General features: G+C 73.6%; 53 protein-coding genes and 1 pseudogene (2 of these 54 only partly in view). 22 read left to right on the forward strand and 32 right to left on the reverse strand.

Features of this window, described 5'->3' with window-relative positions:
- Positions 1–473: the 5' portion of a toxin gene (locus tag ACWC97_RS03255; RefSeq protein WP_352274211.1), read on the reverse strand. Its footprint begins 166 nt before the window's first position; only the first 473 of its 639 coding nucleotides appear in the window; its start codon is at positions 471–473; its stop codon lies off the left edge, out of view.
- A gap of 6 nt (positions 474–479) precedes the next feature.
- Positions 480–950: a hypothetical protein gene (locus ACWC97_RS03260; protein ID WP_352274210.1), complete on the reverse strand. Its 471-nt coding sequence runs from the start codon at positions 948–950 to the stop codon at positions 480–482.
- A gap of 680 nt (positions 951–1,630) precedes the next feature.
- Here ACWC97_RS03260 and ACWC97_RS03265 point away from each other — a divergent pair.
- Positions 1,631–3,124, forward strand: coding sequence for a DEAD/DEAH box helicase (locus ACWC97_RS03265; protein WP_450647134.1), 1,494 nt, complete (start codon positions 1,631–1,633; stop codon positions 3,122–3,124).
- A 99-nt stretch (positions 3,125–3,223) separates the two neighbouring features.
- On the opposite strand, the gene ACWC97_RS03270 is transcribed toward ACWC97_RS03265, so the two are convergent.
- Genes ACWC97_RS03270 through ACWC97_RS03280 form a run of 3 tightly spaced genes read right to left on the reverse strand, consistent with a single transcriptional unit; the run spans position 3,224 to position 5,936 of the window.
- Positions 3,224–3,988 carry an SDR family oxidoreductase gene (locus tag ACWC97_RS03270; protein WP_450647136.1) on the reverse strand — a complete coding sequence of 255 codons (765 nt, stop codon included), beginning with the start codon at positions 3,986–3,988 and terminating at the stop codon, positions 3,224–3,226.
- 44 nt (positions 3,989–4,032) lie between these two features.
- On the reverse strand, positions 4,033–4,680 hold the full coding sequence (locus ACWC97_RS03275; protein WP_352274207.1) for a response regulator transcription factor: 648 nt from the start codon (positions 4,678–4,680) through the stop codon (positions 4,033–4,035).
- Positions 4,665–5,936 (reverse strand): sensor histidine kinase, encoded by a 1,272-nt coding sequence (locus ACWC97_RS03280; protein ID WP_450647138.1) that lies wholly within the window; start codon positions 5,934–5,936, stop codon positions 4,665–4,667. The genes ACWC97_RS03275 and ACWC97_RS03280 overlap by 16 nt, the downstream gene beginning before the upstream one ends.
- A gap of 139 nt (positions 5,937–6,075) precedes the next feature.
- On the opposite strand from ACWC97_RS03280, the gene ACWC97_RS03285 reads away from it, so the two are divergent.
- Entirely contained in the window at positions 6,076–6,522 is a 447-nt protein-coding gene (locus ACWC97_RS03285; protein ID WP_450647140.1) for a hypothetical protein, read from the forward strand.
- 199 nt (positions 6,523–6,721) lie between these two features.
- Here ACWC97_RS03285 and crcB read toward each other — a convergent pair whose 3' ends face one another.
- From crcB to ACWC97_RS03305, 4 genes are all read right to left on the reverse strand, one after another.
- Entirely contained in the window at positions 6,722–7,096 is a 375-nt protein-coding gene (gene crcB, locus ACWC97_RS03290; RefSeq protein WP_385203119.1) for a fluoride efflux transporter CrcB, read from the reverse strand.
- Positions 7,093–7,509, reverse strand: a complete 417-nt coding sequence (locus tag ACWC97_RS03295; protein ID WP_450647142.1) for a DUF190 domain-containing protein — start codon at positions 7,507–7,509, stop codon at positions 7,093–7,095. Before ACWC97_RS03295 ends, crcB begins: the two co-directional genes overlap by 4 nt.
- A complete protein-coding gene (locus ACWC97_RS03300; RefSeq protein ID WP_450647144.1) occupies positions 7,506–7,919 on the reverse strand; it encodes a fluoride efflux transporter FluC in 414 nt (137 codons plus the stop codon). The genes ACWC97_RS03295 and ACWC97_RS03300 overlap by 4 nt, the downstream gene beginning before the upstream one ends.
- Positions 7,920–8,032: 113 nt before the next feature.
- On the reverse strand, positions 8,033–8,932 hold the full coding sequence (locus tag ACWC97_RS03305) for a GNAT family N-acetyltransferase (RefSeq protein ID WP_450647146.1): 900 nt from the start codon (positions 8,930–8,932) through the stop codon (positions 8,033–8,035).
- Between the two features lie 349 nt (positions 8,933–9,281).
- Between ACWC97_RS03305 and ACWC97_RS03310 the strand changes: the two genes are divergently transcribed.
- Positions 9,282–10,808: an alpha/beta hydrolase gene (locus tag ACWC97_RS03310; RefSeq protein WP_450647148.1), complete on the forward strand. Its 1,527-nt coding sequence runs from the start codon at positions 9,282–9,284 to the stop codon at positions 10,806–10,808.
- 46 nt (positions 10,809–10,854) lie between these two features.
- Here the strand turns inward: ACWC97_RS03310 and ACWC97_RS03315 are convergent.
- From ACWC97_RS03315 to ACWC97_RS03375, 13 genes and pseudogenes are all read right to left on the reverse strand, one after another.
- Positions 10,855–11,490 (reverse strand): annotated as a pseudogene (locus ACWC97_RS03315) (phosphoribosyltransferase); the annotation flags it as partial.
- Between the two features lie 5 nt (positions 11,491–11,495).
- Positions 11,496–12,293: a VOC family protein gene (locus tag ACWC97_RS03320; protein WP_450647150.1), complete on the reverse strand. Its 798-nt coding sequence runs from the start codon at positions 12,291–12,293 to the stop codon at positions 11,496–11,498.
- Between the two features lie 189 nt (positions 12,294–12,482).
- Positions 12,483–13,163: a response regulator transcription factor gene (locus tag ACWC97_RS03325; RefSeq protein ID WP_450647152.1), complete on the reverse strand. Its 681-nt coding sequence runs from the start codon at positions 13,161–13,163 to the stop codon at positions 12,483–12,485.
- Positions 13,160–14,407, reverse strand: coding sequence for a sensor histidine kinase (locus ACWC97_RS03330; protein WP_450647154.1), 1,248 nt, complete (start codon positions 14,405–14,407; stop codon positions 13,160–13,162). Before ACWC97_RS03330 ends, ACWC97_RS03325 begins: the two co-directional genes overlap by 4 nt.
- A 98-nt stretch (positions 14,408–14,505) precedes the next feature.
- On the reverse strand, positions 14,506–16,701 hold the full coding sequence (locus ACWC97_RS03335) for an MMPL family transporter (RefSeq protein WP_450647156.1): 2,196 nt from the start codon (positions 16,699–16,701) through the stop codon (positions 14,506–14,508).
- A gap of 370 nt (positions 16,702–17,071) precedes the next feature.
- The gene (locus ACWC97_RS03340; RefSeq protein ID WP_352274195.1) at positions 17,072–17,872 is read right to left on the reverse strand and encodes an enoyl-CoA hydratase/isomerase family protein; all 801 of its coding nucleotides are present in this window, start codon (positions 17,870–17,872) and stop codon (positions 17,072–17,074) included.
- On the reverse strand, positions 17,869–18,999 hold the full coding sequence (locus ACWC97_RS03345) for a cytochrome P450 (RefSeq protein WP_450647158.1): 1,131 nt from the start codon (positions 18,997–18,999) through the stop codon (positions 17,869–17,871). Before ACWC97_RS03345 ends, ACWC97_RS03340 begins: the two co-directional genes overlap by 4 nt.
- Positions 19,000–19,464: 465 nt before the next feature.
- Positions 19,465–20,874 (reverse strand): cytochrome P450, encoded by a 1,410-nt coding sequence (locus ACWC97_RS03350; RefSeq protein WP_352274193.1) that lies wholly within the window; start codon positions 20,872–20,874, stop codon positions 19,465–19,467.
- Positions 20,875–21,042: 168 nt separating this feature from the next.
- Positions 21,043–21,633, reverse strand: coding sequence for a GTP-binding protein (locus tag ACWC97_RS03355; protein ID WP_352274192.1), 591 nt, complete (start codon positions 21,631–21,633; stop codon positions 21,043–21,045).
- Complete coding sequence (locus tag ACWC97_RS03360) at positions 21,608–21,982, reverse strand: DUF742 domain-containing protein (RefSeq protein WP_352274191.1); 375 nt, start codon at positions 21,980–21,982, stop codon at positions 21,608–21,610. The genes ACWC97_RS03355 and ACWC97_RS03360 overlap by 26 nt, the downstream gene beginning before the upstream one ends.
- A complete protein-coding gene (locus ACWC97_RS03365) occupies positions 21,979–22,401 on the reverse strand; it encodes a roadblock/LC7 domain-containing protein (protein ID WP_352274190.1) in 423 nt (140 codons plus the stop codon). The genes ACWC97_RS03360 and ACWC97_RS03365 overlap by 4 nt, the downstream gene beginning before the upstream one ends.
- Positions 22,398–23,690: an ATP-binding protein gene (locus ACWC97_RS03370; protein ID WP_352274189.1), complete on the reverse strand. Its 1,293-nt coding sequence runs from the start codon at positions 23,688–23,690 to the stop codon at positions 22,398–22,400. The genes ACWC97_RS03365 and ACWC97_RS03370 overlap by 4 nt, the downstream gene beginning before the upstream one ends.
- A 312-nt stretch (positions 23,691–24,002) precedes the next feature.
- Complete coding sequence (locus tag ACWC97_RS03375; RefSeq protein ID WP_352274188.1) at positions 24,003–24,461, reverse strand: Lrp/AsnC family transcriptional regulator; 459 nt, start codon at positions 24,459–24,461, stop codon at positions 24,003–24,005.
- A gap of 99 nt (positions 24,462–24,560) precedes the next feature.
- Here ACWC97_RS03375 and ACWC97_RS03380 point away from each other — a divergent pair, with 99 nt between their 5' ends.
- Positions 24,561–25,514: an SMP-30/gluconolactonase/LRE family protein gene (locus ACWC97_RS03380; protein WP_352274187.1), complete on the forward strand. Its 954-nt coding sequence runs from the start codon at positions 24,561–24,563 to the stop codon at positions 25,512–25,514.
- 99 nt (positions 25,515–25,613) lie between these two features.
- Here the strand turns inward: ACWC97_RS03380 and ACWC97_RS03385 are convergent, their stop codons facing one another.
- Complete coding sequence (locus ACWC97_RS03385; RefSeq protein ID WP_450647163.1) at positions 25,614–26,243, reverse strand: TetR/AcrR family transcriptional regulator; 630 nt, start codon at positions 26,241–26,243, stop codon at positions 25,614–25,616.
- 162 nt (positions 26,244–26,405) lie between these two features.
- Between ACWC97_RS03385 and ACWC97_RS03390 the strand changes: the two genes are divergently transcribed.
- The 3 genes from ACWC97_RS03390 to ACWC97_RS03400 all read left to right on the forward strand — a co-directional run bounded on the left by ACWC97_RS03390 (position 26,406) and on the right by ACWC97_RS03400 (position 29,186).
- Positions 26,406–27,350: an alpha/beta fold hydrolase gene (locus ACWC97_RS03390; RefSeq protein WP_450647165.1), complete on the forward strand. Its 945-nt coding sequence runs from the start codon at positions 26,406–26,408 to the stop codon at positions 27,348–27,350.
- Between the two features lie 70 nt (positions 27,351–27,420).
- Positions 27,421–28,227, forward strand: a complete 807-nt coding sequence (locus tag ACWC97_RS03395; RefSeq protein WP_450647167.1) for a calcium-binding protein — start codon at positions 27,421–27,423, stop codon at positions 28,225–28,227.
- A gap of 182 nt (positions 28,228–28,409) precedes the next feature.
- The gene (locus ACWC97_RS03400; protein ID WP_352274183.1) at positions 28,410–29,186 is read left to right on the forward strand and encodes a polysaccharide deacetylase family protein; all 777 of its coding nucleotides are present in this window, start codon (positions 28,410–28,412) and stop codon (positions 29,184–29,186) included.
- Positions 29,187–29,228: 42 nt separating this feature from the next.
- Here ACWC97_RS03400 and ACWC97_RS03405 read toward each other — a convergent pair whose 3' ends face one another.
- Together ACWC97_RS03405 and ACWC97_RS03410 are read right to left on the reverse strand one after the other, a co-directional pair.
- Complete coding sequence (locus tag ACWC97_RS03405) at positions 29,229–29,726, reverse strand: hypothetical protein (RefSeq protein ID WP_450647169.1); 498 nt, start codon at positions 29,724–29,726, stop codon at positions 29,229–29,231.
- A 33-nt stretch (positions 29,727–29,759) separates the two neighbouring features.
- The gene (locus ACWC97_RS03410) at positions 29,760–30,266 is read right to left on the reverse strand and encodes an NUDIX hydrolase (RefSeq protein WP_450647171.1); all 507 of its coding nucleotides are present in this window, start codon (positions 30,264–30,266) and stop codon (positions 29,760–29,762) included.
- A gap of 231 nt (positions 30,267–30,497) precedes the next feature.
- On the opposite strand from ACWC97_RS03410, the gene ACWC97_RS03415 reads away from it, so the two are divergent.
- Entirely contained in the window at positions 30,498–30,968 is a 471-nt protein-coding gene (locus ACWC97_RS03415; RefSeq protein ID WP_352274180.1) for a cation:proton antiporter regulatory subunit, read from the forward strand.
- Positions 30,969–30,970: 2 nt separating this feature from the next.
- Positions 30,971–32,269, forward strand: coding sequence for a cation:proton antiporter (locus ACWC97_RS03420; RefSeq protein ID WP_352274179.1), 1,299 nt, complete (start codon positions 30,971–30,973; stop codon positions 32,267–32,269).
- Positions 32,270–32,333: 64 nt separating this feature from the next.
- Here ACWC97_RS03420 and ACWC97_RS03425 read toward each other — a convergent pair whose 3' ends face one another.
- Together ACWC97_RS03425 and ACWC97_RS03430 are read right to left on the reverse strand one after the other, a co-directional pair.
- Positions 32,334–33,281 carry a M56 family metallopeptidase gene (locus tag ACWC97_RS03425; RefSeq protein WP_450647173.1) on the reverse strand — a complete coding sequence of 316 codons (948 nt, stop codon included), beginning with the start codon at positions 33,279–33,281 and terminating at the stop codon, positions 32,334–32,336.
- A 7-nt stretch (positions 33,282–33,288) separates the two neighbouring features.
- Complete coding sequence (locus ACWC97_RS03430) at positions 33,289–33,843, reverse strand: BlaI/MecI/CopY family transcriptional regulator (protein WP_450647175.1); 555 nt, start codon at positions 33,841–33,843, stop codon at positions 33,289–33,291.
- A gap of 175 nt (positions 33,844–34,018) precedes the next feature.
- Here ACWC97_RS03430 and ACWC97_RS03435 point away from each other — a divergent pair, with 175 nt between their 5' ends.
- Entirely contained in the window at positions 34,019–34,474 is a 456-nt protein-coding gene (locus ACWC97_RS03435) for a tellurite resistance TerB family protein (RefSeq protein ID WP_352274177.1), read from the forward strand.
- A gap of 204 nt (positions 34,475–34,678) precedes the next feature.
- Here the strand turns inward: ACWC97_RS03435 and ACWC97_RS03440 are convergent, their stop codons facing one another.
- Complete coding sequence (locus ACWC97_RS03440; protein ID WP_352274176.1) at positions 34,679–35,749, reverse strand: PucR family transcriptional regulator; 1,071 nt, start codon at positions 35,747–35,749, stop codon at positions 34,679–34,681.
- A 285-nt stretch (positions 35,750–36,034) separates the two neighbouring features.
- On the opposite strand from ACWC97_RS03440, the gene ACWC97_RS03445 reads away from it, so the two are divergent.
- From ACWC97_RS03445 to ACWC97_RS03465, 5 genes are all read left to right on the forward strand, one after another.
- A complete protein-coding gene (locus ACWC97_RS03445) occupies positions 36,035–36,691 on the forward strand; it encodes a hypothetical protein (RefSeq protein WP_352274175.1) in 657 nt (218 codons plus the stop codon).
- Positions 36,692–36,859: 168 nt separating this feature from the next.
- Positions 36,860–38,992: a flotillin family protein gene (locus tag ACWC97_RS03450; RefSeq protein WP_450647178.1), complete on the forward strand. Its 2,133-nt coding sequence runs from the start codon at positions 36,860–36,862 to the stop codon at positions 38,990–38,992.
- A gap of 110 nt (positions 38,993–39,102) precedes the next feature.
- Complete coding sequence (locus ACWC97_RS03455; protein ID WP_450647180.1) at positions 39,103–44,067, forward strand: DNA repair ATPase; 4,965 nt, start codon at positions 39,103–39,105, stop codon at positions 44,065–44,067.
- Positions 44,068–44,111: 44 nt separating this feature from the next.
- Positions 44,112–46,142, forward strand: a complete 2,031-nt coding sequence (locus ACWC97_RS03460) for an NAD-binding protein (RefSeq protein WP_450647181.1) — start codon at positions 44,112–44,114, stop codon at positions 46,140–46,142.
- A gap of 67 nt (positions 46,143–46,209) precedes the next feature.
- Positions 46,210–46,881, forward strand: a complete 672-nt coding sequence (locus ACWC97_RS03465) for an exonuclease domain-containing protein (RefSeq protein ID WP_450647183.1) — start codon at positions 46,210–46,212, stop codon at positions 46,879–46,881.
- Positions 46,882–46,889: 8 nt separating this feature from the next.
- On the opposite strand, the gene trpS is transcribed toward ACWC97_RS03465, so the two are convergent.
- On the reverse strand, positions 46,890–47,939 hold the full coding sequence (gene trpS, locus ACWC97_RS03470) for a tryptophan--tRNA ligase (RefSeq protein WP_450647185.1): 1,050 nt from the start codon (positions 47,937–47,939) through the stop codon (positions 46,890–46,892).
- A 378-nt stretch (positions 47,940–48,317) separates the two neighbouring features.
- Here trpS and ACWC97_RS03475 point away from each other — a divergent pair, with 378 nt between their 5' ends.
- The gene (locus tag ACWC97_RS03475; RefSeq protein WP_352274169.1) at positions 48,318–48,830 is read left to right on the forward strand and encodes a SigE family RNA polymerase sigma factor; all 513 of its coding nucleotides are present in this window, start codon (positions 48,318–48,320) and stop codon (positions 48,828–48,830) included.
- Positions 48,831–48,871: 41 nt separating this feature from the next.
- Positions 48,872–50,140, forward strand: a complete 1,269-nt coding sequence (locus tag ACWC97_RS03480) for a hypothetical protein (RefSeq protein WP_450647188.1) — start codon at positions 48,872–48,874, stop codon at positions 50,138–50,140.
- 201 nt (positions 50,141–50,341) lie between these two features.
- Here the strand turns inward: ACWC97_RS03480 and ACWC97_RS03485 are convergent, their stop codons facing one another.
- Positions 50,342–50,479, reverse strand: coding sequence for a DUF6126 family protein (locus ACWC97_RS03485; RefSeq protein ID WP_366288753.1), 138 nt, complete (start codon positions 50,477–50,479; stop codon positions 50,342–50,344).
- A gap of 166 nt (positions 50,480–50,645) precedes the next feature.
- Here ACWC97_RS03485 and ACWC97_RS03490 point away from each other — a divergent pair, with 166 nt between their 5' ends.
- From ACWC97_RS03490 to ACWC97_RS03500, 3 genes are all read left to right on the forward strand, one after another.
- On the forward strand, positions 50,646–51,746 hold the full coding sequence (locus ACWC97_RS03490) for an LLM class flavin-dependent oxidoreductase (protein ID WP_352274166.1): 1,101 nt from the start codon (positions 50,646–50,648) through the stop codon (positions 51,744–51,746).
- Positions 51,747–51,760: 14 nt separating this feature from the next.
- Positions 51,761–52,414, forward strand: a complete 654-nt coding sequence (locus ACWC97_RS03495; RefSeq protein ID WP_352274236.1) for an FMN reductase — start codon at positions 51,761–51,763, stop codon at positions 52,412–52,414.
- 82 nt (positions 52,415–52,496) lie between these two features.
- Positions 52,497–52,919 (forward strand): universal stress protein, encoded by a 423-nt coding sequence (locus tag ACWC97_RS03500; protein ID WP_352274165.1) that lies wholly within the window; start codon positions 52,497–52,499, stop codon positions 52,917–52,919.
- A 72-nt stretch (positions 52,920–52,991) separates the two neighbouring features.
- Here ACWC97_RS03500 and ACWC97_RS03505 read toward each other — a convergent pair whose 3' ends face one another.
- Positions 52,992–53,405: a hypothetical protein gene (locus tag ACWC97_RS03505; protein WP_450647191.1), complete on the reverse strand. Its 414-nt coding sequence runs from the start codon at positions 53,403–53,405 to the stop codon at positions 52,992–52,994.
- A 118-nt stretch (positions 53,406–53,523) separates the two neighbouring features.
- Between ACWC97_RS03505 and ACWC97_RS03510 the strand changes: the two genes are divergently transcribed.
- On the forward strand, positions 53,524–54,438 hold the full coding sequence (locus ACWC97_RS03510) for a hypothetical protein (protein ID WP_352274163.1): 915 nt from the start codon (positions 53,524–53,526) through the stop codon (positions 54,436–54,438).
- A 65-nt stretch (positions 54,439–54,503) separates the two neighbouring features.
- On the forward strand, positions 54,504–55,454 hold the full coding sequence (locus tag ACWC97_RS03515; protein WP_352274162.1) for an NADP-dependent oxidoreductase: 951 nt from the start codon (positions 54,504–54,506) through the stop codon (positions 55,452–55,454).
- A gap of 12 nt (positions 55,455–55,466) precedes the next feature.
- Here ACWC97_RS03515 and ACWC97_RS03520 read toward each other — a convergent pair whose 3' ends face one another.
- Positions 55,467–55,570, reverse strand: partial view of an RNA-binding S4 domain-containing protein gene (locus ACWC97_RS03520; RefSeq protein ID WP_352274161.1) — the end only. 304 nt of this gene lie beyond the right edge of the window; the window shows 104 of its 408 coding nt (coding positions 305–408); the start codon falls outside the window, past its right edge; its stop codon occupies positions 55,467–55,469.

A 55,570-nucleotide genomic window follows, 5' to 3' on the forward strand; every position in this document is an offset into this window, starting at 1 on the left:
GCCTGCACGGTGCCGTCCCCCGACCGGATCGCGTCGGCGAGGTCGGTCACCGCGGGCGGGGGCGGGGCGGACGGTGCGGAGGCGGACGGTGCGGGGGTGGTCGCGGGGCCGGTGCCCAGCACCCTGGTGATCAGCGAGGTGTCGAAGACCGGAAGCAGACGGCGGAGCTGTTCCGGGTCGAGCGAGGTGCCGTGGTCGAACCACTCGTGGCACAGCTCGTGCAGGATCACGTGCTGGGTCTGGTACGCGGTCGGCCTGCGGCGGTAGAGCACGAAGCTCGTCCCGCCGGTCTTCAGGCGCAGCCCGCAGGCGGCGTTGACCCGGGCCAGCCGGTCGGGCATCTCGTGCAGCACGATGGTGCGGCCGCGGGCCGCCTCCATGTTCGCCACCAGCGCGCCGATGGAGAAGGGCGCGGGTATCGGCAGGTCGGCCAGCCCGGCCTCGCACTCCTTCCGCAGCTGACGCAAGGACATGGAGGGCTACTTCCCCGACCCGCCGGGGGTGGCCGTACCCGGCGCCCCCGGTAGGTCCTTGCTCTGGCCCGTGGACTCCCGCAGCAGGGAGAGCGCGAACTGCAGCAGCTCCGGCGGGAGTCCGTCCTCGTCGAGACCACGCCCCGCCACCCCGCTGATCTCCCCGGTGCGGCGCAGCGCGAGGAACTGGAGCCCGGCCACGACGTCGTCGACGACCTCCGACTCCTCCTTGAAGAACCGCCAGTCCACGCCGAAGCCCAGGCCGAGCGCCTTGAGGATGTCCTCGGAGGGCTGAGTGACCTTGCCCGCGAGGATGTTGGAGAAATAGCTGTGCGAGAGCGAGCCGCCGCGCTCCTTGACGAGGTCGGCGAAGAAGCGGCCCGAGATCTTCTGCCCCGGGAAAGTCTTCTCCACCATGTACTCGACCTTCTGCTGCAAGGTCCGCAGTTCCGGTGCGCGTTCCTCGGCGCTGTCCATCGGGCCCCCCACGTATCCGCCGCTTCCGTTCGATCGGTGCTCACGGTCATCGATTCGGTCAACGGGCTCGTACTGTAACGAACGCTGACGCGGCGTACCCGAAGTGGTGGCTGGCACGGGAACGGACTTGCGTAAACACGCTACGTCACTGTTAACTCGAAAAAACACGGGCAGGGGACCACGAGGGGAGTCCCCTGCCCGTGAAAGAACATGGCGCGCGCGAATTTACCCCGGACAAAACGTGCATTGTGCACGCATCCGCCGGGCGACCGGCCCCGGAGCATGGGTGTAGCCCTTCACGACGGGGGATGCATGAAGGGCTACACCCGCATTATGGCCGCCGACCAGGCCGATCATCAACCACCCTCCTGCGTGGCGCACCGGGTCGGGCGCACCGGCGCGCGAGGGGGGCGGGCGACCGGAGCCGCACGCCGGGGCAGGAAATCGATTCCCCGGACCCGACCAAAAGCCTTTCACCCTCCCTCCGCGACCCCGAAAGCACATTTGCGCACCTTCCCCCTTCATGCGTAATTCGACAGGCAAATGCCATTAATGGCGAAATTTCGCCATGCTATTATTCGAGGTCGAGTAGCGGTTTGCCGTGAGATACGAGGCCGGTCGGCCGGGACCGGAGGGCTCCGGACGGTCCGCCCCGACAATGTCAGGAAGGGTTCCTCGTCATGGACCGCGACCACGATCACGACCGCATCCCGCATTCGGCCCGCGCCGACGGTGCTGATTCGACCGGCACCGATTCCGCCGGTGCTGATTCGACCAGCGCCGATTCGGTCGGTGCCGATTCCGCAAGCGCCGATTCCGGTACCGGGTTCGCCGAAATGCCGTTGCCCGCCGCGCTGTTGCCGGTGCTCGCCGCCGAGGGCGTCACCACCCCGTTCCCGATCCAGGCGGCCACGTTGCCGAGCGCCCTGGCGGGGCGCGACGTCCTGGGGCGGGGCCGGACGGGCTCGGGCAAGACGCTCGCCTTCGGGCTCGCCGTGCTGGCGCGTACCGCGGGCAGCCGGGCCGAGTCCCGCCGGCCGCTGGCCCTGGTCCTGGTGCCCACCCGGGAGCTGGCCCAGCAGGTCACCGAGGCGCTCACCCCGTACGCGCGGGCGCTGCGGCTGCGGATGGCCACGCTGTACGGCGGGGTGCCCGTGGCGCCGCAGGCCGCCGTGTTGCGCGAGGGCGCCGAGGTGGTCGTCGCCACGCCGGGCCGCCTCCGGGATCTCGTCGAGCGCCGGAGCTGCCGGCTGGACCGGGTGGCCGTCACGGTCCTGGACGAGGCCGACCGGATGGCCGACATGGGCTTTCTGCCGCAGGTCACCGACGTACTCGACCGGGTGCGGCCGCAGGGCCAGCGGCTGCTGTTCTCCGCGACCCTGGACGGCGACGTCGACCAGCTCGTCGCCCGCTACCTCCACGACCCGGTGGTCCACGCGGCCGACCCGGTGGCCGGTGCGGTGGCGACGATGGAGCACCATCTGCTCCTGGTCCGGCCCGCCGACAAGTTCGCCGTCGCGACCCGGATCGCGGCCCGGGACGGCCGGGTCATCATGTTCCTGCACACCAAGCACGCCGCGGACCGGTTCACCGCCCATCTGCTCGGCAGCGGCGTACGGGCCGCGGCGCTGCACGGCGGCCGGTCCCAGCAGGAGCGCACCCGCACGCTGGACCGGTTCCGGGCCGGGCAGGTCACGGTGCTGGTCGCCACGGACGTCGCGGCGCGCGGCATCCACGTCGACGAGCTGGACCTGGTCGTCAACGTCGATCCGCCGGCCGACCACAAGGACTATCTGCACCGGGGCGGCCGCACCGCCCGCGCCGGGGCCTCCGGCACCGTCGTCACGCTGGCGCTCCCGGCCGAACGCCGGGAGACGGTACGGCTGATGGCCGAGGCGGGCATCACCCCGCGGACCACCAAGGTCCGCCCCGGGGACGACGAGCTGGGCCGGATCACCGGGGCGCGCGAGCCCTCCGGCGTGCCGGTCGACGGCGCGGCCCCCTCCCGCGAACGGACCGGCAGCGGCGGCAGCGGGGGTGGAGCCGGCGGCGGTGCGCACTTCCGGGGGCTGGGCAGCCGTCCCGCGAAGCCGGGCCGCTCGCGCCGCCCGGACCTGCCCACGGCCCAGGCGCGCGCCGCCGCCAAGCAGCGGCGCGCCAACAAGGGCGGCTGAGCGGGGCGGGCGTTCACGGGGCCGCTGGGACGGGCCCGGCGGCCCACGGCCGGGGCACGGCGCCCCCGGGCCGCCCCTGGTCCGCCGGAGGATCTGCCGCTACCGACCGCCCGAGACCCGCAGCACCGCGCCGGTCACGTACGACGCCTCGGTCGACAGCAGCCAACTGATCGCGGCGGCGATCTCCGGGGCCGCGCCGATCCGGCCGAGCGGGATGCCGGGGACGGCCGCCACCGCCCGGTCCGGGTCGCCGGCCGTGGCGTGCATCTCGGTGTCGATCATCCCCGGGGCGACGGCGTTGACCCGGATGCCGTCGGGGCCCAGCTCCTTGGCGAGGCCCACCGTCAGCGCGTCCGTCGCCGCCTTCGTGGCCGCGTAGTGGACGAAGTCCCCCGGACTGCCCAGGGTGGCGGCGGCCGACGACAGGTTGACGATGGCGCCGCCGCCGTTCGCGGCCAGGTCCTTGGCGGCCCGGCGGCAGCAGAGCAGATGGCCGAGGAGGTTCACGTCGACGACCCGGCGCAGGGTCTCGGCGGAGGTGTCGGCGAGCCGCCCGAGCGGGCCGGTCACCCCCGCGTTGTTGACCAGGCCGGTGAGCGGGCCGAGCTGCTCGGCGGCGGTGTCGAAGAGCCGTTCCACGTCGGCCTCCTCGGCGGTGTCCGCCCGTACGGTGACGCAGCGCGCCCCGGCGGCCCGTACCGCCGCCGCGGTCCGCTCGGCGGCCTCCGCGTCGCGCACATAGCCCAGCGCGAGGTCGTGGCCGTCCGAGGCGAGGCGGACGCAGGTCGCGGCGCCGATGCCCCGGCTGCCGCCGGTGACGAGGGTGACGGGGCGCGGGGTCCCGGGGGCGGGGCGGTCCGGCACGGAAGGTCCTTTCGGTCGACGGACGGAGGGTGGCTGACGTGGCGTCAGGACGCGTTCAGGTAGGCGAGTACGGCGCGGACCCGGCGGTGGGTGTCGTCGTCGTCCACGATGCCGAGCTTGCCGAACAGGGAGGTGGTGTACTTGCCGATCGTGCTCTCGCTGAGGAAGAGTTGACGGCCGATCGCCTGGTTGGACAGCCCCTCGGCCATCAGGGCCAGTACGGAGCGCTCCCGGTCGGTGAGCCGCTCCAGCCGCCCGCCCGGCGCGGTGGAGGCCAGCAGTCTCGCGATGACGGCCGGGTCCATGGCGGTCCCGCCGCCCGCGACCCGCTCCAGGGCGTCGATGAACTGGTCCGCCTCGAAGACGCTCTCCTTGAGGAGGTAGCCGACGCCCCCCGAGCCGTCGGCCAGCAACTCCCGTGCGTAGAGCTGCTCGACGTGCTGGGAGAGGATCAGGACCGGGAGTCCGGGTGTCTCGGCGCGGGCCGCGAGAGCCGCCCGCAGCCCCTCGTCCGACTGGGTGGGCGGCATGCGGACGTCGACGACGGACACGTCCGGGCGCCAGGTCCGCAGCGCGTCGAGCGTCTCGGGCCCGGTCGCCGCGGTCGCCACCACCTCGTGGCCGTACGCCTCGATCAGCCGGACCATGCCGTCGCGCAGCAGGTAGAGATCCTCGGCTACGAGAATTCGCACGGCACCGCCATCCTCACTCGGGTCGGGCCCCCCGGCGGGCCGTCGGCCTCCAGTGTGCCGTCGAAGACCGCCAGCCGTCGGCGCAGCCCGTCGAGTCCGCCGCCGGGCCGTTCGTCGAGGCCGCCCCGGCCGTCGTCCGCCACCTCGACGACGACCCCCGGGCGGCCCTCCCCCATCGGGAGGAAACGGACCCGCGCCCGGGTCGCGCGGGCGTGCTTGACAGTGTTGGCCAGCAGCTCGGCGACGCCGAAGTAGAGGGCGGACTCGATCGGCGCGTCCAGGCGCAGCGGTGCGTCGGCGGTGACGGTCACATCGAGGGGGACGTCCAGGGCGAGGGCGCGGACGGCGTCGACCAGGCCCCGCTCGGTCAGGACCGGCGGGCTGATCCCCCGGACCAGCTCGCGCAGCTCCGCCAGCGAGGCGGCGGCCCCGCCCCTGGCCTCCCGCAGCAGCGCCCTGGCCTGCTCGGGGCGGCTCTCCAGCAGCTTCTCCGCGGTCGCCAGGGAGAGGCCGAGCGAGACCAGCCGGGCCTGCGCGCCGTCGTGCAGGTCCCGTTCGATCCGGCGGATCTCGGCGGCCTGGGCGAGCGTGGTGTCGGCGCGCTGGGCGGTCAGCTCCGCCACCCGCTCCGCCAGCGCCATCGCGGCCGAGGGCCGCAGGAAGCGCACGGCCACCGGTACGAGGGGCCGCCAGGCGTACGGGGCCGAGCCCCCGGCCACGGCCGCCCCGAGCGTCCCGAGGAGCCACCCGGCCGCCCCGGGCCGGCCGAGCCCGTACACCGCCCCCGCCACCCCGGCCGCCGGAACGACCGCGACGACGCCCGCCGTGAACGGGAGCACCAGGACGAACCGCAGATCGCGCCGGACGGCCGGGTCGCCCCACCGGACCCGCCACCGCTGGTCCATCAGCGCGTCGCGGCGGGTGCGCTCGTAGCCGAAGCCGTTCCACCAGTGGCCGGTGGACAGTTGCGTCACGGGACCGGCCCGCCGGTACCCGGCCGGGATCACCGTCCCCGTCCAGCGCGCGACGAGCAGACGGACGGTCCGGCACACCGGCCGGGACAGCCCGAGCGTGCCCGCGCACACCAGCACCAGGGGGGCGAGCCAGGACCACGGGTTCCCCGCCCCCCACCGGATGCCCAGCGCCACCGCCGCCGCCCACACGGCCGGCACCGCCAGCGCGACGGCCGCCACGGCGCACGCCCGCGCGAGCCCCGCGCCGACCCGCACCGGCCACGCGTCCGCATCCAGCCTCATGTCCCCTCCTCCGTCCGCCGCCAGGGCCTTCGTCCGGATCATGCCGGGCCCGCCCGCCGCCGGGGAGTGGGGCCGGCCCCACTCTTCCGTGGGGCCGGCCCCGTACCGGGACCACCGGGCGCTCCCTAGCGTCAGGGGCATGGAAACCGACACCTGCTCCACGCCCCGCACCACCCCCGGACTCCGGGACGCCGCCGCCCGGGTGACCGGCTGTGTCACCGCGTACGGCGTGCTCGGCGCCGTCGCGCTGGTGGCCGTCGCGGCGGTGGCGGCCGGCGGCCACCCGGTCAACACGTTCATGTGGGTCCGGGCGGCGCTGCTGCCGCTGGTCGCCGTGGTGATGCACCGGCTGACCGTCGCCGCGTTCCGGGACGGCCCGGACCGGCCGGGCTCCCGGCGGGCCTTCGAACGGCTGCGCACCCTGGCCGGGATCATGCCGGTCGCGATCGTCGGCGTCGACCTCGTCCCGGGCGTCTGCCCGCTCTGGTACACGGCGGTGCAGACCGTCTGCGTCCTGCCCGTCGTCCGGATCGCGTTCCTGGCCCGGGGCGCCGCGCTGCGCACCGCGTTCCCCCGGGGACGCTGACCGCCGTTGGGGTGGCGCGGGGCCGGGGCGCGGCGTGGTGACGGGGCCGGGGCGCGCGCGGTTGCCTAGCGTCGGCGCCTGACGGACCGCTCCGGCGCGCACCACGGGTTGAATCGCCCGGCGCCCGGTGACGGCTCCTCCCCAACGGCGTTCCCCTGCCACCGCCTCGCATCGCGGTGGCAGGGGACGCCGGCCGCGCTCAGGCCCAGAGGGCGTGCGCCAGCTCCACCCCGGCGAACGCCGCGCCCAGCCCGGCCACCACGCTCCCCGCGACATTGGCCACCGCGTACGACCGGGCCCCGTCCTCCGCCAGCCGCAGCGTCTCGTAGCTGAACGTCGAGTACGTGGTGAGCGCCCCGCACAGTCCCGTGCCGATCAGCAGCTGGACGTGCGAGGAGGCGGCGCCGGCCGCCACCGCGCCGGTCAGCAGGCCCAGGATCAGCGACCCGGCCACATTGACAGTGAACGTGCCCCAGGGGAAGACGCTGTCGTGGCGGGACTGCACCGCCCGGTCGGTGAGATAGCGCAGCGGGGCGCCGACCGAGGCCCCGACGATCACCAGCAGCCAGTTCACCGGCCCCGCTCCCCCTCACCGCTACCGCTCTCGCTCTCGCTGCCGTCGCCGTCGTCGCCGTCGCCGTCGCCGTCGCCGTCGAAGCGGACGATCTCGCACGCGTCCAGGACGACCAGTCCGCCGGTCGCCACCAGTTCCCCGATCTGCGGCAGGAACGCGCGGATCCGGTCCTCCCGGTCGACGATCACGACCGCCACCGGCAGGTCCTCGCTCAGCGAGAGCAGCCGTTGGGTGTGGATCATCGAGGAGGCGCCGAACCCCTCGATCCCCCGGAACACACTGGCGCCCGGAAGCCCCGCCCGGTGGGCCCGGTGCACGATCTCGGTGAAGACCGGCCGGTGGTGCCATCCGTCGGACTCGCCGACGAGGACCGTCAGGCGCAGGGCCCGTTCCGTCCGTGGTGTGGTCGTCATGGCCGCCTCCAGGCCAGTACGCGTCGGGTCGCCCACACCGCGCCCGACACCGCGGTGAGCGCCGCGAGCAGGGTCAGCCCCAGGTACCCCAGTCCGGCACGGACCCGGCCGCCGTCGACGAGACGCTGGATGTCCACCGCGTACGTGGAGAAGGTGGTGAACCCGCCGAGCACTCCCGTGCCGAAGAACGGCCTGACCAGCCGGTGCGCCGACCACGCCTCGCTGATCACCACCATGAACGCGCCGATCACCGCGCATCCGACCACGTTCACGACCAGCGTCGTCCACGGGAAACCGGTGGCGGCGGTGGGCCAGAGCAGCGACGCCCCGTACCGGGCGCAGGCGCCGGTCGCACCGCCGAGCGCGACCACCGCGACGACGGGACCCTGCCGGTTCGGGGCTGTTCCCATGGACACGAGATCTCCTGCCTGCTCCTCCCACCAGGCTATCGCCGCCGTACGCGGCCGTGCGCCGGGGACGGCCGGTGCCGTCCCGTCCCCGGCGCGCGGCCCCGGGCCCTGGCCTACACCGCCGGGGCCGGCGGCCGGAAGTTGACGCGTTCGCGGACGACGGGGAAGCTGGCCCGGGCGAAGTTCGCGGCCATCGGGAAGTTGCCCCGGTCCGTCGCCCCGCTGATGAACTCCGCGCCCCGCTCCACGAGGAAGTGGGTGCACTCGGCGAGGAGGTCGTAGGCGTAGCCGCGGCCGCGCTGCCCCGGTACGACGCCGATGAAGCCGATGGTCGGGCCGGACGGGTTGTGCGCGGGGATGTGGATCCCGGCCAGCTCGCCCTCCGGCGTGTACGCGGTCTGCCACCACTCCCTCGGCGAGGGGCACCAGTGGAAGAAGTCGAGCTCCTCCCGGGCCGCCTGGTCGAGGCCGCCCTCCGCGACGGCCTGGAGCGCGTGGGCGTCCAGGGTGGCGGAGTGGATGTCGCGCAGCGCGTCGAAGAACACGGCGTCGTCGGGTTCGGCCCCGAAGCTCAGCCGTCCGGGCCGCTCGGGCAGGCCGTGGTCCGGGGTCCAGCGGTACAGGAAGCGCTCCGCCAGGAGCTCGTACCCGGCGGCCCGGGCCGCGGTGAAGCGGGTGTCGGCGGCGGCGCGCAGGCCGGGATCGTCCTGCCAGCCGCCCGGCAGGTTGAACTCCAGCTCGACCTGCCGGGGAGCGGAGCGCAGGAGCTCGGCGCCCGCCGCCTCCTCGCCCTCGGCCACGTCGAACCAGTTGATGTTGACGGGCTCCTGGTCGTCGGGGCCGCCCCACCACGCACCGCGTGCGACGACCTCGCCGCCGCGCAGGGCGACGCGCATCCACTCGGTGCGGAACCGGGTGCGCCGATGGCTCTCACGGGCGCCGAGCGGGTCGGGGAGTGCGTCGAAAAGATGGGCATCGCTCGTGGAGAGCGTGCGAATGACCGTGTCGGTCATGGATTCCTCCGGGAAAAGGGCTGCTCGGAGCGCTCCCGGCCGGAATTCGGAACTCGTCAGAATTCGCGGACCACGCGGGGACAACGGAAAAGGGAGCGCGGGAAAGACGTGAACTGCACGGCACTCGCCTCCTTCCGTCCGTCTCAGGGCGTGGAGCCACAGAGTAGGTGATCAACCCCGGTTCCGTCCAAGGTTTCTCGCGTCCCGCCCCACCCCTGGGACGAGGCACGTACCCCGCCACCCGTCACCTCCGCGAGCACACCCCCCTGCCCTCCGGGGGACAGCCCCACCGGTCTCCGTCCGGGCTGCCGGATGGGCCGGAGGGCCGCACCCCACCAGGCTGTGGGGCATGAGGAGTCACCGAAAATCCGCCGCGCTCGTCGCCCTGTCCGCCACCGCCGCCGTCACCCTGCTCACCGGGGCCGCGCCCCCGGAGGCCGCCGCCTCCGCCGACTCCGTGCCCGCGCTCTCCTGGCAGCCCTGCGCCCGGGCGGACGGACCGGCCGGGCAGGAGTGCGCCGAGCTGCCCGTACCCCTGGACTACCGGGATCCGGACGGGCCGCGGCTCTCCCTCGCCGTGACCCGGGTCCGCAGCGACCGGCCCGCCGAACGGCGCGGGACGCTGCTGGTGATCCCGGGCGGGCCGGGCGGCTCCGGGGTGCGGGAGGTGACGGAGACGGGGGCGGCGTTACGGCGGGAGACCGGCGGGCGGTACGACGTCGTGAGCCTCGACCCGCGCGGGACCGGCGGCAGCGCGAAGGCGGGCTGCGGGCTCGGACCGGAGGACCGGGAGCTGGTGAACATCCGGTCCTGGCCCGGCCCCGACGGTTCGATCGACGAGAACGTGGTCCGGGCCCGGCGCACCGCCGAGACCTGCGCCCGCAACGGCGGCGCGTTGTTGCGGAGCCTCACCACGGCCAACGAGGTCCGGGACATCGACCGCTTCCGGCAGGCGCTCGGCGAGGAGCGGCTCTCGGCCTGGGGCGTGTCGTACGGCACCTACGTGGGGGCGGTGTACGCGCAGAAGTACCCGCAGCACACGGACCGTTGGGTCCTGGACAGCAACGACGACCCGGACCCGGCGCTGGTCGAGCAGGGCTGGATGGCCCGTGGGGCGGTGGGGGTCGACGACCGCTTCCCCGACTTCGCGCGCTGGGCCGCCGACCCGGCCCGGGACGCGGCGGGGCTGCGGCTCGCACGGCGGGCCGAGGACGTGCGGCCGCTGGTGCTGGCGCTGGCGGCGCGGCTGGACCGGGAGCCGGTGGAGACCACCACTCCGGGCGTTCCGCTGACCGGCAACCGGCTGCGCCAGGCGCTCCAACTGGCGCTGGCCTCCGACGACTCCTTCACCGGGTTCGCGGAACTGGTCCGGGCGGCCGGGGACGGGAGCGGGGACAGCGGGGACGGCGCGGCGAAGCCGGTGCTGCCCGCCGCGCTGAGCGGGCCGTTGCCGGACGCGGACGCGACGGTCGCGATGGGCGTGGTCTGCAACGACGTGCGCTGGCGGGGCACCGTCACCGAGTACCGGCGGGCCGTCGCCGCCGACCGGGTGGCCCATCCGCTGACCGCCGGGGCACCGGCGAACATCAACGCGTGCGCCTTCTGGAAGGACGCCCCCGCCGAGAAGCCGGTCGCGGTCACCGACCGGGGGCCGTCCAACATCCTGATGATCCAGGGCCTGCGCGACCCGTACTCCCCCTACTCCGGCGCCCTGCGGCTGCGCACCGCCCTCGGCGGACGGGCCCGCATGGTCGCCGTCGACCGGGGCGGCCACGGCATGTACCTGGCCAACGGGAACGCCTGCGGCGACCGCGCCGTCACCACCTTCCTGACGACGGGGAAGCGGCCGGAGCGGGACATCCTCTGCACGGGCTGACACACGCCCCGCGGGGCGGTCAGTCGCAGCCCGGTGTGGGGTGGCCGCCGCTGCGGGCGCGGGCCAGGAGGGAGAGCACGTCCTCGTCGGGGGTCTGCGAGAAGTCCCGGTACCACTCGCCGACCGCGTGGAACAGCCGGGGCGCCGACAGGCACACCACCCGGTCCGCGACCCGGCGCAGCCGTTCGAGCGCCTCCGGGGCCGCCACCGGTACGGCCGCCACGAGCAGGGCCGGCCGCTGGGCGCGCACCACCCGGCAGGCGGCCTCGGCGGTGGCGCCGGTCGCGATGCCGTCGTCCACGACGACGACCGTCCGGCCGGCGAGCGGCACCCGGGCCCGGCCCGCCCGGTACACCCGGGCCCGGCGGGCCAGCTCGGCCTGCTCGACGCGTTCGACCGCCGCGAGTTCCGGCCGGCCGGCCCGCAGCGGACCGGCGACGTCCTCGTTGACGACGCGTACCCCGTCCTCGCCGATGGCGCCGAACGCCACCTCCTCGTGGTGCGGCACCCCGAGCTTGCGGACGACGATCACGTCCAGCTCGGCGCCGAGGGTCTGCGCCACCTCGAAGGCCACCGGGACGCCGCCGCGCGGGAGGCCGAGCACGACCGGGTTCTCCCGCTCCAGATCGCGCAGCTCCTCGGCCAGCTGCTGTCCCGCGTCGGCGCGGTCGACGAACAGCACGGCGGTCAGGAGACCGGGGCGGTCTCGGGCACGGCACCCTCGGTCGTCTCCACGTCGATGAGGGAGAACGCGGCGCCCTGCGGGTCGGTCAGCGCGGCGAACCGGCCGAACGGCATGGTCTGCGGGCCGTGGCGGAGGACGGCGCCGCGCTCGGTGGCCTTCGCGACGGCCGCGTCGCAGTCGGCGACGGCGAAGTAGACGTTCACGTACGACGGGACCTCGGGCGGGGAATCCTCGCCCAACCCCATCCGGCCCAGGACGGTCTCGTCACCGAGGTTGAAGAGCCGGAAGTCGATGTGCTCGTCCCGCATCTCGCGCAGGGTGTACGGGAAGACGGCGGGGAAGAAGGCGTCGGCCTTCGCGGGCTCCCGGGTGAAGATCTCCGCCCAGCAGAACGCGCCGGGCACCCCGCGCGCCCCGAATCCCTCGTGACTGCCCGCCTGCCACACACCGAAGGCCACGCCGCCGGGGTCGCGGGCCATCAGCATCGTGCCGAAGTCGCCGACCCGCATCGGGTCCATCAGCGTCTCGCCGCCGTTCGCGCGGATCTTCTCGGCGGTGGCGTCGGCGTCAGGCGAGGCCAGATAGAGGCACCAGGCCGACGGGGCGTCCTGCCCGGGCATCGGCGGCATCAGCGCGGCGACGGCCTTCCCGTCGGCGTACGCCTGGGTGTAGTGGCCGAACTCCGCCGACGACTCACCGAACGTCCAGCCCAGCACGTCCCCGTAGAAGCGCTTCGCGGCCTCCAGGTCGACGAACATCGCGTCGGCCCAGCAGGGAGTGCCCTCCGGCAGTGCGGCCATGGCCTGACTCCTTCCCGATCGGGTGGATGGCCCGGCTCCTCACGCCGAGGGCTGTCCCGCAACCCCTGGCGGGCGCGCAACGACAGCTCCGGCACCTCGCCGCACTGCCGGAACATCCGCATATGTCCAGTATGCGGATATTCCTGCGCCCTGCGATGCACCGCATCTGACGCCGCGCGTACCGGGGCGCTACCCCCGGTCCTGCGGCGGGTCGACCCGGACCAGGCCCGACTGGTAGGCCATGGCGACGAGCTGGGCCCGGTGCCGGGCGCCCAGCTTCGCCATCGCGCGGCCGATGTGCGTCCGCACGGTCAACGGGCTGACGTGCGTCAGCGCGGCGATCTCGTCGTTCGACAGCCCCTCGGCGGCCTGCGCCATCATCTCGCGCTCCCGGGCCGTCAGGACGTCCAGCGGCGCCGGGGCGGCGGTCCGGCCCTCCGGGCGGGCGAGGTAGCGGGTGATCAGGGACCGGGTCGCGGTGGGCGACAGCAGCATGTCGCCCGCGGCCACCGTCCGGATGGCGTCCAGCAGCTCCTCGGGGCCGACGTCCTTGCCGAGGAAGCCGCTGGCGCCCGCCCGCAGGGCCCGGGTGACGTACTCGTCGATCTCGAAGGTGGTGAGGATGAGGATGCGGGTGCTCCGCAGCGTCTCGTCGCGGCAGATCTCCTCGGTGGCGGCGAGACCGTCCGTACCCGGCATGCGGATGTCCATGACGACCACGTCCGGGACGGTGGTCCGGGCCAGCTCCGCCGCCTCGCGGCCGTCCGCCGCGACGCCGACGACCTCCATGTCGTCATTCGACTCGATCAGCAGCCGAAACGTTCCGGCCAGCAGCGCCTGGTCGTCGGCCAGCAGCACCCGGATGGTCACGGCGCCGTCCTCCCGTCGTCGTCCCCTTCCCCGGACTCTCCGGGGAGGGCCCCGCCCGGCTCCGCCAGCGGAAGCTCGGTGGACACCTCGAAGCCACCGCCCGGCCGGTGTCCGGCGGCCAGCCGGCCGCCCGCCGAGCGGGCCCGTTCGCGCATGCCGATGAGACCGTAACCCGGGGTTCCGGCGGCCGGTCGCGCGTGACCGTCGTCGACGACGGTCAGGGTGAGCACCCGGTGCCCGTAGACGAGCCGGACCGAGGCGTTCGCGCCGCCCGCGTGCTTGGTGACGTTGGTCAGCGCCTCCTGCACGACCCGGTACGCGGTCAGATCGGCGCCCGGCGGCAGCGGGCGGACCTCGCCCTCCACCCGGACCGACACCGCCAGACCCGCCTGCTCGAACGAGGCGATCAGCTCCGGCAGCCGGGCCAGTCCGGGCGCGGGCTCCAGCGGGGCCTCCGGATCGCCGTCGCTGCGCAGCAGCCCCACGGCCGCCTTCAGCTCGCGCAGCGCGGAGGAGGTGGTGCCCGCCAGTTGGTCGAGGGTCCGCTGCGCCCGGTCCGGCTTGCTGCGCAGCAGGTACGCGGCGGTCGCCGCCTGGGCGTGGGCGAGGGTGATGTGGTGGGCGACGATGTCGTGGAGTTCGCGGGCGATCCGGGTCCGCTCCTCGCCGACCCGCCGCCGGGCCTCCTCCTCGCGGGTGCGTTCGGCCAGTTCGGCGCGGGCCTCCACGGCCGCCAGATGGTCGCGCCGGCTCCGTACCAGCTCACCGAGGGCCCCCGCCAGCAGGACCGAGGAGACCAGGCCGAGCTGGTCGCCCCTGAGCAGCGCCGGTCGGCCCCAGCCGGTGGAGAGGACCAGCAGGGCGAGGGCCGAACCGACGGTGTAGACCGCGGCCGTACGCGGGGTCGTGCGCTGCGCCAGCAGGTAGAGGGCGACCAGGGCGGCGCCCACCACGCTCGTGTTGGGGTCGAAGGACGTCCCGGAGCCGGGGTTGCCCATCAGCCCCAGGGCGCCACCGGTCACGGTGGTCGCCACCACCGTGAGGCGCGGGCAGCGGCGGTGGCCCAGCACCAGGACGGCGGAGGGCACCAGGGCGGCCAGCACGAATCCGGGCGCCGGTGCCCGGACGATCCGGCCCTCGGCAAGGGTGCCGGCGAAGACCGCGAGACCCCACAGCACCACCGCCGCCAGCAGGTCCGCGGTGCGCGGGTGGCGGTGGAGCCACTGGCGCCCTTCGGTGAACACGCGCGCCCTCTCCCTTCTCCCGTACCTGCCGGTTCCTCCGCATTCTCCCGGTCCGTCCGGCCGGGCCACGCACCGGGAGCCCCGGCCGGACGGCGGGCTCATGCGGCCACGGGCTCGGTCGCGGGCGTCGCCCCGGGGGCGGTGCGGTTCAGCGCCTCGCCCTCGACGTCCACCTCGGGCAGGATCCTCGCCAGCCACCCGGGCAGCGACCATGCCCGGTCGCCCAGCAGGGCGAGCACGGCCGGGACGAGCGTCATCCGGACCACGAAGGCGTCGAAGAGGACGGCCGCGGCGAGCCCCACCCCCACCATCTTGATCATCGGGTCGGTCATCCCGACGAAACCGGCGAACACCGCGATCATGATGACCGCCGCCGCGCCGACCACCCGGGCGCTGTGCCGGAAGCCGGTGACGACCGCCGCGCCGGGGCGTTCCCCGCGCACGTACGCCTCCCGTATCCGGGTCACGAGGAAGACCTCGTAGTCCATGGCCAGGCCGAAGACCACCCCGATCAGGAAGATCGGCATCAGGCTCACCACGGGACCGGTCCGCTCGATGCCGAGGAGGTCGGCGCACCAGCCCCACTGGAAGACCGCCACGATCGTGCCGAAGGCCGCCGCCACCGACAGCAGGAAGCCGAGCGCGGCCTTGAGCGGGACCAGCAGCGAGCGGAAGACGATCATCAGGAGCAGGAAGGCCAGGCCGACGACGAGCGCCAGATAGGTGGGCAGGGCGTCGTTCACCTTCTGCGCCAGGTCGATGTTGACGGCGGTGGTGCCGGTGACGAGCATCGTCGCGCCGGTGCCGGCGGCCAGGCCTCGCGCCGTGCGGCGGAGGTCGTGGACCAGTTCGGCGGTGGCCCCGGAGCTGGGCCCGGTGGTGGGCACGACGGTGAGAACCGCGGTGTCACCCGCCCCGTTGAAGGCGGCGGGGGTCACGGCGGCGACGCCCCCGGTGGCGGCGATCCGCTTCCCGGCCCGGTCCGCGGCGCCCTTGGGGTCGGCGGCGTCCTTCGCGTCGACGACGACGGTGAGCGGCCCGTTGAAGCCGGGGCCGAAGCCGTCCGCCAGGGCGTCGTAGGCGCGGCGCTGGGTGGTGGAGGCGGGCTGCGCCTCGTCGCCCGGCATGCCGAGCCGCAGGTCGAGCGCCGGTACGGAGATCAGCCCGAGGCCGAGCACGGCCAGGACCAGGACGGCGAGCGGGCGCCGGACCACCGCACGGGCCCAGCGGACGCCCAGCGCGGGGCGGTCGGCGCGCGGCCGCCTCCGGCCCGGCCGGTCCCCGCGTCCGGCGCGCGCCAGCACGGCCCGCGGGAAGAAGCCGAGCAGGGCGGGCAGCAGGGTCAGCGCGACCAGGACGGCGACCACGACGGTGCTCGCGGCGGCGATCCCCATCTTCGTGAGGATCGGGATGCCGACCACGGACAGGCCGGCCAGGGCGATGACGACGGTGAGCCCGGCGAAGACGACGGCGGAGCCCGCCGTGCCGGTGGCGCGGGCGGCGGCCTCCTCGGCTCCGTGGCCCTCGGCGCGCTCGGTCCGGTAGCGGGAGACGATGAACAGGGCGTAGTCGATGCCGACCGCGATCCCCAGCATCAGGGCGAGGGTGGTCGTCGTGGTGGACATCCCGACGGCCACGATCGAGGCGGCGCCGATGCCGACGCCGACTACCGCGGTGAGCAGCGGGAGGCCCGCCGCGACGAGCGAGCCGAAGGTGACGAGGAGGACGACCGCGGCGGCGGCCAGCCCGACGACCTCGGTGGCGCCGCCCAGCTCGCTCTCCGGGGCCAGGGCGGTGCCGCCCGTCTCCACGGTCAGCCCGGCCCGCCGCCCGGCCGCCGCGGCGTCGTGCAGGGCGTCGGTGGCGGCGTCGGTGAGTTCGGCGGGCACCGCGGTGAAGGCGACGGTGGCGTACGCGGTCGTGCCGTTCGCGCTGACCGCACCGGCCGACGTGAACGGGTCGAGGACGGTCCGGACCTGCGGGCCGTCCGCCACGTCGGCGACGACGCGTTCGACGGCGGCCCGGTTCGGGCCCGCGGTGATCTTCTGTCCCTCGGGGGCGACGAAGACGATCCGGGCGTCGGCGGCGTCCGCGTTGCCGCCCGGGAAGCGCCGGTCCAGGAGGTCGAACGCCTTCTGCGACTCGGTCCCGGGCATCGAGAACGCGTCGTCGGGGGCGGTCGGCGCCTTGGCCGCGGCCAGGGCGCAGGCGGCCAGGAGCACGGCCCAGAGCAGGGCGACGAGCCGGCGCCTTCGGAAGGACAGCCGGCCCAGCCGGTGGAGGAAGGTGGCCACGAAGGGGCGCTCCGGTTTCTCTGGATCGGACGGAGGGGCTGCGGCGGGTGCCGCCCTCCGGCCGTGCCGGGACCGCGCCGGGGCGCGGCGGGGCCGGAGGGATGCCTCGATCCTTCGTGAGAACGGATGCCGTGTCGTCGTGCGCCCGCAGGCAGTACGGGCTACGGCCGGTGCAGGCCGCCTCTACGGCCGGTGCAGTACACCCGGACCGGCCCGTACGCGATCCGGCCCGCCCGCGCGCGGTGCGCGGTCCGGCCGGCGCGGGCCGTTCCGTACGTACCGGGCGGCGCGGCTCCACGTACCCGGCGGCGCGGCTCCCGGACGGCGGTGGTGTGCCGTGTCCGGAGCCGCGCGGGCGGCCGGGCGTGGGCTACCGGCGCCGGGTCGCCGCCGCGACGGTGGCCATGAGCTCCGCGTCGAGCACCGCCGGATCGGCCAGCCGGGTCGGGGCCGCGTACGAGTTGAGCAGGGCCTTCGTGACCCGCAGGGCGGCCTCGGGGCGGCGCACGATGGGCTTGGTCCAGGCGGCGACCGCCGCGTCCAGCCCGTCCTCGGGCACGATCCGCTGGAGGACGGAGAGCTCGTGCGCCTCGGCGGCGTCGAAGGCGCGCCCGGTGAGGATCAGCTCGCGGGCGCGGGCGGCGCCGACCTCGTGGATGAGCCGGGGCAGTACGCCGCCCCAGGCGGTGGGCAGCCCGAGCGCCAGCTCCGGCAGCCGGAAGCCGGAGGTGTCGGCGCCCACCCGCAGGTCGCAGGCGAGGGCCAGGGCGAGCCCGGCGCCGATCGCCCGGCCCTGGATCCGGGCGATGGTGACGGCGTGGCTGGTGGAGATCGCCTCGCAGACCCGGCGGGCCTTCTCACCGGCGATCCGGATGCCCCGGCCGGTCGGGTCCGCGTCCAGCCAGTCGGCGAACTCGCCCCTGTCCCCGCCCAGGCAGAAGTCGTCCCCGGCACCGCTGAGCACCAGCACCCGGACGTCCGGATCGGGCACGGCCAGCACCGTCAGCAGGTCGTCCAGCATCGCCTCGGTCACCGCGTTGCCGGTCCCCGGGGAGTCCAGCTCCACCCGGAGCACGGCGCCGTCCCGCTCGGCCCGCAGGGTGCTCGGCCGCGGCGGCGCGGGGGCGTACGCCGGGGGCGGGGGTACGTACGGCGGGGGCGGAAGCGTCATGCCGCCACGCCCAGCGAGACGATCCGGCGGAAGACCAGCCGGGAGGCGTAGTCGGCGGGGGCGACGGTACGCAGGGTGGGGAATCGTTTCAGCAGCTCGGTCAGGAGGGTGCGGGCCTCCAGCCGGGCGAGGGCGGCGCCCAGGCAGTAGTGCACCCCGCCGCCGAAGGTCAGATGCGTGCCGCGACGCCGGATGTCGAAGGCGTCCGGGTCCGGGTTGCGCCGAGGGTCGTGGTTGGCGGCCCCGTACATCACGTGGACCATGCTGTCCTTGGCGATCGGAACGCCCGCCAGCACGGTGTCCTCGGCCGCCACCCGGGTGTTGATGTGGATCGGCGGGTCGTAGCGGAGCACCTCGTCGACGGCGGCGTCGATGTGCCCCGGGTTGCGGGCCAGCCACTCCCAGCGGCCCGGCTCCCTCAGCAGCAGGTCCACCATGGCCGACAGCAGGGTGGCGGTGGTCTCCAGGGAGGCGATGGTGACGAACATGGTGAGCCGGTAGAGGATCTCGTCGGCCGTCGCGCGGTCCGGTTCGCGGGCGTCCCAGTGGTGGATCCAGCCGGTCAGGATGTCGTTGCCGGGGTGGGCGCGGCGGTGTGCGACCAGTTCGGTGAAGTAGGCGCGCAGCTGGAGGGTGGCCCCGGCGGAGACGGCGAGCTGGCTCCTGGTGGGCAGCAGCTCCTGGGCGTGCACCTGGTTGTGGGTGATCTCCAGGATGTGGGCGTGGTCCTCGGGCGGGATGCCCAGCCAGGAGCCGATGGTGCTGATCGGGAGCTCTTCGCTGACGATGCTGACGAAGTCGGCCTCGCCCCAGCGGAGCTTGTCGGCCAGGTCGTCCAGGAGGCGGGTGGCGTGCTCCTCGACCAGCGGGGTCAGCCGCTCGATCGTCGACCGGTCGAAGAGGTTGCCGAGGCTGCGGCGCTGGCAGGTGTGTTCGGGGGCGTTGAGCCGGGAGAGCGTCCTGGTCATCTCCTGCGTGGCGGCGGCCTGCCAGCGCTCGGGGTCCGGCTGCCGCTCCTGCCAGGCGAAGTCGGGGGCCAGCCAGTTCCGGCCCCGCAGCACTTCGCTGCAGGTGTCGTAACCCGTCACGAAGTACGCGTCCCAGGGGGCGCGCACGACATCGCCCATGGCCCGGAGCCGGGCCAGTAGAGGGTAGGGATCAGCCTGCCCCTCGGGCGATTTGAGACGTCTGAGGAGGGAGATGAGGGCACGCCGGTCTTCAGGGTGACTGTCGGTGCCACGTATAGCGCTCACGCAGAGTTCCTTGACCTGGGCTCATGGTTACCGGCAGAACCTACCCCTCCGCATATGCCGCCCAAGCGCGCTTCACTGTTGGCCGTATCACAACGAAAGTGCCACCCGGCCCCTTGTCAATCACTCACACAGGTACCAACTACCCCTTGCGTCACTCCAGTTACAGGAATCATGGGCCGTCATGTACAGACAAGGCCGGTTTACGACTAATTGCGCGTAGCGCGGAATCAGCCAGCCTCAAGGTGACCGATTCCGCGCTCTCCATGACCGGTTCCCGGCCGTTCGCGCCCGTCTCCGTGTCATCGACGGCCGGTCGCCCCGAACGTCGGTGACAGACCGTCACACCCGGAAGACGTCCAGGAACGAGCTCCACCAGCCCTTGGCCTTCTTCGGCTCCTCGGCCGACCGGTCGTACGGGGCCGACGCGGCCGGATCCGGCGCGGCCTCCCGGAGAGGGACGGCGGCCGGCGGCGCCGACGGCACCGCGGCCGAGCGGCGGGGGGCCGGGGTGAAGCGGACCGGGAGCGAGACCAGGGCCCGGTGGAAGGGGCCCGGCCGCCACTCCACCGCGTGCGGCTCCACGGCGAGCGCCAGGTCGGGCACCGAGTTGAGGACCTTCTCGATCGCGGTGAGCGCGATGAGCTGCGCCGGGGACTTCGCCGGGCAGACGTGCGGCCCCGCGCCCCAGGCCAGGTGGGCGCCCTTGCTCAGGGTCTGGCGGGCGTCGGTGAGCGCCGGGTCGCTGTTGGCCGCGGCGAAGCTGATCAGGACCGGGGAGTCGGCCCGCAGCGTCACCCCGCCCAGGTCGATGTCCTGGACCGGGTAGTGCGCCGCGTAGTTGGCGATCGGCGGGTTGTTCCACAGCACGTCGTCGAGGGCGTCCTCGACGAGCATGCCGGTGCCGCGCCGCTGCGGGGCGCCGGTCTCGCGGGACAGCATCAGCAGCAGCGCGTTGGCGATCAGGTTGCGCTCCGGCTCGACGCCCGCGCCCATCAGCATGACGAGCTGGTCCTTCAGCTCCTCGTCCCGCAGCCCGGCCGGGTGCTGGATCAGCCAGGAGGTGATGTCCTCGCCGGGCTGGCGCCGCTTGAGGGCGACCAGCTCCATCAGGCACTCGGTCAGTTCGGTGTTGGCCCGGAGCACGTCCACGCCGTCGAAGATCGCGGACATGGAGCGGGTGAGCCGGTCGCCGATGTCGCCGGGGCAGCCGAAGAGCTGGTTGAACAGCAGCAGCGGCAGCAGCTTGGCGTAGTCGCCGAGCAGGTCCGCGCTGCCGCGCTCGACGAACTGGTCGATGAGGTAGTCGGCGATCCGCTCCACGTCCCGGCTGAGCCGGGTGGTGTTGAGCCGGGCGAGGCTCTCGGTGACCGCCTTGCGCAGCCGCAGATGCTCGGTGCCGTCCGTGAACAGGCAGTTGGGCCGGTACATCATCATCGGCAGCACCGGGCTGTCCATCGGCACCCGGCCCTCCCGCAGCGCGGCCCAGCGCCGCGAGTCGCGGGCGAAGTACGACGGGTTCTGCAGCACCCGCAGCGCGGCCTCGTGCTGCACCACGAGGGTGGCCTCCACGCCGGGGGCCAGCTCGATCGGGGCGGCGAGCCCGTGCGCCCGGAAGGTGTCGTACACGCGCTGCGGATCGGCGGCGAACTCCGGCCCGTAGAGCGAGGTCTGCCGCCCACCGCCCATCGGGCACCCGCTGGGGGCGCTGTCGGCGGCGCGGTACGGGGTGGATCCCGGCGACGAGTCCATGTGTGATTCCTCGGTGTGAACGCGGGCCGGGGGCGGCCCGTACGGTGGAAGGAGAACGGGCCGGCGGCCCCGGGGCCCGGTCGGCCGGGGCGGTCCGGGCCCCGGCGCCCGGGCCGGAGGCTGTCGGGTGACCTCCGACCGGTCGGCCGCAGGTCACCCGACAGGCACTCAGGCCACGCGGGTCAGAAGGTGCTGGACCAGGGTGATCAGGGCCTGCGCGGACGACTTCTCGTCCCGGGCGTCGCAGTACACCACCGGGGTGTCCGGCAGCAGGTCGAGCGCCTCGCGCAGCTCCGCCTCGCCGTGCCGGATGTCCGGGTCGAAGCTGTTGACCGCGACCGCGTACTCCAGCCCGTACGTCTCGACCAGGTCGATCACCGGGAAGGTGTCGGCGAGCCGGGCCGGGTCGACCAGGAGCAGGGCGCCCAGCGAACCGCGCGCCATGTCCTCCCACAGCTCGACGAACCGCTGCTGGCCCGGCGTACCGAAGAGGTACAGCACCAGTTCGTCGCTGAGGGTCAGCCGGCCGAAGTCCAGCGCCACGGTCGTGGTCACCTTGTCCGGCGCGCCCCGCAGGTCGTCGACGTGCGCCCCGGCCTGGGTCATCCGCTCCTCGGTACGGAGCGGAGTGATCTCGGAGAGGGTGCCGATGAGCGTGGTCTTGCCCACCGCGAAGTGCCCGACGACCAGGATCTTCGCCGCCCGGCGCACCGCGTCCGACACATAGATGCTGTCAGCCGAACCGGACGTGGAGTCCATGCAACACCTCTTCGAGGATCTTCCTGTCAACGAGCTGGGCCGGCGGGGGCGCCTTCCGGCGCATCAGGTGACCTTGTTCCGCTAAATCGTTCAGCAGCAGCCGCGCCACCCCGACCGGCTGGCCCAGATGGCCCGCCACCTCGGCCACCGACAGATAGCCGCCCGAGCACAGCTCCCAGATCGCCCGGACCTCCGGGCTCGGGTTCGGCGGCGGCTGCCGGTCGGGCGCGATGGTCACCAGGGTGACCAGCGACAGCACCTCCGCGTCGGGCAGGCTGCGCCCGCCGGTCACGACGTACGAGCGGACGAAGCCGCTGCTGACCGCCTGCTCGTCGCCCGGCGTCGTCATATGCCGGATCCCGGTGCGCCGACCCCCGCGTCCTGCCGGGGCGGGGTCGTCATCGCCTTCCCCAACGCGGTGACCTGCTGCTGCATCCGGAAGGACATGGCCTCCATGTCCACGTCGGCGGCGGCCGCCGCGGCGAGATAGGCGCCGGTCCCGGCCGCGATCAGGAAGATCCAGCCGTGGTCGTACTCCAGCAGCGTCTGCCGCCAGCGGCCCGGGGCGGCCTGGGCCCCGATGAAGGGCGCCACGGCCCGGCTCAGCGACTGCATGGAGCTCATCGCCGCCGCCACCGTCTCCGCGTCGTCCCGGCCGATCTCACTGGAGTTGGCCAGCAGCAGACCGTCGGCGGAGACCAGGATCGCGTGGCGCGCGCCGGGTACCTGGAGCAGATCGTTGAGTACCCAGGACAGATCGGGGTTCACTGGAACTCGGGTCCTTCCGTCGTCGTCGTGTCTCGCCCGGACCGCGTTCCGCGCTGGAACGCGCCCAGACGGGAAGCGGTCTCCTCATTGCTGCGCACCGGCCCGGTCTCGGCCGGCGGTACCACCGACACCGGGCTCTTGCGACGACGCTTGGGCAGGCCGCCGGCGGTGGTGGCGGACCCGAAGGGCTGCGGTGCGGACCCGAAGGGCTGCGCGGCGGCACCGGAGTGCGCGACCGGAGGGAACAGCGGGGTCGGGGACGGCGGCAGCGGCGCGGGCTCCGGGGCCGGTACGGGGGCGGGCGCCTGGCGCCGGGGCAGCGCCGCGATCTCCGCGTCGGGCCGCTCGACGGCGACCGGTGCGGGCACGGCGGCCGGGGCCGGCAGGTCGTTGGTCAGCAGCTCGTCGGGGAGCAGTACCACCGCGCGCACACCTCCGTACGGGGACACCGAGTCCACCGAGACCTTGAAGCCGTACCGGGCGGCCAGCACCCCGGAGACGGCGAAACCGAACTGCGGGGGGATGCCCAGGCTGGAGACGCTGATCGCGGCCTGCGGGGCGAGCAGGGCCGCCGCGCGGTCCTTCTCCTCCTGGCCCATGCCGAGGCCGGCGTCGTCGACGATCAGGCAGACCCCCGTCGGCACCGCCTGGATGTTGACCTCCACGGGCGTGCCGGGGGCCGAGTAGTTGGTGGCGTTGGCCAGCAGCTCGGCGAGGACCACCGCGACGGGCTCCACGGCCCGGCTGACGACCGAGAAGTTCACCTGGCCGTTGACCCGGACCCGGTCGAAGTGGCGGATGCGGCCCTGGGCGCTGCGGGCCACGTCGTATACGGACGCGACGGTCTCGCGCCGCCCGAGCCAACCGCCGCAGAGCACCGCGATGCCCTGTGCCCGGCGCCCGAACTGGCTGTTGGCGTGGTCGACGGCCATCAGGTCGGCGAGGATCGCCGGGTCGTCGCCGTACTTGCGCTGGGCGTTCTCGATGACGAGCTGCTGCTCGTCCGCGAGGCTCTGCAGCGTACGGACGGCGGCCTTGAGGACCGCCTTGGTCTCCTCCTCGGCGTCCCGGCGGACCTCGGTCAGCTCGGCGGAGTGCTGGTGCGTCAGGCCGGTGTGCGCGACGTGGAGTTCGTCCCGCTGTCTCTGGAGGAGGTCGCGCTGCTGGTGCAGTTCGGCGTTCTGTCTGCGCAGGCGGATGTTGGTCGTACGAGCCCGCAGAACGGCACCCACGGCGGCCAACGCGACGACGACCAGCGCCCAGAAGAGCAGGCCCTGTGCAAATGTCATGAGACTCACTTCAAGTGCCACGGCTAGGGATACGGCTTGACGATCCTTCGGGTACCACACCTGCCGGGCCGGTCCAGCCACGACCTGCGCCACCCGAGGAAGGCCCCTCCGGGTGTGGAGCCGAGGAATTCATCCCTCCCGGAATGCCCCCATATGCCATCAGCCCACTGGAAGTAAGATGATCTTAACATCGGCCGCTCTGGCAATTGTCAAGACCGACACGCCAGTTGCGATCCGATGCCGAATGTTCACAAGCGCCTCACGAGGCCCGTGCGGCACGGCCCCTCGGGGTTCACGACGCGCGCCGGAGACTCAGCCCTGGTCCCGGGCACCGGAGCCCGGATCCACGGGCCGCTCGAAGAAGGTCTCCAGGACGACCGTGGCCCTGGTCCCGTTGACCCCCTCGATCGCGTGGATCCGCCGCAGCACGTCCTGCAACCGCTCGGTGGTCGCGGTCCTGACCTTCACCAGCACCGAGGCGTTCCCGGCGATGACGTGCGCCTCCTGGATCTCCGGAATCGCGGCGAAGCGCTCCGCCGAGTCCCCCATCCACGAGGTGGAGTCGACCGTCACGTACGCCAGCACGCCGTACCCCACGGCCGCCGGATCGACCTCCACCGTCGTCCGCCGGATCACCCCGCGCTCCCGCAGCTTGCGCACCCGCTCGTGCGTGGCACCGGCCGAGAGCCCCACGGCCCGGCCCAGCGCCGCGTACGACTGGGCGGCATCCCGCTGAAGTTCCGCCAGCAGTAGGCGGTCTATGTGATCCACGGCTCTCCGTTCGACAGATTCTTGTCATGGCCATACGACATCTTGCATTCTCTGCCCTGCACAGGAAACCATTCGGTCCTGCTGAGAGGGACGAGCGCCATGACCCAGGAACGCCCCGCACTGTACGAGGCCCTCGACGACCGGTTCCGCACCGGGCGGTGCATGAACGGTGACGCGGCCCTCGAAGTCCTGTACACCGGCTGCCGATGGGCCGAGGGGCCGGTCTACGTGCCCGCCTGGCGGCAGGTGGTCTGGAGCGACATCCCCAACGACCGGATGCTGCGCTGGGACGAGGAGACCGGCGCCGTGGGCGTCTTCCGCCGCGCGGCGGGCCACACCAACGGCAACACCCTCGACCGCGAGGGCCGCCTGATCACCTGCGAGCAGGGGAACCGCCGGGTGACCCGCACCGAGCACGACGGATCGGTGACGGTGCTGGCCTCCCACTGGCGGGGCAGGCGGCTGAACAGCCCGAACGACGCGGCGGTGCGGTCCGACGGCTCGATCTGGTTCTCCGACCCGGACTTCGGCATCACCAGCGACTACGAGGGCCACCGCGCGGAGAGCGAGATCGGCGCCAACCACGTCTACCGCGTCGACCCCGTCACCGGCGAGGTGCGCCTGGTCGCCGACGGCTTCCGGGCCCCCAACGGCCTGGTCTTCTCGGCGGACGAGCGGCGGCTGTTCGTCTCCGACACCGGGGCGGGCCTCATCCGCGTCCTCGACGTGCGGGAGGACGGCACCCTGACGGACGGGGAGGTCTTCGCCGAGGCCGGCGCCCGCGCGGCGGCCCGCTTCGACAACCTCCGCCTCGACGCCGACGGCCGGCTCTGGGCCGCCGCGATGGGCGACGGGGTGCACTGCTACGACCCGGACGGCACCCTGATCGGACGGCTGAACGTGCCCGAGGCGGTGGCCAACATCGCCTGGGGCGGACCCAAGCGCAACCGCCTCTTCCTCACCGCCGAGACCAGCCTCTACTCGGTGGTCATGGGCGTCACGGGCACCCACCCGACGGGGCCGGGCCCCCGGCCTTGGACGGCCGGCGCGTAGGCCCTGTGCCGTCGCGGGGCACGGCGGTCGGGGGCGGCGCCACGGCCACACGGCACCACGGCCACACGGACGGAGAGGGCACGCCCCCGCCGTACGCCGTCACCCGGCGTCCGGCGCCCCGTCCTCCGGAGCTGTGAAGACGCGGTCCAGGTGGTGACGGAGGACGGAGGCGGCCGACTCCGCGGTGCGCTGGCCGACCAGGACGCTGGTCCCCATCCCCGCCGCCATCGCGAGCAGGCCGACCGCCTCCGTGCGCGCGTCCGCGCCCGGGTCGGCCGCCCCGGCGTCCTGCGCCTGCCGGATCAGCCCGGCCAGGACGTCCTCGGCGGCGTCCGGCCGGTCGGTGAACGGCTGGGCGGCCAGCGCCTCGTCGGTCACCGACAGCACCGCGTACGAGGTGTAGAGCAGATGGAAGGTGCGGCTCTCCGGATCGGTCGGGAGCGAGGTCAGCAGCAGCGCCTCGGCCGTCGCGCGCGGACCGGGGCCGAGGCCCTGGGCCCGCAGCCGCTCGCCGACCCGGGCGGAGAACCGGTCGGTGAGATGGCGCAGCCCGTAGAGCAGCAGCTTCTCCTTGGTGCCGAAGTAGTACTGCACCAGCCGCAGCGACACCCCCGCCTCGGCCGCGACATCGCGCATGCCGATCGCGTGCAGCCCGCGCCGCCCGGCGACCCGGACGAGCGCCTCGGCGATCAGGGCCCGCCGCTCCTCGTGGTCCACGCGCTTCGGCATGCTCCCCGGCCTCCACCTCATCGCTCGCACCGCGCGTCCGGCCGCTGCCCGGACCTCTTCATGGTACCGCCGTACCAACATAATGGTACGGTCGTATCACTACCGGGAGGGGCCGATTCCCCTTCCCGGTGACGTCCCGACCAGCCTCACCGGAGGTGCGCTGTGCCCGAGACCGCCGAACGAGCCCGCCGCGACATCGGCCGCTACGTCAACGAGAAGCTGCGCGACCGCTACTTCGCCGCCTGCGACGCCCTGTACGCGCTGGGCGCCCCGGCCCGCGCCGAGACCGACGTCGAGACCAGCTTCGGCACCACGCACGTGTACCGGTACGGCCCCGACGACCCGGCCGCCGCCTCCCGCACCCCGGTCGTCCTGATCCACGGCTCGGGCAGCTGCTCCGCCATGTGGTACCCCAACACCCGGGCGCTCGCCGCCGAACGGCCCGTCTACGCCCTCGACACCCCCGGCGACCCCGGCCGCAGCGTGCACCGCGCGCCCATGTGGCAGCCCGAGCACGCCGCCCAGTGGATGGACGAGGCCCTGGAGGCGCTGGGCCTGGACCGGGTCCACCTCGTCGGCTCCTCCTACGGTGGCTGGCTCGTCATCAACCAGGCCCACCTCCGCCCCGGCCGGCTCGCCTCGGTGACCCCGCTGGACCCGGGCGGGCTGGAGAAGGTGGGGCTGCGCTTCTTCGTCTGGATCTTCGCCAGCCTCTTCGCCACCTTCGCCCCGAAGGCGCTGCGCCCCCGGCTGGCCGCCTGGCTGGAACAGCCGGTGCTCGTGGTGCCCGAGCTGCGGGCGATGGTCCGGGCCGGCGTACGGGCGTTCCGGATCCGGCGGCCCGCGCCCCTCCCGCTGACCGACGCTCAGCTCTCCACCATCCGTACGCCGTTCTACCTGGTCATGGGCCGCCGCAGCCTGCTGGTCCACCCCCAGCGCCAGCTGGAGCGGGTGCCCCGCCTGATCCCCGGTGCCCGTGCCGAGATCATCGCCGGCACCGGCCACGGCCCCCAGATCGACCACCCCGACCTGGTCAACGCGGCCATGCTCGCCTTCTTCCGCGCCACGGAGGAGAAGGAGCGGACGGAGAGGACCACCCTTCAATAAGCGTAGGGAAAAGTCTTGGCCAACGTCGTAGGCTCCCGGTGGTCGATCAAGAACTTCACAGGGGGGTTCCATGCGTCACACGAACAGAGCCGGGAGCATCGGCGGAGCCGGGCGGGTCGCCCTGATCGGCGCCGGTCTCGCGCTGGCCGCCACCGGCATCGGCACCACCGCTGCCCAGGCAGCGGACGGCGGCTCGGGCGACATCAGGATCGACAAGGTCGTCGTCAACGGCGGCAAGCCGGTCGTGGTCGGGACCACCAACAAGGTGTCCTTCAAGGTCTCGGTGACCGCGTCCGACAACTCGGGCATCGCGAAGACCACGTACTTCAGCGCCTTCGGCCCCAACCCGAACTACGCGCAGATCTGGGACGACGAGATCACCTGCGTCAAGGCGAACGCCACCACGTCGACGTGCTCCGGCACGCTGACGTTCGATCCGACGGCGTCGACCGGCTTCGTCAACAACAAGGCGGCGGCCACCTGGGACCTCGGCGTCCTGGTCTCCGCCAACGACCTCAACTACATCCACCGGGACGCGGCCGCCCGGTTCAAGGTGCAGCGCTACTCGAAGCTGACGGTGGATGCCGCGCCGGAGCCGGTGAAGAAGGGCAAGACCCTCACCATCACCGGCAAGCTCTCCCGGGCCAACTGGGAGGACAACAAGTACCACGGCTACGCGGGCCAGCCGGTGAAACTTCAGTTCCGCAAGAAGAACAGCAGCACCTACACCACCGTCAAGACCATCAGCACCAGCAGCACCGGCACGCTGAAGACCACGGCCAAGGCCTCGGTCGACGGCTACTGGCGCTACAGCTTCGCCGGTACGTCCACCACCCCGGCCGTCAGCGCCGCCGGTGACTTCGTCGACGTGAGGTAACGCGCAAAAGAGCTGGTGAGGTAGCGGACTCGCCGGTTCCGAGGTCCGGTACGGGCTCCGACTGTCGCCGATCCCCTGCGGAATCGTCCGCGATCGGTAACAGCGGGGCCCGTACGGGCGTTCGTATGGCTTCATTGACGCAGGGCAGCACGGCGGAGACGAAATCAAAAGGGGCGGGCGGCATGGCGAAGCACAAGGGACGGGGATGGCACGGCCGACTTTTCGGGGCCGCCCTCGGAGTGACGGCGCTGGCCGCCGGCGCCTCGGTGTGGACCGCGCAGGCCGACCCCGCCGGTGCGAGCAAGCCGAACGCGAGCGTCTCGTCGCCGGCCCATGACGAGGGCAAGGCCGCCAAGGTCGCGGTGGACATCGCGCACGCCTCGGACAAGGGTGCCAAGGGCGTCAACATCACCATCGACGACGGCCCGGACCCCAACTGGACGCCGCAGGTTCTCCAGTTGCTCAAGGAGAACAACGTGAAGGCCACGTTCTGCATGGTCGGCACGCAGGCCCAGGCCTACCCGGACCTGGTCAAGCGGGTCGTGGCGGAAGGCCACCGGCTCTGCAACCACACGGTCTCGCACGACACCTCGATGGACCGCAAGTCCGAGGCGTACCAGTCGCAGCAGATCCTGGACGCCGAGCGCATGATCACCAAGGCGTCCGGCGGTGTCCGCCCGCAGTACTACCGCGCCCCGGGCGGCGCCTTCACCCCGTTCAGCCGCCAGCTCGCCGCCTCGCACGGCATGCGTCCGCTCGGCTGGAACGTCGACACCAAGGACTTCGAGCGCCCCGGCGCGGACGTCATGGTCGCCACCGTCAAGCGCGAGATAGCCAACGGCCCGACGGTCCTCTTCCACGACGCCGGCGGCGACCGCTCCCAGACCCTCACCGCCCTCCGCGAGGTCCTCCCCTGGCTCCGGGAGCAGGGCTACCTCTACGGCTTCCCGGTCCGCTGACCCGGGGCGGCCCCGGGCCGGACGTTCCCCCGCGCCGCCGCCTCAGCGCCGGGTGATCGAATCGACGGCACCGAGGTCCTGGCGCATCACCGCCCGAAGCTCCGCCAGCGCCCGGTCGAGCCGGTCCTCCAGCCTGCGGTAGGCGGGGCTGTCGGCGACCGGACCGTCCGCGTCCGCCGCCCCCGCCACCAGCAGGTCCCGGGTGTCCCGCAGGACCAGGAACGCGGAACGGGCCGCGTCCACGATCTCCCGCGGCGCGACGATGGCGAGCTGGTGACGGATCTCGTAGGCCCCGGGCGCCAGGAACACCTCACGCACCCGCTGCCGGCGCTCCTCCCCGTGGCCCTCCTCCCGCGCGCACTCGTCGAGCGCCGTCCGCGTCCGGGAGAGCGCGGCGGTGTACTCGGCGTAGAGCTGCCGCCGGACGTCGAGGCTCTGCCCGGCCCGCTCCCTGCGCCATCTGAGCCGGTCGGTGACCAGCGTGGAGCCGACCCCGATCACCGCACCGAGCGCCGTGCTGACCGGCGATATCCACTCCATACCGCCCGAGGGTAGGGGTCGTGCCGCCCGGTGTCAGTGGTGCCAGGGCAGCCGGACCGGGGTTTCCGGGACCCGCCCGGCCACGAGTCCGGCCACCAGTCCGGCCAGGCCGGAGGGGTACACCGTCTCCTCGGTGGCCGCCAGCTCCGCGAGCGTCCACCAGCGGTAACCGGCGTGGTACCTGCGTTCGTCGTCCGCCAGCCCGGAATCGTCGATGCGGCCGCCCGTGACCCGGGTGTGGAAGAACACGTCCCGGAAGACCCCCTCGGCCCATCCGAGATCCGCGTACCCGGAGGTCTCCGCGACCATCGCGCCCAGCGCCCCCGGCCCGATCGACAGCCCGGTCTCCTCCAGGAGTTCGCGGGACGCCGCCTCCGCGGGGCTCTCCCCGTCCTCGACGCCACCGCCCGGGGCGCACCATCCGTGACCGCTCCCGGGGTCGTCCGGGTCGACCCGGAACCTCAGCAGGAGCAGACGGTCCCGCTCGTCGGTCAGAAGGACGCGGGCGGACTCTCGGCGAAAGCCTTCCGGGGCGGACATCCCGGCAGCGTATCCAGCGGGGCGACGGCCCGGAAGGGCGCGGGAGCCCGCTCCGGCCCGTCCCGAGCGGGTGCCCTCTACGGCCCGTCCCGCACCCCCGCGCAACCCCCCGTACACCGGTCCGTGCGGTCCACGCCCCAAGGCCGGTGGAACCCTCCGGATAAGGTAATGAGCGGATAAAGAGATCACCAAGTGCGTCGGAGTCGGCGCACACCCTCTCGGGAGGAAGCCATGGGAACCCACCGCACCACGCTGCCCGGAGTCGGTGTGCAGTACGACTACACGACCGAGTCGGGCCAGCACATCTCCGTCGTCGTCCACCACGACGGGCGCCGGTTCATCGGCTTCTACGACCAGGACGACCCTGATTCGTGCCGACTCTCGGTACCGCTGACGCCCCAGGAGGCCACCGGCCTCGCGCACCTCATCGACGCGGCACCCATCGACGCCGTCCGGACCGAGGGCATCGACCTGGTCACCGAGCACATCCCGCTCGGCACCCGCTCCCCGTACGGCGGGCGGCTGCTCGGGGACACCAAGGCGCGCACCAGGACGGGGGCGTCGATCGTCGCCGTGCTGAGGACCCACAGCGCGCACCCGTCCCCCGGGCCGGACTTCCGGCTGGCCATCGGGGACACGCTTGTCGTCGTAGGAACACGTGAGGGCGTGGACACGCTCTCCGAGATCATCGCGGAGGGCTGACCGTGCACGACACGACCGCACTGCTGGTGGAGCTGGGCTCCGTCATTCTGGGGCTCGGACTGATCGGGAGGTTCGCCGGCCGCATCGGCCTCTCCCCGATCCCGCTCTACCTGCTGGCCGGACTCGCCTTCGGACAGGGCGGGCTCCTGCCGCTGGGGGCCAGTGAGGAATTCACCGCCGTCGGCGCCGAGATCGGCGTCATCCTGCTGCTCCTCCTGCTCGGACTGGAGTACAGCGCGTCGGAACTGGTCACCAGTCTCAAGACCCAGTACCCCTCCGGGGCCGTGGACTTCGTACTCAACGCGACCCCGGGAGCCGTGGCGGCGCTGCTGCTCGGCTGGGGTCCGGTGGGGGCGGTCGCCCTGGCCGGGGTCACCTGGATCTCGTCGTCCGGGGTCATCGCCAAGGTGCTCACCGACCTCGGACGGCTCGGCAACCGGGAGACGCCCGTCATCCTCGGCGTCCTCGTCATCGAGGACCTCTCGATGGCCGTCTACCTGCCGCTGCTCACCGCGATGGTGGCGGGCGTCGGCCTCGCCGGCGGCAGCGTCGCGCTGCTCATCGCGCTCGGCACGGTCGGGCTGGTGCTCTACCTGGCGCTGCGGCACGGCCGGCTGATCAGCCGGGCCGTCTCCTCCGACAACCCGGAGATGCTGCTGCTGGTGGTCCTCGGGCTGACCGTGCTGGTCGCCGGGGTCGCGCAGGAGCTGAAGGTGTCCGCCGCCGTCGGCGCCTTCCTGGTCGGGATCGCGCTCTCCGGGGAGGTCGCCGAGGGCGCCCGCAAGCTGCTGACGCCACTCCGGGACCTGTTCGCCGCCGTCTTCTTCGTCTTCTTCGGGCTCTCCACCAACCCGGCCGAGATCCCGCCGGTGCTGATCCCCGCCGCGCTGCTCGCGATCACCACCGTCTTCACCAAGATAGCCACCGGCTGGTACGCCGCCCGGCGGGCCGGGATCGGCTCGCGCGGCCGCTGGCGGGCCGGCGGCACCCTCGTCGCGCGCGGTGAGTTCTCCATCGTGATCGCCGGTCTCGCGGTGGCCACCGAGCCCCGGATCGGGCCCATCGCCACCGCCTACGTCCTCATCCTGGTCATCGTCGGCCCGCTCACCGCCCGCTGGACCCAGCCGGTCGCGGCCCGGATCGGTGCCTGGCGCGCCGGTAAGGGAACGGACGCCGGGGGTTCCGCCGGCGCCGCCACCCCGGCCGGTGCCGGAGTCGGAGCCGGTACGAAGCACGAGGACGCACACGCCGAACCCGTCGCCGCGCAGCAGGAGTTCGCGCCCGCCGCCGACCAGCCCTGACGCACCCGCAGCACCCTCGCACCACCCCCGCGACCCCGCCGCGAACCGTCCGCTCCCGTACGGTTCAGAGCGGGGTCGCCGCGTGCAGGATGCCCACCAGCGTCACCGCCGCGTTCAGCGAGGAGAGCGCCGAGGCCGCCGTGCCCACCGTCGCGACCAGCGCGGCGAGGGCGACATGGGCGGAGGACGGCGGCCACAGCCGCACCGGCTCCACCGGGGCGAGCAGCGCCTCGACCCGCCGCGGCACCGGGCCCGCCGGAGCCGCGAAGGCGGCGAACCCGGCGGAGGCGTCCGGCCCCCGGTGCGTGTACAGCGCCGCCTTGCCCACCGCGATCGCCACCACCCGCCGGTCGCCGACCACGCGGGCGGCCTCCTCGTCCGCCCACCGCTCGGTGCTGTACGAGACCGCGGTGCGCAGCGGCCGCAGGAACGGGTTGGCGCGGGCCGCGAGATGGACGGCCAGCAGATAGCGGTGGTGCCGGGCCGCGAGGTGGGCCCGCTCGTGGGCGATCAGGGCGCGCCGCTCCCCGGCGTCCAGGCAGTCGCACATCGCGGTCGAGACGACGACCCGGCCCGGGGCGCCCGGCAGCGCGTAGGCGTACGGCTCCGGGTCCGGGAGCACCGCGACCCCGTCCTCGACGACCGAGGGCGCGGCGGCCAGCGCCCGGTTCGCCCGCACCCGCAGCCGCACATGGCGCAGCACCGTCCGCCCGCAGGCCGCCAGCACCGCGGCCAGCGCCCCGATCGCGACGATGCCCACCTTCTCGTCGTACGGCACCGCCGCCCGCACCTCCGGGTCCGCCCAGCTGTCCGGGAGCGGGTTGCCGGGCAGTTGGGCGGTGCCGACCACCATCAGCAGGCCCAGGCAGAGCGTGCTGCACAGGGCGAGCAGCGCGCCGACGACGGCCAGGAGCCGGGTCGCGATGCGCGGGTGCAGATGCTGTTCGGCCAGACGCGCGATCGGCAGCGCGGTCAACGGCAGGATCAGCGGCAGCCAGACGAAGACACCCATCGGCGGGCTACTGGCCTTCCGTCTCGCGGGGGCCGGGGTCCCGGGGCCCGGACCCCGGGGCGTCGGCTCCCGGGGTTTCCGGCGGGTCGTCCGGGGCGGAGGCGTCGGCGAGCAGGGCGCGCAGGCGTTCCTCGTCGCCGGGCGAGAGGGCCGAGACGAAACGGGCGAGGACGGCTCCCCGGTCCCGCTCGCCGTCCAGCACCCGGCGCATCCGCAGGGCCGCGAGCCCGGCCTCGTCGGCGGCGGACGTCCAGGTGTAGGAGCGGCCCTCGCGGGTGCGGGTCACGGCCTTCTTCACGTGGAGACGGGAGAGGATCGTGATGACGGTGGTGTAGGCGAGGTCGCCGTCCAGGCGTTCCTGGACCCAGCCGGCCGTCGCGGGGCCGCTCGCGGACCGCAGTACGGCGAGGACCTGGGCCTCCAGTTCGCCCTGGCCGCGCCGGGGCGGCCTGGCCTCCGCGGGGGGCGGACACGCCTCGCCGGGAAGCCGGTGCGGGGTGCCGGGCACTCGGCCGGATCGTGGTTCGTTGTCCTGGGGGTGGCCGGGCCTGGCCGAGTCCATCGGGGGTCCGCCCTTCTGCGCTGCCGCGTCCGCCGCGGTGTCGCAGCATCCTACTGACCGCCGGTCAGGGAGCGCGGCGGGTACTCCTGCTGCTAACTTCTACACGTCTGTAGAGTTGAACTCCCGTCCGGCACCGCGCCGCAAGGCGAGCCGCAACGCAACGTATGGAGACGACATGGCACTGTGGGACCGGATCAAGGAATCCGCTTCGTCGATGCAGTCGCAGCTGGAAGCCAAGAAGAACGACCTGAAGAGCGGGGCGTTCCGTGACGCGAGCATGGCCATGTGTGCCCTTGTCGCCGCGGCCGACGGCTCCGTCGACCCCTCCGAGCGCCAGCGCGTCGCCGCTCTGATCGCGAGCAACGAGGTTCTGCAGAACTTCCCGGCCGACGACCTCCAGCGCCGCTTCAACGAGTACGTCAACAAGCTCACCGCCGACTTCGCCTTCGGCAAGGTCAGCATCCTCCAGGAGATCGGCAAGGCGAAGAAGAAGCCGGCCGAGGCCCGCGCCGTCATCCAGATCGGCATCGTCATCGGCGGCGCCGACGGCGACTTCGACAAGACGGAGCAGGCCGTCGTGCGCGAGGCGTGCTTCGCGCTGGACCTCCCGCCGCACGAGTTCGACCTGTAGTCCCTGGGACTACTCCCTCGTCCTCCGTCCGCCGGAGCGGCCCGTCGCCGCTCCGGCCCCGGATCGCCGGACACAGCACGGCCGACTGACCATCGGCGGTGCCCGGCAGGCCGGGGGCGCGCGACTCCCCCCTGCGCGTCCCCGGCCACTTCTCGTTCCGCTTCCCGCCCCGCTTCTTCCGCTTCCCGTTCTGCCGGGGTGCGGTCAGAGCTCGTTGGCGGGCCAGTCCAGCAGCCGGGCGCCGATGACCGCCGTCTGCAGGGTGTAGCGGTGCATCGGGTCGGACGGGTCGGAGCCGGTCAACTGGTGGATGCGCTCCAGCCGGTACGTCAGCGCCCGCACGCTCAGCGAGAGCCGACGGGCCGTCTCGGCGGCCACACAGCCCGCCTCGAAGTAGACGTTGAGCGTCCTCAGCAGCGGTTCGGCGCCGCCCCGGGCCTGCTGGAGCGGGCCCAGCTCGCTGCGGACCAGGTCCGCCATCGCCTGCCGGTCGCGGGTCAGCACGGGGTAGACCAGCAGGTCCGCCGCGTAGAGCACCGGGTCGTCCAGGTCCATCCGCTCCGCGAGGTCCAGCGCCTCCAGCGCCTCGTCGTAGGAGTGGACCACCCCGCCGGGGCCGTGGTGCGGGCGGCCCACCGCGACCCGGCCGCCGTCCGTCGCCGCGTGCGACTGCTTGGCGAAGAACCGCAGCACATCGGGCTGGCTGCCCGGCGCGATGCAGACCAGCCGCCCGTCCTTCGTCGTCAGCAGGATCTTGCGGCCGCTGAACCGGGTGAGCATCGCCGTCTCGACCGTACGCGGCACCGAGTCGGTCTCCGTGTACGCCTCCGGCCCGGTCGCCACGGCGACGGCGTGGGCGCGCGAGAGCCGCAGCCCGAACCGGGTGGCCCGTTCGGCGAGCCGTCCCAGGTCGCTCCGTCCGTACAGCAGGTCGTCGATGAACTCGCGGCGGGCCGCCTCCTCGCGGCGCACCGTCATCCGCTGGGCCCGCTCGAACCCCTCCGCGAAGGCGTCCACCGCCTGCTCGACCGCCGCCAGCACCGAGTCCGTGGACGCGGCGTCCGCGCCGGGGCCGAGCGGCCAGACGGCGCGCGTCTCCACCAGATGGCGGGAGACCAGGGCGCGGAGCTGGAAGCCGTCCTCGGCCGCACTCTTGCCCAGCAGCCGGCGGTCCTCCAGCTCGTCCCGCGTCAGCCGGCGGCCGGTGGCCGCCACATCGGCCAGGATGCGGGCATAGTCCCCCAGGACTCCATCAGGGATCTCCGGCTCCGGCACGCACTCTCCTCCAACCCTGACGGGATATGGACACACTTGTGACGTGGTGATGACACGCCTGTCCCCCGCATATTCGCCGGTGCCGGTGCCCGGCATCAAGGCGGGGTGAACATTGCCGGGTTCCGGCAGTGTTTCTCTTCCGCCCCCATGACACGATGCCGTCAGCACCAACGGGGGAAAACACGGGGAAACGGGGGGAGATCCGGCTGCTTCGGCGCTGTTTCAGGCCGCGCCGCGGCAGCCGGGTCTGCGCCGCCCCCAGTCGGCCACAGAGGGGGCGGAGAGATGCGAGAGTTCCTGAACGCGGCAACTTCCTTTCCTGCCGTCCTGTTCGGCGCCGCACTCGCCGTCGTCGTCTTCTTCTGGCTCCTGGTCCTGATCGGCGCGGCCGACCACCATTCCTTCGACGGCGACCTCGACACCGACCTGGCCGGGGCCGGCGGGGTGCCGGTCACCGTCTCGGTCTCCGTGATCACGGTCGTCGGCTGGTTCGCCGCGCTCAGCGGCACCGTCCTGCTGCACCGCTCCACCGTCTCGGGCCTCACCCGGGCCGGGCTGGCCGGCGGGGTGTTCGTCGGGGCGCTGCTGATCGGGCTGATCGTCCTGCGGGTGCTGGTGCGCCTCTTCCGCAGCCGCTTCCCGGACGAGCCCCCGCCGTCGCGCCAGGACTTCCTGGGCCGGGTCTGCACCGTACGCACCGGCACGGTCGGTGCCGACTTCGGGCAGGCCGAGGTCACCGCGGACGACGGCTCCACCGCGATCGTCCAGGTCAGGCTGCTCGCCCCGGCGGATCCCGCGGCCCTGACCTCGGGCAGCGCCGGACTGCTGTACGCGTACGACGAGGCCGGCGAGTTCTTCTGGATCTCGCCCTACGACAAGGCGCTGGACCCGGGGCCGCCGTCACCGGCCCGACCACGCGGGGCGAAGCGCCGCACCGGCTGACCGTCCGCGCCACCGCGCGCACCGGACCGGTCCGGGCCGACGACGCTCGCCGCACCGCCACCACCGCCGTCACCGCCGCACGGGCAGCGGACAGCAGGCCGCTGTCGTCGCCGCCGGGGCCGTCGCGCCCCTCACCAGTTTCTTCTTCACCAGCCGTCAAGGACTGTCATGGATGCCATCACCCTGGGCTTCGGTGTGCTCGTCGCCGTCGTCCTGCTCATCGCCGTAGCGCTGCTGCTCGTCATCACCCGGCTCTTCCGCAAGGTCGAACAGGGCAAGGCGCTGATCATCTCCAAGACCAAGAAGGTCGACGTCACCTTCACCGGTGCCATCGTCCTGCCGGTGCTGCACAAGGCCGAGACCATGGACATCTCGGTGAAGACCATCGAGATCCGGCGCACCGGGCGCGAGGGGCTGATCTGCCAGGACAACATCCGCGCCGACATCCACATCACGTTCTTCGTCCGGGTCAACAAGACCGTCGAGGACGTCATCAAGGTCGCCCAGTCCATCGGTACGGGCCGGGCCAGCGACGAGGCGGCGATCCAGGAGTTCTTCGGCGCGAAGTTCGCCGAGGCGCTCAAGACGGTCGGCAAGCAGCTCGACTTCGTCGACCTGTACACCAAGCGCGAGGAGTTCCGGGACCGGATCATCCGGGTCATCGGCACCGACCTGAACGGCTACCACCTCGACGACGCGGCGATCGACTTCCTGGAGCAGACGCCGCTGACGCAGCTCGACGGCGCCAACATCCTGGACGCCCAGGGCATCCGCAAGATCACCGAGCTGACCGCGATCGAGCACGTCCGCACCAACGAGTTCCAGCGCACCGAGCAGAAGGAGATCACCCGGCAGGACGTCGACGCCCGGGAGACCATCCTGGAGCTGGAGCGCCGGCAGGCCGAGGCCGAGATCAAGCAGCGCCGCGAGGTCGAGACGCTGCGGGCCCGTGAGGAGGCCGCCACCGCCAAGGTCCAGGAGGAGGAGCGGCTCGGCGCCCAGGCCGCGTTCATCCGTACCGAGGAGCAGCTCGGCATCCAGCGGGAGAACCAGGCCCGGGAGATCGCGGTCGCGCAGAAGAACCGCGAGCGGGTCATCGCCGTGGAGAACGAGCGGATCGAGAAGGACCGGCTGATCGAGGTCATCGGGCGCGAGCGCCAGACCGAGCTGGACCGGATCGCCGCGACGAAGGAGGTCGAGGCCGAGCGCCGCGAGGTCGCCGACGTGATCCGGGAGCGGATCGCGGTCGACCGCACGGTCGCCGAGCAGGAGGAGTCCATCAGGACGCTGCGGGCCGTCGAGGAGTCCGAGCGCACCCGCCGCTCGGTCATCATCGCCGCCGAGGCGGAGGCCCAGGAGAAGCTGGTCAAGGACATCAAGGCGGCCGAGGCCGCCGAGGCCGCCGCCACCCACCTGGCCGCCGAGCAGCTGACGCTCGCCGAGGCCCGGCTGAAGACCGCGGACCTGGACGCGCAGGCCAAGCTGCGCCTCGCCGAGGGCATCCAGGCCGAGTCCGCCGCCCCCGGTCTCGCCGAGGTGCAGGTGCGCGACGCGCAGGCCGACGTCATCGAGAAGCAGGGTCTCGCCGAGGCCGGGGCCACGTCCGCCCGGCTCAAGGCAGAGGCCGAGGGGGCCAGGCTCAAGGCGCTCGCCGCGGCCGAGGGCACCCAGGCGCAGGCCACCGCCGACGCGGCGATGATCGGCGAGAAGCTGAAGGCCGAGGCGGCCGGGCTCACCGAGAAGGCGGCCGCGATGGCGGCGCTGGACGACGCCTCGCGCGGTCACGAGGAGTACCGGCTGCGGCTCGCCGCGGAGAAGGAGATCCGGCTGGCCGGGCTCGACGTGCAGCGGCAGGTGGCCGAGGCGCAGGCGACGGTGCTGGCCACCGGCCTGGAGAACGCCGACATCGACATCGTCGGCGGGGAGTCGGTCTTCTTCGACCGGCTGGTCTCCGCGGTCTCGATGGGCAAGAGCTTCGACGGGTTCATGGCGAACTCGGACACCGCGAAGGCCCTCGCCGGGCCGTGGCTGGACGGCTCCTCGTCGTTCACCGAGGACCTGACCCGGATGCTCGGTTCGGTCTCCACCGGCGATGTGCGCAACCTGACGGTCTCCGCGCTGCTGATGCGGATGATGAAGGCGCCGGGCGCCGGGGTCAGCGCCGGGCAGGTCGAGCAGCTGCTGACCGCCGCCCGGGAAGCCGGCCTCGCCGACCTGCCGGTCTCCGCGCTCACCGGCGCCCCGGCCGCCGCCCCGGTCCCCGTCCCCGCGGCGCGGAACGGATCGGCCCCGGCCGTCTGATCCGCGGGTGCCGGGCCCGTCCACCGCCGGACGGGCCCGGTACCGGGACGTGACACACAGTTACTTATCGGAACAGACCGGCCCCACACCTCGCAGAAAGAGCCGTACGTATGGACACCGACACCACGACCGCAGCGCCCACCGGCGGCCCCGTGGACGCGGGTACGTACGACGTACTGCGCCGTCGGCTCGGCGACCGGGCCGCCGAACTGGCCCGCCGGGCCGAGAAGCTGAACGCCCGCCGCACCGAGGAGTTCGGCTCCACCGAGCTCCGCCTCACCGGCACCGAGCAGCTCCGCACCGCCCACCCCGCCGTCGCCCGCGACCTGGTGGCGGCCGGCGGGCGGTTGCTGTTCGGCTTCGAACGCGGACCGGGGGCCGCCGACCCGGCCGAGGTCGCCGAGGTCTTCGCCCGGTACGGGGCGGAGCTGGACGCGCCCGACACCGAAGGCCCCCTCGCCGAGGCCGACTTCGTCCGCGAGTTCGCCTCCCTGCACCGCTACTACCGCGACGCCCGGCTGCTGCGGCTGCGCCGGGTCGAGGGCAGGCTGCTCGCCGTCTTCCGCACCGGGGAGAACGCGGACGGGGTGCGGGTACTGCGCTGGGCGCTCGGCCCGGACGGCGCTCCGGGGGCCTTCCTCGACGCGCGCGGCGACCGCGACCACGTCTTCCCGCCCTCGCACGACTTCACCTGGACCGCCGCGGGCCGCGAGGCCCACGTCCTGGGCCGCCATCCGCACATCGCGGTCGGCGGCGACACCCCCGACGACGCCCCGCTCTTCGTCGACACCCTCGGCGGCCACCTCACCGTCAAGACGGTCAACGACACCGACACCGCCGAGGGCATCTACCGCGAGCCGGTCGCCGAACCCCTCCAGTCGCTCGCCGACGCCGAGGTCGAGCACGCCACGATCGGGCCGCTGGTCCTGCTCCGGGTCCGCCCGTACAACGAGGACGCCTGGCGGTACCTGGTCTTCAACTCGCTGCTCTCCACCGTGCGGCGGCTGGACGGCATCGGACCGGCCTGCCACCGCCTCCCCGAGGACCAGGGGATCATCTTCCCCGGCGGCTACTACCTCACCACCGGCACCGCCAAGACCTTCGACATCGCCGAGCCGCTGACCGACCCGGTCTTCGAGGGCACCGTGCGCTCCCCCAACGGCGAGGACGTCCTCTACGTCTTCCGCTCCCCCGACGACGGCCGCGCCCTGCTCCTGCCGTACAACCTGATCCGGCAGGAGGTCGCCACACCGCTCCAGGGCCGGGGCCACGCCCTGCTCGACGACGGCACCCTCGTCCTGCTGCGCACCGGCGACGAACCGGCCCGGGTCCACTCCGTGCAGCGCTGGCGCACCCCGTACGTCTCCGACACCCACGCGGCCTCCCGCCCGGCCGGGACCGGCCCGCTCGCCCGGGTCGGCAACGCCGATCTGGTGCGCGGCATCTCCGACTGCCTGGCCCTGGCGCACAGCGCCGCCGAGACGACACCGACCGCCGCCGTGTACGCCCGGCTGGTCGCCGACTGCACCCGCGCCACCGACCGGTACCACTGGCTCACCGACCCCGAACTCGACTCCCTGGCCGAGCCGTTGGCCGAGCTGAAGGCCACCGCCGAGCAGGTCGTCGTCGAGTTCGAGACGGTACGGGAGCTGACCCGGCAGGCCGCCGAGGCGCTCGACACCGCCGCCGACGACCTCACCGCCCTGGTCCGCCGCATCCGCGGCGAGGCCCCCCGCTCGGCCGCCGCCTGGGTGGACCAGCTCACCGCGCTGCGCCGCGCCCACGGCCATCTCTCCACCCTCGCCGAGATGCGGTACGCCGACACCGACCGCATCGCCGAACTGTCCGCCCAGGCCGCCGCCGACCTCGAATCGGCCGCCCAGCGCGCCGTCGCCTTCCTCGGCCGGGACGACGCCTTCGCCTCCTACCACCAGGACGTCGACCGGCTCACCGCCGAGGCGGCCGCCCTCGCCACCGTCGCCGACGCGGCGGAGCTCGGCGAGCGGCTGGGCGCCATGACGGACGGGCTGAGCACCGTCACGGACGTCGTCGCCGGGCTCGACATCGGCGACACCACCGTCCGCACCGGCATCCTGGAGCGGATCGCGGAGGTCCTCGGCGGGGTCAACCGGGCCCGCGCCACCCTCGACGCACGCCGCCGCGAACTCCTCGACCACGAGGGCCGGGCCGAGTTCGCCGCCGAGTTCGCGCTGCTCGGGCAGGCCGTCACCGGGGCGATCGCCGCCGCCGACACCCCGGACGCCTGCGACGAGCAGCTGTCCCGGCTGCTGCTCCAGCTGGAGAACCTGGAGTCGCGGTTCGCCGAGTTCGACGACTTCCTGGCCGAGCTGGCCGGGCGCCGCACCGAGGTGTACGAGGCGTTCTCGGCCCGCAAGCAGACCCTCCAGGACGCCCGCGCCCGGCGCGCCGAGCGGCTGGCCCAGTCGGCGGCCCGGGTCCTGGAGACCGTCTCCCGGCGGCTGGCCGCGCTGGACGACACCGACGCGATCCACACCTACTTCGCCTCCGACCCGATGGTCGCCAAGGTCCGCCGCACCGCCGACGAGCTGCGCGAACTGGGCGACCCGGTGCGGGCCGAGGAGCTGGACGGCCGGCTGGTCGCCGCCCGTCAGGAGGCGGGCCGGGCGCTGCGCGACCGGGGCGAGCTGTACGCGGACGGCGGCGCCACGATCCGGCTGGGCCGGCACCGGTTCGCGGTGAACACCCAGCCCTTCGACCTGACGCTCGTCCCGCACGGGGACCGGCTCGCCTTCGCGCTCACCGGCACCGACTACCGCTCCCCCGTCACGGACCCGGAGTTCGAGGCGACCCGCCCGTACTGGGAGCAGACCCTGCCGTCGGAGTCCCCCCGGGTCTACCGGGGCGAGCACCTGGCGGCCCGGCTGCTCGACGAGCACGGCGCGCACACCCTGGCCGCCCTGGACCCGGCCGGGCTCGCCGCCCTCGTCCGGGAGGCGGCGGCCGCCGCGTACGACGAGGGGTACCAGCGGGGCGTCCACGACGAGGACGCCACCGCGATCCTCACCGCCCTGCTGCGGCTGCACTCCGGGGCCGGGCTGCTGCGCCGCCCGCCCACCGTGCGGGCGGCGGCCCAGCTCTTCTGGGCGTACGGGACCGACGGGGCGCGCCGCGTCTCGTGGACCCGGCGGGCCCGCTCGCTGGCCCGCGCCCGGGAGACCTTCGGGCTCGACACGGCGGTGGACGCGCTGCGGGAGGAGTGGGCGGCGGAGATCGGCGGCGCGGACGCGGGGGTGTCCGGCGCGGGGGTGCCGGGCGCGGATCCGGGGGCCGTCGCCGGGTACCTCTTCGAGGAGCTGACCAGCGGCCCGGAGGGCTTCGTCACCAGCGCCCCCGTCCGCACCTTCCTCGACAAGTTCCGCCGCACCACCGGCACGTCGGCCTACGACGACGACCTCGCCGCGCTCGGCGACGACCTGCCGGCCCGCCGCCAGCTCGTGGAGGGCTGGCTCGGCGCGTACGCCGCCGCGAGCGGTGCCGGGCTCGACGCGGGCGACCTCGCGGAGGCCGTCGCCGTGGAGCTCTGCCCGGCCGGGGTCCTCGACCGCTACGACCACGACGCCCCGCTGACCGCCCGGGTCGACGGCCTGCTCGGCACCCACCCCCGGATCGAGCGCTCCGCCCTGACCGTCCGGATCGACGAACTCCTCGCCCGCACCGCCGAGTTCCGCGCCGTGACCGTCCCCGGCTTCCGCGCCTACCAGCGCCGCCGCACCGCCCTGGTCGACGCCGAGCGGGCCCGGCTGCGGCTGGACGACCACCGGCCGCGCGTCATGTCGGCATTCGTCCGCAACCGGCTGCTCGACGAGGTCTACCTGCCGCTGATCGGCGACAGCCTGGCCAAGCAGCTCGGCACCGCCGACGCCGACCGGCGCACCGACTCCCAGGGCCTGCTCCTGCTGGTGTCGCCGCCCGGCTACGGCAAGACGACGCTGATGGAGTACGTCGCCGACCGGCTCGGCCTGGTCCTCGTCAAGGTCAGTGGCCCCAACCTGGGCCACGACGTGACCTCGCTCGACCCGGCCCAGGCCCGCACCGCGACCGCCCGCCAGGAGATCGAGAAGATCAACTTCGCGCTGGAGTCCGGCAACAACACGCTCCTCTACCTCGACGACATCCAGCACACCTCGCCGGAGCTGCTCCAGAAGTTCATCCCGCTCTGCGACGCCACCCGCCGCATCGAGGGCGTCCGGGACGGCGAACCGCGCAGCCACGACCTGCGGGGCAAGCGGTTCGCGGTGTGCATGGCGGGCAACCCGTACACCGAGTCCGGCGAGCGGTTCCGCATCCCCGACATGCTCGCCAACCGGGCCGACGTCTGGAACCTGGGCGAGGTGCTGACCGGCCGGGAGGACGTCTTCGCGCTGAGCTTCGTGGAGAACGCCCTGACCGCCAACCCGGCGCTGGCCCCGCTCGCCGGGCGCTCCCGCGAGGACCTCGCCCTGTTCGTACGGATCGCCTCCGGCGACCCCTCGGCGCGCCCGGACCGGCTGGAGCACCCGTACACGCCCGCCGAGACGGACCGGATCACGGCGGTGCTGCGCCATCTGCTGACCGCCCGGGAGACCGTGCTGGCCGTGAACTCCGCGTACATCGCCTCGGCGGCGCAGACCGACCAGACCCGCACCGAGCCGCCGTTCCGGCTCCAGGGCTCGTACCGCGACATGAACAAGATCGCGGAGCGGATCGTGCCGGTGATGAACGAGGAGGAGCTGTCCGCCGTCGTCGACGACCACTACGCGGGCGAGGCCCAGACGCTGACCAGCGGCGCGGAGTCCAACCTGCTCAAGCTGGCCGCGCTGCGCGGCCGGCTCACCCCGGAACAGTCCGAGCGCTGGTCCGCGATCACCGCCTCCTACGTCCGCGCCCAGGCCCTGGGCGGCCCGGACGGCGACCCGATGGCCCGCGCCGTCGCCGCGCTCGGGCTGCTCGCGGACCGGATCGCGGCGGTCGAGACGGCGATCGTCCGGGTCACCGACCCCCGCCACACCCTGGCCAACCCGACGGGCCGCCACGCGGCCCCGCCCCTGGAGTAACACCTTTCCACCCGCCAACTCCCCATGGAGCGAAGGAGAAAGGCATGCTGGGACTCGTGCCCTCACTTCCCCCACAGCCCCAACGCTCCCCGTTCAGCGGCCACATGGTCGTCTGCGGCGACGACGCGCTGGCCCGGCGGCTCGCCGTCGAGCTGCGTTACGTGTACGGCGAGCGGGTAGCCCTCGTCCTGCCGCCCGGCCGCGACGCCCGCCGCCCCGAACTGCCCCTGGCCGGGCGGGGCCTGGGCTCGCTGCTGGGGCGGGTCTCCTCGGCGATGAACCGCAACGGCGGCAACGGCGCCCGCCGGGGCGGCGTCGACCCGGACGACACGGACTCGCAGAGCGGCGCGTCCCGGCTCGGCGACGACACCAACGCCGGGGTCGACGCGGTCCGCATCCTGGAGGCCGCCGAGCCGTCCGACGAGGCGTTCGAGGAGGCGGGCGTGGAGACGGCCACCGCGCTGGCCCTGGTCTACGACGACGACGAGCGCAACATCCGGGCCGCGCTGACCGCCCGCCGCATGAACCCGCGGATCCGCCTGGTCATCCGGCTCTACAACCGCAAGCTGGGCCAGCATCTGGAGACCCTGCTCGACCAGGCCGCCGCCGTCACCGCGCCCGGCCTGGACCGGGCCGCCCTGGACGCCTCCACCACCGTGCTCTCCGACGCCGACACCGCCGCCCCCGCCCTCGCGGCGACCGTCCTCACCGGCTCCAGCAAGGTCATCCAGGCGGAGGGCCTGCTGCTGCGCGCCGCAGAACGCACCCCGCCCGGCGGCGGCCAGATCGCCGACCCCGGCCTGTGCACCCTCGCCCTCCTCTCCTCCACCACCCACGACCCGGCCGGGGCCGAGGGCTCCGACAGCAGCGGCGACGAGGGGCCCCGGCTGCTGCCCGACGAGCGTCAGGTGGCGGCGGCCACCGGGCGCGGCACGGTCGTCCTGGAGGCGATCAGCCAGGCCGGGCCGAGCGGACCGACGCCCCGGATGGGCGGCCGGGGCGCGCCGCTCAGCCAGGTCTTCTCGCGGCGGCTGCGCTGGTCGGCGCTGGGCGTCGGGCTGGCCGTGCTGGGCCTGGCCGTCGCGTCCACGCTGACCACCGGCGACTCCCCGGTGCACGCGGCCTACCTCACCCTGCTCGACCTGTTCGCGATGGGCGACCCGGCGATCGGCGACCCGACGGCCCGCCAGATCATCCAGCTCCTGTCCGGTGTGGCCGGGCTGATGCTGCTGCCGCTGCTGGTGGCGGGGGTCCTGGAGGCGTTCGGCTCGATGCGCACCGCGTCCTCGCTGCGCCGCCCGCCGCGCGGCCTCTCCGGCCATGTGGTGCTGCTCGGGCTCGGCAAGATCGGTACCCGGGTGCTGGTCCGGCTGCGCGAACTGGGCGTCCCGGTGGTGTGCGTGGAGGACGACCCGGACGCGCGCGGCATCCCGGTGGCCCGGCGGCTGCACGTACCGGTGGTCATCGGGGACGTCACGCAGGAGGGCGTCCTGGAGGCGGCGAAGATCCAGCGCGCCCGGGCCCTGCTCGCGCTGACCAGCATCGACACCACCAATCTGGAGGCGACGCTCTACGCCCGCTCGGTCAAGCAGGACCTGCGGGTGGCGCTGCGGCTGTACGACGACGAGTTCGCCACCGCCGTCTACCGCACCCTGCGCACCGCCCACCCGCACGCGGTGACCCGGTCCCGGTCCGTCTCCCACCTGGCCGCGCCGTCCTTCGCGGTCGCCATGATGGGGCGCCAGATCCTGGGCGCGATCCCGGTCGAGCGGAAGGTGATGCTGTTCGCGGCGATCACCGTGGCGGGCCATCCGCAGCTGGAGGGCCGCACGGTGGAGGAGGCGTTCCGGGCGGGTGCCTGGCGGGTCCTCGCCCTGGACGCCAACCCGCCCGGCAGCCGCCGCCCGGACCTGTCCTTCCCCGATCCGGCCTCCCCGGACCAGCCGTCCGGCCTGCTCTGGGACCTGCACCCCGGGTACGTCCTGCGCGCCGAGGACCGGGTGGTGATCGCCGCGACCCGCCGGGGCCTGGCCGAACTCCTGCGCCGCAGCCGGAGCGGGGCCCCGAGGCGGTGACCGGGGCGCCGCCCGGTCACCGGAAACCCGGGTGCCGGGCGCGCCGCCCGCCGCCTACCCTGCGGCCATGGACCGGACCCACGAACTCCTCAACGTGATCGACATCGAGGCGACCTGCTGGGACGGCCAGCCGCCGCCCGGCGCGGTCAGCGAGATCATCGAGATCGGGCTCACCGTCGTCGACCTGCGCGCGGCCGCGGAGACCGGCCCCGACGACGAGGGGCCGCGCACCCGGGGCCGGGCCGCCCGGGGCAGGACCGCCCGGGGAAAGGCGGCCCAGGACGGGATCGCCCGGGGAAGGGTCGCCCGCCACCGCATCCTGGTCCGGCCCGCCCGCTCCTCGGTCAGCGCCTTCTGCACCGGACTGACCGGCCTCACCCAGGCCGAGGTGGACACCGGGGTCTCCTTCGCCGAGGCCTGCCGGCTGCTGGCGGCCGAGCACCGCGCGGGGATCCGCCCCTGGGCCAGCTGGGGCGACTACGACCGCAACCAGTTCGTCCGCCAGTGCCGGGCGACCGGCACCCCGTACCCCTTCGGCCGCCACCACACCAACGCCAAGATCCCGTTCACCGCCGCCCACGGCCTGCGCAAGCGCCCCGGGATGGCCCGGGCCCTGGAGGTGGCGGGCCTCCCGCTGGAGGGCCGCCACCACAGCGGCGCGGACGACGCCTGGAACATCGCGGCGCTCGTCCTGGACACCGCCGCCAGGGGCGCCTGGCCGGTGCCGGACGCCCGCTGACCCGGCCCTCAGATCAGCCCGCCCATCGCCCCGCGCACCTCGGCCAGGGTCTCCGAGGCGATCTCCCGGGCCCGCTCGTTCCCGGCCCGGAGCACCGACCGTACGTACCCGAGGTCGCGGGCGTACGCGGCCCGCCGGGCCCGGATCGGTGCCATCCGGGCGTTGACGGCCTCGGTCACGGTCCGCTTGAGCGCCGCCGCTCCGCCCCCGCCGATCTCCTCGGCCACCGCGTGCGGGTCCCGGTCCAGGCAGAGGGCGGCCAGCAGGACGAGGGAGGACACCCCGGGCCGGTTCTCGGGGTCGTAGGTGATGTGCCGCTCGCCGTCGGTCTGGGCCCCCTTGATCAGCCGGGCGGTCTCGTCGGCGTCGGCGCGCAGCGCGATGGAGTTGCCCCGGCTCTTGCTCATCTTGGTGCCGTCGGTGCCCAGGAGCAGCGGCGCGGCGGAGAGCAGCGCGTCCGGTTCCGGGAAGACCTGCCCGTACCGCTCGTTGAAGCGGCGGGCGATGGTCCGGGTGACTTCGAGGTGCGGGAGCTGGTCCTGGCCGACCGGCACCAGGTTGCCCTTGCAGAACAGGATGTCGGCGGCCTGGTGCACGGGGTAGGTGAACATCAGCCCGCTGACGGAGGACTGCCGGGAGTGCGCGATCTCGTCCTTGACGGTGGGGTTGCGGTTCAGCTCGGCGACGGAGACCAGGCTCAGGAACGGCAGCATGAGCTGGTTGAGCTCGGGGACGGCGCTGTGGTTGAAGACCGTCGCCCGCGCGGGGTCGATCCCGGCGGCGAGGTGGTCCAGCAGCAGCCCCTCCATGTTCTCGGTGAGCCGGTCGGCGACGTCCCGGTCGGTGAGCACCTGGTAGTCCGCGACGATCACGAAGACGTCCACCCCGGCGTCCTGGAGCCGGACCCGGTTGTGGAGGGTGCCGAAGTAGTGCCCCAGGTGGAGCGGCCCGGTCGGCCGGTCCCCGGTCATCACCCGGAACCCCTCCGGGGCCTGCCGGATGCGCTCCTCCAGCTCGGCGGTGCGCCGCCGCTCGGACGGTACGGTCGCGGTGCTCATGGCGGGTCTCTCCCTGTGGTCCCGGCCGCGGTGGCGGCGGTGCGGAGGACGGCCCCCATGAGGGCAGCGAAAAGGGCCGTCCGTGAACGAACGGCCCTGTTTCCGTGCGAAGGCGAGGCGGCCGCTCCTAGAAGGAGCGCCACCAGCCACGGCACGGTACGAAGCTCATGCTCCGAGCTTAACGCGCCCGAGTTCCGCCCACACGAACTTTCCCGGCCCGCATCGCGCCCCGTCGGAGCGACCGGCATCAACGAAGCAACCCTCTGTCGCATCGAGAAGGCGCAGGCCCGACCCGTAGCGTGGACGCCGAATGAAACATCTCGCCGCTGCCGCCGCATCTAAAGGGTGTAGGCGACGGAGACAAGGGGAGAGTGGCGGATGAGACGGTCCCACGAGACCGCCTTCCGGGAGTTCGCGGCGGCCCGCATGAGGCATCTCTTCCGTTCGGCGTGCCTGCTGACCAGCGGCGATACCCATCTCGCCGAGGATCTGGTGCAGGAGACGCTGGGGCGGATGTACGTGGTGTGGGGGAAGCCGTCGAAGCTCGGCAACCCGGCGGCGTACGCACAGACGGTGCTCGTACGGGTCTTCCTGGCGCACCAGCGGCGGCGTTCGTCGGGTGAGCGGCCGAGCGACGAGCTTCCCGAGGCGCCGGAGACGGCCGCGCAGGGTGACGCCCCGCTGCGGCTCACGCTTCTGGACGCGCTGCGGAAGCTGCCGCCGAAGGACCGGGCGGTGGTCGTGCTGCGGTACTGGGAGGACCGGTCCGTCGCGGAGACCGCGGACGTCCTCAACATCAGCTCCGCGGCGGTACGCACCCGCAGCAGCCGCGCGCTCGCCCGGTTGAGGGCGCAGCTGGGCGACAGCGTCAAAGAGCTCGCGGCGCTCTGAGCCGCTCGACCGACGATGACGAGAAAGGGTGGTGATTCGGCATGTCCGGAACGCAGGAGGACCTGGACGCCTTCGAGGGCGGTCTCGGTGACGCGCTGCGCCGCACCGGGGAGGGCTTCGCGGTGGAGGGGCGCCCGCTGGTGGACGGGGGCATCACGCTCGGCCGGCGGAGGCAGCGGCGCAGGCGGGTGTCGGCGGTGACCGGCAGTGTGGCGGCGCTCGCGCTGGTGGGCTTCGGGGCGTCGTACGCGACCGGGGCGCTCGGCGGCGGACCGGGGTACGGCGTGGCCTCGGGGCCGAGGTCGCAGGAGACCGTTCCCGCGGCTATGTCGTCGCCGGGCAAGGGGCCGCAGCTCTCGGAGCAGCAGGTGATCGCGACGCTGGAGGGGCTGCTGCCGAAGGGGAAGGTCAGCGAGCGGGCGGGGCGCGGCACGGCGGACAGGGGCGGGCCCGGCGCACGCCTCGTCCTCGACGACGGCGGGGGCGCGGCCGCGATCGCGGTGAGCGTGGGCACCGTGGACCCGGGCGGCATGGAGGCGGAGCAGCGGCTCGCGTGCCCGGACAAGGTCTACACGCCCTACGACTCCTGCCGGACGGAGACGCTGGCCGACGGTTCGCGCCTGACCGTGCTGCGCGGGTACGAGTACCCCGACAAGCGCGTGGACACCAAGTGGTGGAGCGCCTACCTCGTGACGTCCGACGGTTACGCGGTCGACGCCAGCGAGTGGAACGCGCCCGCGGAGAAGGGCGCCGCCACCACCCGGCCCGAACCCCCGCTCACGGTCAGTCAGTTGAAGGCGCTCGTCACTTCCGACGCGTGGCGACCCGTGATGAGCGCGCTGGGCCGGGCGACGCCGGAGCCGACCCGGCGGCCGCCGGCCCCGGGGCAGGACGGCCGGGCGATCCTGAAGAAGCTGAAGGCGCTGCTGCCCGCGTCCGCGAAGGTGACCGCCGAGCGCGGCGACGACGGGTTCGCGTACGTCGTCGTGAACGACGGCAAGGGCGCGAGCATGGTGCAGATCAATGTGCAGTCGGGCATGTCGGACATGGAGGGGGAGCTGTTCGGGGCCGGGGCCGAGGTACTGCCGGACGGGACGAAGGTCGTCACGCGCCAGGGTCCGGGCGAGAAGGGCGGCGAGGGCGTGGTGATGTGGACCGCCGACACCATCCGCCCGAACGGCCTGCGGGTCGTGGTGTCCGCGTTCAACTCCGGCTCCCAGCGGACGAAGGCCACCCGGGAGACGCCCGCGCTGACCCTGCGGCAGCTGAAGGAGATCGCCGCGAGCGGCGAGTGGGCCGCGGCGAAGTAGCCGTACGTACACAGGCACAAAAGCACAAAGACGCACAGGCGCGGAAGCGCTGTCACTGTCACGGTTCGTCGGCCGAATCCGCTCGCGCGGGTTCGGCCGACGGCGTTCGCGGGGGCGTTCGCGGGGCGGTCCGGCACGCGCTGCGGGCGCCGTTCCGGCCGTAGCGTGGAGGGAGCGCCTGGCGGGCGCCGGGGCGCCCGGCTACTTCTTGGCGTGCTCGCCGACGTAGAAGAGGATCCAGACGAAGCCCGCGAAGAGGTGGGTGGCGAAGACGTAGACGAAGACGCGCAGCATGACACCGCGCTCCTTCCAGCGTTCGCTCCCGCCCGTCCCGCTCATGGGCCCGCCCTTCGTTCCGGCGGCGGTGCCGGGCGGCCCGCTCGCGTCCCGTCCAGGGTACGGCCGCCCCGTCCGACCCCCGCGGAATAGGCCGGGGGGGCTCACCGTTGTAGGGTGTGTTCAGATAGTTCAATGTTCAACGAAACTAGGTTTCTGGAGGCGGGCCATGGAGTTCGGCATCTTCACCGTCGGAGACGTCACCACCGACCCGACGACCGGCAGGACCCCGAGCGAGAACGAGCGGATCAAGGCCACCCTCGCCATCGCGCAGAAGGCGGAGGAGGTCGGTCTGGACGTCTTCGCGACCGGCGAGCACCACAACCCGCCGTTCGTCCCGTCCTCGCCGACGACCACGCTCGGCTACATCGCGGCCCGCACCGAGAACCTGATCCTGTCCACGTCCACCACGCTGATCACCACCAACGACCCGGTGAAGATCGCCGAGGACTACGCGACGCTCCAGCACCTCGCGGACGGCCGCGTCGACCTGATGATGGGCCGCGGCAACACCGGACCGGTCTACCCCTGGTTCGGCAAGGACATCCGCCAGGGCATCCCGCTCGCCATCGAGAACTACGCCCTGCTGCACAAGCTGTGGCGGGAGGACGTCGTCGACTGGGAGGGCAAGTTCCGCACGCCGCTCCAGTCCTTCACCGCGACCCCGCGCCCGCTGGACGGCGTCCCGCCGTTCGTCTGGCACGGCTCGATCCGCTCCCCGGAGATCGCCGAGCAGGCCGCGTACTACGGCGACGGCTTCTTCCACAACAACATCTTCTGGCCCATGGAGCACACCCGGAAGATGGTCGACCTCTACCGCCGCCGCTACGCCCACTACGGGCACGGCACCGCGGAGCAGGCGATCGTGGGCCTCGGCGGCCAGGTGTTCATGCGGAAGAACTCGCAGGACGCGGTGCGGGAGTTCCGCCCGTACTTCGACAACGCGCCGGTCTACGGACACGGGCCGTCCCTGGAGGACTTCACCCGCGAGACGCCGCTGACGGTCGGCTCGCCGCAGGAGGTCATCGAGCGGACCCTGTCGTTCCGTGACGCCGTGGGCGACTACCAGCGCCAGCTGTTCCTGATGGACCACGCGGGACTGCCGCTCAAGACGGTCCTGGAGCAGCTCGACCTCCTCGGCGAGGAAGTCGTGCCGGTGCTGCGCAAGGAGTTCGCCGCGCTGCGCCCGGCCGGGGTCCCGGACTCCGCGCCCGTCCACCCCGCCGTCGCCGCCGCCCGCGCCGCCGCACCGACCACGAAGGAGAGCTGACCACCGTGACCACCGTGTTCGCCACCGAGCCCGTGCGCATCGTCGCCGTGTCGGCCGGGCTGAGCAGCCCGTCCTCGACCCGGCTGCTGGCCGAGCGGCTGGCCGGGGCCGCCCGTGAGCGGCTGCTCGCCGAGCAGGACCGCCCCGTCGAGATCCGGGTGATCGACCTCCGCGACCTGGCCGTGGACATCGCCAACCACCTGGTCACCGGCTTCCCGCCGGCCGCCCTGGACACGGCGATCAAGGAGGTCGTGGAGGCGGACGGGCTGATCGCCGTCTCGCCCGTCTTCACCGCCTCGTACAGCGGGCTGTTCAAGTCGTTCTTCGACCTGGTCGACAACACCGCGCTGACCGGCAAGCCCGTCGTCATCGCGGCGACCGGCGGCACCGCCCGCCACTCGCTGGTCCTGGAGCACGCGATGCGTCCGCTCTTCGCCTACCTGCGGGCCACCGTCCTGCCGACGTCCGTGTACGCGGCGTCGGAGGACTGGGGCTCGGGCGGCGACGAGTACACCGACGGGCTGCCCTCCCGCATCCGGCGGGCCGGGGGCGAACTGGCGGCCGCGCTCACCGGCGGGCGGGCGGTCTCCGGGGCGTCCAGGACCCCCGGGCTCGACGACGAGGTGGTGCCGTTCGAGCAGCAGCTCGCCGACCTCCGCCTGGACTGACCCCCCACCCCGCACAACCGCCCGGTTTGATTAGAGTTGCACCGGAAGATGCGCACTGAGCCGAACCGAGCTGGAGGCAGTGATGGGCAGGATCGTGGTGGGCGTTGACGGCTCCGAGTCGTCGGTCAAGGCTCTGCACTGGGCCGTACGCCAGGCGGAGCTGACCGGCGACACGGTGGAGGCCGTCAACAGCTGGGAGTACCCCGCGACGAGCTGGGCGTCGATGATGCCCGGCATGCCGGAGGACTTCGACCCTCAGGCCCTGGCGACCGTGGCGCTCAACGAGACGCTGGAGGAGGCGCTGGGCGCCGAGGGCGCGGCGAAGGTCAGCAAGGTCGTGGTGATCGGCAACCCGGCCCAGTCCCTGCTGGACCGGGCCAGGGGCGCCAACCTCCTGGTCGTCGGGGCGCGCGGCTACAGCGGCTTCAAGGCGACGCTGCTCGGCTCGGTCAGCCTCCACGTCACCCAGCACGCGCCGTGCCCGGTGACGGTGGTCCGCGACTGACACCCCGACCGCGGAACGTGGAGCGGGCCCGTACGCCGTGGCGTACGGGCCCGCTCCGTCGTCCCGGGGGAGCTACGTCTGTTGCTCGTGGGTGTAGAAGAGGTAGAACGCCGTGATGAACATGCCGAGGCCGACCGAAAGGCCCAGCATCGAGGAGCGCAGGACGCTCGATCCGGTCAGCCCGACCAGCAGCCCGATCGCCGCCGCGGTCAGCAGCCCGTAGGCCAGCCCGCGCAGCAGGGGGATCATCCGGTGCTGGACCCGGCCGAGCGCGAAGCAGAGGACGGCCAGCACCACCGCGGTGATCAGGCCGTACCAGAACTGGCGGTAGCCGGTCGCGCCGTTGTTGCGGAGGATGAACGAGGCGTACAGCCCGTACGCCCCGCCCAGGATGACGGGGATCGCCCAGGAGAGCGCGCTGTGCCCGCGTGTCTGGACCCGCGATCCCGTCCGGCCGCGCGTCGGCATTGCTGCGTGTGTGGACATGCGGAGTTCTCCTTCCGTGACTCCTGTCCCCTCCAGGGCACACCCGACCGGGGCACCCGGCAACTCGGATGGCCTACGGCCCGGGGCGTCCCGGGCCGCCACGCGATTCCCTGGGAGGGTGCGGACGTATCTCTCGGCGGCCTGTTCGGCGGTACTGGTGGTGCTGCTCGCCGTCCTCGTCCCGGTCGGCGCGCTCTCCGCCTGGGTCGACCTGGAGATCGACAACACCGACCGCTACGTCGACGCGGTCGCCCCGCTCGCCGACGACCCCGATGTCCGGAACACCGTCGCCGACCTCATCACCGACGGGGCGATGCGCCAGATCGACGCCGGTCCCCTCCAGGGCGCCGCACGGAACTTCCTCCACCAGGCCGTCCTCTCCTTCACCACCACCGACGCCTTCCGGGACGCCTGGACCACCGCCAACCGCACCGCCCACGAGGCCGTCACCGCCGCCCTGGACGGCAGCACCGGCGAGGCCGTCACCATCGACCTGGCACCCGTGACCGAGCAGGTCAAACGGAACCTGGAGGAGAACGGGGTGCCGTTCGCCGACCGCGTCCCGGTCCAGCACACCGACATCACCCTGATCTCCGCCGACCGGGCCGACCAGCTGCGCCAGACCTTCCGGCTGCTGCGCGGCGGCAGCGTGTGGCCGGCCGTGGCCACCGTGCTGCTGGCCGTCCTGGCGGTGGCCGGGGCCTGGGCGCGGGGCGGCGGTCCGGGGCACCGGCGCTCCCCGACCGCCGCGCTGGCCGCCCTCGCGTGGACCGGGCTGGGCTTCGCGCTGGGGGCGCTGGTGCTGCGCGCGGTGGTGGCGGTCGCCAGGGGCCGGGTGCTGTCCGAGGTGCCGGGCGACGAGACGGCGGGGGCGGCGGCGGTCTACGACGCGCTGACCGGCTCGCTGCGCACGACCGCGTGGACGGTGCTCGCGGTGGGGCTGGTGGTGGCGGTGGTCGGTGCGGTGCTGGTGCGGCGGCGGAGCCTCTCCGGCGGCGGGAAAACCCGGGGCCCAGGCGTCGACATGCGGTGACGGGCGGGCCGGGGAAGAGTGGTTCCCGTGACTGCCGGACCGGGGGCGAGCGAGAGGTCTTCCGCATGCGAGCCATAGCCGTCGGCGCGTTCCGGGCCGACCCCGAACTGGTGCAGCTGCCCAAGCCCGAGCCGCGCGCCGGTGAGGTGCGGGTCAGGGTCCAGTACGCCGCGCTCAATCCGTCCGACTGGCAGACGCCGGAGGGCGCATCGGGCGACGGGCCGGTGCCGCAGGTGTTCCCGATGGTGGTGGGCGTGGACTTCGCGGGCCGGGTCGACATGATCGGCAGCGGCCGCAACCGCTTCCGGGTCGGCGACCAGGTCTTCGGCCGGGTCCCCCGCCCGAACCCCACCGGCGGCGGCAGCTACTGCGAGTACCTGTCCGTCCCCCAGGACTCCGCCGTCACCGCCGTCCCGCCCGGCCTCTCCCTGCGGGCCGCCGCCGCGCTGCCGTCCGCCGGGATGGCCGCGGCGCAACTGCTGGAGACGGCGGCGCTGCGGGGCCACGAGACGCTGCTGCTGATCGGGGCGGCGGGCGGTGTCGGCAGCTATCTGACCCAGCTCGCCTCGGCCCGTGGCATCCGGGTGATCGCCGTGGTGCGGGGCGACGAGCGGCGGCGGATGACGGAGCTGGGCGCCGCCGCCACGGTCGACACCACCGCGGGCCCGCTCGACGCGGCGGTACGGGAGAGCTGCCGGGACGGCGTCGACGCCGTGATCGACCTGGTCTCCGACGGCCCGGACGCCTTCGCGGAACGGGCCGCCCCGGTGCGGCGCGGCGGGGTCGCCGTCACGACCCGGGGCGTCGCCGCCGGAGCCGCGCTGCCCGCCGGGGTGACCGGGATCGACTTCCGACTGGAGCCCAGCCCGGTCCTGCTCGACGTGCTGGCGGCGGGCGCCGCCGAAGGGGTGCTGCGGGTGCCCGTCGACGCCGAACTCCCGCTGGAGAAGGCCCCGCAGGCCCTGGACCGGAACCGGACGGGCGGGGCTCGCGGCAAGACCGTGATCGTGCTCTGAGCCCCGTACGTCCTACTGCCCGGGGCCGGTACCGGTGCCGCGCAGGCGGTCCATCTCGCGCCGGTCCCGTTTGGTCGGGCGGCCCGCGCCCCGGTCCCGTACCGGGATCTGGAGGG

The organism is Streptomyces sp. NPDC001108, from assembly GCF_053598535.1.

Excerpts from the sequence above, each read along its gene's own strand:
- ACWC97_RS03260 (WP_352274210.1), bottom strand. The coding sequence starts at position 950 with ATGGACAGCGCCGAGGAACGCGCACCGGAACTGCGGACCTTGCAGCAG.
- ACWC97_RS03265 (WP_450647134.1), top strand. The coding sequence starts at position 1,631 with ATGGACCGCGACCACGATCACGACCGCATCCCGCATTCGGCCCGCGCC.
- ACWC97_RS03280 (WP_450647138.1), bottom strand. The coding sequence starts at position 5,936 with ATGAGGCTGGATGCGGACGCGTGGCCGGTGCGGGTCGGCGCGGGGCTC.
- ACWC97_RS03285 (WP_450647140.1), top strand. The coding sequence starts at position 6,076 with ATGGAAACCGACACCTGCTCCACGCCCCGCACCACCCCCGGACTCCGG.
- ACWC97_RS03295 (WP_450647142.1), bottom strand. The coding sequence starts at position 7,509 with ATGACGACCACACCACGGACGGAACGGGCCCTGCGCCTGACGGTCCTC.
- ACWC97_RS03300 (WP_450647144.1), bottom strand. The coding sequence starts at position 7,919 with ATGGGAACAGCCCCGAACCGGCAGGGTCCCGTCGTCGCGGTGGTCGCG.
- ACWC97_RS03305 (WP_450647146.1), bottom strand. The coding sequence starts at position 8,932 with ATGACCGACACGGTCATTCGCACGCTCTCCACGAGCGATGCCCATCTT.
- ACWC97_RS03310 (WP_450647148.1), top strand. The coding sequence starts at position 9,282 with ATGAGGAGTCACCGAAAATCCGCCGCGCTCGTCGCCCTGTCCGCCACC.
- ACWC97_RS03320 (WP_450647150.1), bottom strand. The coding sequence starts at position 12,293 with ATGGCCGCACTGCCGGAGGGCACTCCCTGCTGGGCCGACGCGATGTTC.
- ACWC97_RS03340 (WP_352274195.1), bottom strand. The coding sequence starts at position 17,872 with ATGACGCTTCCGCCCCCGCCGTACGTACCCCCGCCCCCGGCGTACGCC.
- ACWC97_RS03345 (WP_450647158.1), bottom strand. The coding sequence starts at position 18,999 with ATGGGCGATGTCGTGCGCGCCCCCTGGGACGCGTACTTCGTGACGGGT.
- ACWC97_RS03350 (WP_352274193.1), bottom strand. The coding sequence starts at position 20,874 with ATGGACTCGTCGCCGGGATCCACCCCGTACCGCGCCGCCGACAGCGCC.
- ACWC97_RS03355 (WP_352274192.1), bottom strand. The coding sequence starts at position 21,633 with ATGGACTCCACGTCCGGTTCGGCTGACAGCATCTATGTGTCGGACGCG.
- ACWC97_RS03360 (WP_352274191.1), bottom strand. The coding sequence starts at position 21,982 with ATGACGACGCCGGGCGACGAGCAGGCGGTCAGCAGCGGCTTCGTCCGC.
- ACWC97_RS03370 (WP_352274189.1), bottom strand. The coding sequence starts at position 23,690 with ATGACATTTGCACAGGGCCTGCTCTTCTGGGCGCTGGTCGTCGTCGCG.
- ACWC97_RS03380 (WP_352274187.1), top strand. The coding sequence starts at position 24,561 with ATGACCCAGGAACGCCCCGCACTGTACGAGGCCCTCGACGACCGGTTC.
- ACWC97_RS03385 (WP_450647163.1), bottom strand. The coding sequence starts at position 26,243 with ATGCCGAAGCGCGTGGACCACGAGGAGCGGCGGGCCCTGATCGCCGAG.
- ACWC97_RS03395 (WP_450647167.1), top strand. The coding sequence starts at position 27,421 with ATGCGTCACACGAACAGAGCCGGGAGCATCGGCGGAGCCGGGCGGGTC.
- ACWC97_RS03400 (WP_352274183.1), top strand. The coding sequence starts at position 28,410 with ATGGCGAAGCACAAGGGACGGGGATGGCACGGCCGACTTTTCGGGGCC.
- ACWC97_RS03405 (WP_450647169.1), bottom strand. The coding sequence starts at position 29,726 with ATGGAGTGGATATCGCCGGTCAGCACGGCGCTCGGTGCGGTGATCGGG.
- ACWC97_RS03410 (WP_450647171.1), bottom strand. The coding sequence starts at position 30,266 with ATGTCCGCCCCGGAAGGCTTTCGCCGAGAGTCCGCCCGCGTCCTTCTG.
- ACWC97_RS03415 (WP_352274180.1), top strand. The coding sequence starts at position 30,498 with ATGGGAACCCACCGCACCACGCTGCCCGGAGTCGGTGTGCAGTACGAC.
- ACWC97_RS03425 (WP_450647173.1), bottom strand. The coding sequence starts at position 33,281 with ATGGGTGTCTTCGTCTGGCTGCCGCTGATCCTGCCGTTGACCGCGCTG.
- ACWC97_RS03430 (WP_450647175.1), bottom strand. The coding sequence starts at position 33,843 with ATGGACTCGGCCAGGCCCGGCCACCCCCAGGACAACGAACCACGATCC.
- ACWC97_RS03435 (WP_352274177.1), top strand. The coding sequence starts at position 34,019 with ATGGCACTGTGGGACCGGATCAAGGAATCCGCTTCGTCGATGCAGTCG.
- ACWC97_RS03445 (WP_352274175.1), top strand. The coding sequence starts at position 36,035 with ATGCGAGAGTTCCTGAACGCGGCAACTTCCTTTCCTGCCGTCCTGTTC.
- ACWC97_RS03450 (WP_450647178.1), top strand. The coding sequence starts at position 36,860 with ATGGATGCCATCACCCTGGGCTTCGGTGTGCTCGTCGCCGTCGTCCTG.
- ACWC97_RS03455 (WP_450647180.1), top strand. The coding sequence starts at position 39,103 with ATGGACACCGACACCACGACCGCAGCGCCCACCGGCGGCCCCGTGGAC.
- ACWC97_RS03460 (WP_450647181.1), top strand. The coding sequence starts at position 44,112 with ATGCTGGGACTCGTGCCCTCACTTCCCCCACAGCCCCAACGCTCCCCG.
- ACWC97_RS03465 (WP_450647183.1), top strand. The coding sequence starts at position 46,210 with ATGGACCGGACCCACGAACTCCTCAACGTGATCGACATCGAGGCGACC.
- trpS (WP_450647185.1), bottom strand. The coding sequence starts at position 47,939 with ATGAGCACCGCGACCGTACCGTCCGAGCGGCGGCGCACCGCCGAGCTG.
- ACWC97_RS03475 (WP_352274169.1), top strand. The coding sequence starts at position 48,318 with ATGAGACGGTCCCACGAGACCGCCTTCCGGGAGTTCGCGGCGGCCCGC.
- ACWC97_RS03480 (WP_450647188.1), top strand. The coding sequence starts at position 48,872 with ATGTCCGGAACGCAGGAGGACCTGGACGCCTTCGAGGGCGGTCTCGGT.
- ACWC97_RS03485 (WP_366288753.1), bottom strand. The coding sequence starts at position 50,479 with ATGAGCGGGACGGGCGGGAGCGAACGCTGGAAGGAGCGCGGTGTCATG.
- ACWC97_RS03490 (WP_352274166.1), top strand. The coding sequence starts at position 50,646 with ATGGAGTTCGGCATCTTCACCGTCGGAGACGTCACCACCGACCCGACG.
- ACWC97_RS03500 (WP_352274165.1), top strand. The coding sequence starts at position 52,497 with ATGGGCAGGATCGTGGTGGGCGTTGACGGCTCCGAGTCGTCGGTCAAG.
- ACWC97_RS03505 (WP_450647191.1), bottom strand. The coding sequence starts at position 53,405 with ATGTCCACACACGCAGCAATGCCGACGCGCGGCCGGACGGGATCGCGG.
- ACWC97_RS03515 (WP_352274162.1), top strand. The coding sequence starts at position 54,504 with ATGCGAGCCATAGCCGTCGGCGCGTTCCGGGCCGACCCCGAACTGGTG.